This window comes from Microcella pacifica (genome assembly GCF_009371975.2).
GTDB lineage: Bacteria > Actinomycetota > Actinomycetes > Actinomycetales > Microbacteriaceae > Microcella > Microcella pacifica.
The window spans coordinates 171,913-217,764 of the sequence record NZ_VIKT02000002.1 but is presented as its reverse complement, the minus strand read 5'-3'; the positions used below and the strand labels follow the sequence as shown (position 1 = coordinate 217,764).

The following is a 45,852-nucleotide window of genomic DNA, read 5'->3' as shown; positions in this document are numbered from 1 at the left end:
CGGCTCCGCGGGTGCGCTGGGCTCCGCGGGTGCGCTGGGCTCGGCCGGCGCGCTGGGCTCGGCCGGCGCGCTGGGCTCGGCCGGCGCGCTGGGCTCCGCCGGGGCGGAGGGCTCCGCGGGAGCGGATGCGGCGGGCGCCGACTCGGCGGGAGCGGAGCCGCCCCCCTCGCCGTCACCGATGCGCACGAGCGCCGTGCCGACCTCGACGGTCTCATCCTCGGCGACGAGGATCTCTTCGACCACGCCCGCGATGGGGGACGGGATCTCGGTGTCGACCTTGTCGGTCGAGACCTCGAGCAGGGGCTCGTCGACCTCGACGCGGTCTCCCACATTCTTCAACCATCGGGTGACCGTGCCCTCGGTGACGCTCTCGCCGAGCGCCGGGAGGTTGACGGATTCGCTCATCAGTAGTTGCTCCTTCGAAGCCTTGAGTGTCTCTAGCCTAGTGACCGGTCTGCGGATCAGGCGCTGTGCAGCGGCTTGCCCGCGAGGGCGAGGAACGCCTCGCCGAGGGCCTCGTTCTGCGTGGGGTGCGCGTGCAGCAGCGGCGCAATGTCTTCGGGGTACGCGTCCCAGTTGACGATGAGCTGCGCCTCGCCGATCTGCTCGCCCACGCGGGCGCCGATCATGTGCACGCCGACGACGGGGCCGTCCTTGACGCGGATGACCTTGATGATGCCCGAGGTCTCGAGAATGTGGCTCTTGCCGTTCCCGGCCAGGTTGTAGTCGTAGCTCGCGATGGCGTCGTCCCCGTGCACCTCCTTGGCCTTCGCCTCGGTGAGGCCGACGGAGGCGACCTCGGGCTCGCTGTACGTGACCTTGGGCACGGTGACGTCGTCGATCACGACGGGCCCCAGCCCTGCGAGCTCCTCCGCCACGAAGATGCCGTGCTGGAAGCCGCGGTGCGCGAGCTGCAGCCCCGGAACGATGTCGCCGACCGCGTACAGGCCCGGGATGCTCGTCTCGAGTCGCTCGTTGGTGAGCACGAAGCCGCGATCCATCTCGACGCCGACCTCCTCGAAGCCGAGGCCTGCCGTCGAGGGGCCGCGACCGACGGCCACGAGCAGGATGTCTGCCTCGATCGTCGTGCCGTCGTCGAGGGTCACGACGACGCCGTTGTCATCCTGCGTCACACCCTGGAATCGCTTGCCGAGCGTGAACTCGATGCCGCGCTTGCGGTAGGCGCGCTCGAAGAGCTTGGAGATCGCCTCGTCCTCCATCGGCACGAGGTGCGGCAGCGCCTCGATGATGTGCACCTCGGCGCCGAACGAGCGCCACACGCTCGAGAACTCGACACCGATGACGCCGCCGCCGAGGACGGCGACCTTCTTCGGCACGTGGTCGAGCTGCAGGGCCTGCTCGGAGGTGATGACGCGCCCGCCGATCTCGAGGCCGGGCAGCGTGCGGGAGTAGGAGCCGGTCGCGAGGATGACGTTCTTGCCCGTGATCGTGTCGTCGCCGACCTGCACCGTGGTGGGGGAGGTCAGTCGACCCTCGCCCTCGATGGTCGTGATGCCGCGCGCCTTGATCAGGCCCTGGAGGCCCCTGTGCTTGCTCGACACGATCGATTCGCGGTACTTCGTGACGCCCGGAATGTCGATGCCCTCGAGGGTGGCCTTCACGCCGAATGTCTCCGAGTCTCGCGCCGCGTCGGCAATCTCGGCCGCGTGCAGCAGCGCCTTGGTCGGAATGCATCCGACGTGCAGGCACGTGCCGCCCACCTTGTTCTTCTCGATGAGGCCGACGCTCATGCCGAGCTGGCTGGCGCGCAGCGCGGCGGCGTAGCCTCCGCTTCCGGCTCCGAGGACGACAAGGTCAAAATTCTGGTCCGACACCGGCAGGTACTCCCTCAATGATCAGGATTCTCGTGCGGGGGCCGACGAAAGAGTGTCGAGCGCCGGCCCGAGGCTGCGGGCGCAACTGTCGCGCCCGGGTGTCGAGCCTACTACTTGGCGGCGTAGGACTCTGCGAGCGCGATCAGCAGACGCACGGCTACGCCCGACGGCCCCTTGGGCGTGTAGCCGTAGGCGCCGGAGCCGTTGTTGGCGGCGCCCGCGATGTCGAGGTGGGCCCACGGGATGACCGGCGCACCCTCCTCGTCACTCGCGCGACCGACGAACTCGCGCAGGAACACCCCCGCCAGGAGCATGCCCGCGGCCGTGTTGCCCGGTTTCGCGTTGGCGATGTCGGCAACCTCGGTCGCGAGGAGCGGCCGCAGCTCCGTCGGCAGCGGCATGGGCCAGACGAGCTCGCCCGTCGCGCTCGCGGCGCGCTGGACGCGCTCGATGAGCGTGTCGTCACCCATGACTCCCGCGTAGCGCTCCCCGAGGGCGACACGGGCGGCGCCCGTGAGCGTCGCGACGTCGATGATGGCGTCGGGGTGCTCCTCGCTCGCGCGCACGATGCCGTCAGCGAGCACGAGACGACCCTCCGCATCGGTGTTGAGCACCTCGACGGTCTTGCCTCCCCGCATCGTGAGCACGTCGTTCGGGCGGATCGCCGTCGACGACGGAAGGTTCTCGGCGAGGCACAGCCAGGCAGTCATGCGCAGGGGCACGCCGAGGCGTGCGGCGGCGATGATCGTGGCGAGCACCGTCGCGGCCCCCGTCATGTCGTACTTCATGCCCACCATCGAGGCGGCCGGCTTGAGCGACAGTCCGCCCGAGTCGAAGGTGATGCCCTTGCCGACGAGGGCGAGGTGCGGGGCATCCTCACCGGCGCGATAGCGCACCGCGAGCAGTCTCGGGGGCCGGGACGAGCCCTGCCCGACGCCGAGGATGCCGCCGTAGCCCCCCTCGCGCAGCTCGTCGACGCCCCATTCCTCGAGCTCGAGGTCGAGACCGGCGGTGAGCTCACGGGCGCGCTCCACGAAGCTCGCCGGGTAGAGGTCGTTCGGCGGCTGGTTGACGAGATCACGCACGATCGTCACGGCCTCCGAGGTGATGGCGGCGCGCTCGGCGGCCTCGTGCGCTCCCGGAACGCTCGTGACGACCGTGACCTCGGTGAGGGCCGACGCGAGGGGCGCCGCCGTTCGGGCGACGTACTTGTATCCGCCGAGAGCAGCACCCTCGAGCACCGCCTGGGCGTCGTCGAGGGTCTCGGTGGGCAGGGCGAACGCGAGACGGGCGGCATCGCTCGCGGCGCGCGCGGCCGAGCCGGCGGCGGACCGCAGAGAGTCGGCGGTGGCGGCGGTGGTGCCGAGCCCGACGAGCAGCACGCTGCGGGCCGAGACACCCTCCGGAGAGGCGAGGCGCTGTGTCGTGTCCACGGCACCCGTGACTCCGACCGCGGTCAGATCCTCCGTGCTCAGAGTCGCATCGCCGAGGGGCGACTCGCCCGCGAGGCGGGGGCCGTCGGCGGTGGCGTGCACCCCCACCACGAGCACGTCGGCGTCGAGGTCGGCGGGGGAGAGGTCGGTCGTGGAGAGCGTGGGGGAGGGCATCCGGCCATGGTATCGACGCCGCCGGGCCTCGCCTGGACGCGGCGGACGGGGTGTTCGCTCAGGGCGCTCGCCCCTGGTGCCGGGCGTTCAGGGCGCCGCCCTACCATGGAGGCATGCGATCGCCGGACGAGCTCTACACCGTCATCCTGCGGGAGGACGAGGTGCCTGCCGGGCTGCCACTTGTCGTGGGGCTCACCGGCTTCGCGGACGCCGGCGGTGCCGTGGGTCAAGTCTCCGAGTACCTCGTCGACGAGCTGAGTCATCGGGACGTCGTCGTGTTCGACAACGACGAGCTACTCGACTATCGCGCCAGGCGCCCCGTGCTGTTCTTCGACGAGACCCGGCTGACCGAGTTTCGCAAGCCCTCGCTCGCCCTGCGGCTGGCACAGGACGATGTCGGCTCGCCCTTCCTCCTCCTCACCGGCTACGAGCCCGACTTCCAGTGGGAGCGGTTCACGCAGGCGGTCGAGCAGCTCATCGCGCGCTACGGGATCGCGTCGACGACCTGGGTGCACGCGATCCCCATGCCCGTGCCGCACACCCGGCCCATCGGCGTGACGGTCAGCGGCAATCGGGAGGATCTCATCGAGACCCTCTCGGTGTGGCGCCCGCGCACGCAGGTGCCCGGCAACGCCCTGCACCTGCTCGAGTACCGGCTCACCGAGAGCGACCACCCGCTCGCCGGGTTCGTCCTCCTCGTGCCGCACTACCTGGCTGACACCGAGTTCCCCTCGGCAGCGGTGACGGCGCTCGAGAGCATCACGGCCGCCACCGGCCTTCTCTTCCCGACCGATCAGCTGCGGGAGGACGGGCGCGAGTTCCTCGCCAAGATCGAGGGGCAGGTGGAGGGCAACGCCGAGCTCGCGCGCATGGTCGGCACGCTCGAGGAGCGCCACGACAGCTACATGGAGGACAACCCGCTGCGGTCGCCGCTCATGGACGAGGACGGCGAACTGCCGACCGCCGACTCCATCGCGGCCGAGCTCGAGAAGTTCCTCGCATTCCGTCGCGGCAGCGACGACGACCGCAGCGACCGCTGACGCGCTCGCGCCGAACGAGGGCATGATTCGCCGACCCTAGGCTGTCGGTGTGGATTCCCGCCGCGCGATCGTCGTCCTCGCCATCGCGTGCGTCGCCTACGTCGTCGCGATCCTCCAGCGCACCTCCCTGGGGGTCGTGGGCGTCGACGCCACGACCCGGTTCTCGATCGACGCGACCGCCCTCTCCTCTCTCGCCGTCCTACAGCTCGGTGTCTACGCATCCCTCCAGATTCCGGTCGGCGTGCTCATCGATCGTTTCGGCCCGCGTGTGCTCATCGCGGCGGGGGCTCTGTCGATGGCGCTCGGGCAAGCCGCAGTGGGGCTCGCCAGCGAGCTGGGGGTAGCGATCGTCGGCCGCGTGCTCGTCGGTGCCGGCGATGCGATGACCTTCCTCTCTGTGCTCCGCCTGCTCGGCGCCTGGTTCTCACCGCGCCGGCTCCCACAGCTGCAGCAGTGGGTCGGAACCCTCGGGCAGTCGGGCCAGTTGCTCTCGGCCATCCCCTTCGCAGGTCTCCTCGGGGTCGCCGGCTGGACCACCGCCTTCCTCTCGGTGGCCTCGCTCTCGCTCCTCGCCTGCCTGCTCGTGGTCGCGGCGGTGCGCGACGCGCCGACCGACCATGTGGACGAACGCGCGCTCACACTGCGCATCGCGCTCGCCCGTCTCAAGGAGGCCCTGCGCAGGCCGGGCACACGGTTGGGCTTCTGGGCGCATGCGGTCACACAGTCGTCGCCCACGATGTTCGTGCTCCTGTGGGGTTACCCGTTCCTCTCGGTCGGGCTCGGCTACAGCCGCGAACTCACCGGCGCGCTTCTGGGTCTCATCGTCGTCGCGGGGGCCCTTACGGGGCCCGTGATCGGACTGCTCTCGGCGCGATACCCGTTGCGCCGGTCGAGCATCGTGCTCGGCATCGTCACCATCACCGCGATCGCCTGGGCGGCGCTGCTGCTGCCGGGCGACCCGCCGTCTCTGCCCGCGGTCGTCGTCTTCCTCACGATTCTTGCCGTGGGGGGCCCCGGCTCGCTGATCGGCTTCGACTTCGCGCGCACCTTCAATCCTTCGGCGAGTCACGGCGCCGCCACGGGCTTCGTGAACGTCGGAGGGTTCGTGACGACCGTCGTGCTCGTGCTCGTGGTCGGGCTCGCCCTCGACGCCGTGAGCGGCGGCACGACCCCGGCCGAGCTGTACGCCTGGCAGAACTGGCGCGTCGCGTTCGCCCTGCAGTGCCCGGTCATCGGGCTCGCCGTCGTGGGACTGATCGTGGCGCGGCGACGGACGCGGCGCAGGCTCGTCGAAGAGGAGGGAATCGCGGTCGCCCCGCTGTGGACGGCACTCGTCGCGAACTGGCGCCGGCGTCGCGGCCACGGGCGCGGCTGAGCGCCCGGTGGTCGGGTCGGGCCCCGGCGCGTGCAATAATGAGTCCTCACGACCCAGTCGGTCGACGAATCATCCAGAAGCCCTGAGCTTCTCGAGCAGTTCGCGACTTGACATGGGTCGTTGTACTGCCCGGAGAACGCGGAAAGAAGGGGCCCATGGCTACCCGAACAACCACCACGCCCGCGAAGAAGAAGGCCGCCTCGTCGTCTGACGACGCGAAGACGACGACCACCGCGACGAAGGCTGCCGCCACGAAGGCGCCTGCGAAGAAGGCACCGGCCCAGAAGGCACCGGCCCAGAAGACTGCCGCTCCCTCGAGCACCGCCACGAAGTCGACCGCGACGAAGACCTCTGCCACGAAGACCTCTGCTAAGAAGCCCCAGGCCAAGTCCACCGCGAGCAAGTCCACTGCGAGCAAGACGCCCACGACCAAGACCGCATCCGCGGCCGCCGAGAAGCCTGCCGCGTCGAAGGCGGCCGGCACGTCGACCACCAAGCCTTCGCGCGCCAAGAAGGCGTCGTCGGCCGCGGGCTCCTCGGCGAGCTCGGATGACGACGAGGATGAGACATCGACGGCTGTCGTGACAGACGCCACGGATGCTCCCGAGAGCGCGGAGGACGCCGACGACGGCGCGGACGACGACGGCGACAAGGCCGCCGCGGGTCCCCTGCCGACCGGCGCGATCGTGCTTAGCAACACGGAGGACGACGAGGTGCCGGTCTACTCGACGACCATCACAGGTGCCACCGCAGACCCCGTCAAGGACTACCTCAAGCAGATCGGCAAGGTTCCCCTCCTCAACGCTGCAGAGGAGGTCGAGCTCGCGATGCGCATCGAGGCCGGTCTCTTCGCCGAGGAGAAGCTCTCCTCCATGACGGAGAAGGAGAAGCGGACGACGGCGGGGCGCGACCTCGCCTGGGTCGCGCGGGACGGCCAGCGGGCCAAGAACCACCTGCTGGGCGCCAACCTCCGCCTCGTCGTCTCCCTCGCCAAGCGCTACACCGGCCGCGGCATGCAGTTCCTGGATCTCATCCAGGAGGGCAACCTGGGCCTCATCCGCGCCGTCGAGAAGTTCGACTACACCAAGGGCTTCAAGTTCTCGACCTATGCGACGTGGTGGATCCGCCAGGCGATCACGCGCGCGATGGCCGACCAGGCACGCACTATCCGCATCCCCGTCCACATGGTCGAGGTCATCAACAAGCTCGCGCGGGTTCAGCGCCAGATGCTGCAGGATCTCGGCCGGGAACCCACCCCGGAGGAGTTGAGCCGAGAGCTCGACATGACTCCCGAGAAGGTCATCGAGGTGCAGAAGTACGGCCGCGAGCCGATCTCGCTGCACACACCGCTCGGTGAGGATGGCGACAGCGAGTTCGGTGACCTCATCGAGGACACCGAGGCGGTCGTGCCGGCCGACGCCGTGGGTTTCACCATGCTGCAGAAGCAGCTCGAGAGCCTCCTCGACTCCCTCTCGGAGCGCGAGGCCGGAGTCATCCGCATGCGCTTCGGGCTCGGCGACGGCATGCCGAAGACGCTCGACCAGATAGGGGATACCTTCGGCGTGACGCGCGAGCGCATTCGCCAGATAGAGTCCAAGACCATGGCGAAGCTGCGCCACCCCTCGCGCTCGCAGGCTCTGCGCGACTACCTCGAATAGGAAGCTCCACTCCATGTCAGGGGAACCCAACGAGGGCAAGGCGCTCGACGTCGACGTCGCCGGGCAGCGCGTGCGGCGCATCCCGATCAAGACGCACGTCGTGACGACGGAGGACGACATCATCGATGTCGTCACGCGCTATGCGAGCCCGGTGATCGAGCCGGGCGACCTTCTCTTCGTCACCGAGAAGATTGTGGCCATCTCGCAGGGTCGTTCCTATGCAGTCGACGCCATCGAGGCGCGCCCCCTTGCTCGGTGGCTCTCGCGCCGCGTGACGAAGACCTCGCACGGCATCGGCCTCGGTATCCCCGAGACCATGGAGATGGCCCTGCGCGAGTGCGGCACGCCGCGCATCGTCTTCGCCGCTGGCGTCGCCGCCATCACGAAGGCCGTCGGTCGGCGGGGAGACTTCTACCGCATCGCGGGGCCCAAGGCGCGCGGCATCGACGGCCCCACCTCGGGCACGATCCCTCCCTACAACACGCAGGTCGTGCTCGTGCCGGAGAAGCCCCGCCAGGTCGCCCGCGACCTGCAGGCGGCGCTCGCGAGCGTCGCGGCGGTGGATGTCGCCGTCGTCGACATCAACGACTTCGGCGGCAACATTCTCGGATCGACCCTCGACATGGCAGGGGAGCGGCGTCTCGTGAGCATCCTCGCCGACAACCCCCTGGGTCAGGGGCACCAGAGCACGCCCCTCGGCGTCGTCCGTCTCGTCGAGGCCGAGTAGCAGCGCGTCGGCCTAGAAGCCGATCGCCTCGCGGTACACCGGCAGCAGGCCCGTGCGCACGCCTGTCGCAGTCGGCTTGAGTTGGAAGACGCCCGTGTTGTAGTTGCCCTCCACGACGACGGGCCCCTCCGGCGTGATCGCGATGTCCCAGCCGACGTAGGGGATCTCCGGCACCTCGCGCGCGAGGGAGTCGGCAAGCCGCCCGACAGCCTCCCACTGGGGAACCTGGAAGCCGAGGATCGAGGCCCCCGTGAGGGGATGCACGCTGAAGACCCCGCCGAACTCGTCGAACGCGGGGTGCCGGGCGACGCCCTCGTCGTCGAGGATCGTGTACATGCCGCCGCCGCTGAAGTTGTCGACGTCGCCGCCGTTGCCCATCTTGAGCACCCGCACGAGAGTGCGCACCTCGTCGCCGTCGCGGAAGGTCACGATCCGCAGCGTGTTGACGCTCGTGGGGCAGAGCCGGGCCATCTCAGGGTCCTGCGTCAGGAACTCCTCGAGGAGGAACTGACGCCGCTCGAGGCGTGCTCGGCGAAACTCCGCGGGGTCGGAGAGGGCGGCAGCCGACTCGAAGGACTCCACGCCATCGCCGCCCAGGCTGTCGGGAACCTTCGCCATGACGCGGTCGTGAGATCGGAGGAACGCCTCGAGCGCGTCATCGCTCGCCGTTCGCAGGTCGAGCCACGCCCGGCCGATGTAGTCGGCGAAGCGGGCGTTGAAGAGCGACTTGTCGCTGAACTGCCGTCGGTGTTCGACCGCGTTGAGCTTCTGCGCGAGGTGGTTCGACTTCGGGTGCGTCATGAACGTGCGCCGCTCGCGCCGGTTCAGCGCGTGGAAGTCCCAGTCGAAGTAGTCCTGGAAGGCCGCCTCGTGCCGAACCGCGCACCACAGCATGTCGAGCGCGATGATCGGACGAGCGCGCCCTGTACTGCGGGAGAGTTGTTCCGAGAGTGTCGCGAGCTTGCTGGATCGCACCGCCCGCGCCCTCGCCGCCAGGTAGCGCGCACGGCGCGCCATCCCGAGGGATGCCGCCACTCAGGCGTCGTTCTCGTCGTGCAGCCGGCTCGACTCGTCGTGCCAGGCCAGGGCGGAGCCGACGAGCTTCTCCTTGAAGCGCGAGGCGTGGTGAGCGCAGAACAGCAGCTCTCCCGTCGCCAGGGTCACGCGCACGTACGCCTGCGCCCCGCAGCTATCGCAGCGGTCGAGCCCCGTCAGGGGTGCGGTCGACGCGAGGTTCGGGCTCTCGGTGGTGATCTGCGTCATGGTGTGCCTCGTGCCTTCCCTCATCAAGTCGAGTCGTTTCTCATCGGATCGCTCGGTTGCTCGGACGATCCTCGAGTCGGTCGATGCTCCATTGCACCACACGCATGCCTGCACCTCGTGACAATGCGCTCCCATTTCGCTGAACGCGAAGACGCAAGGGGTCGGGCGTGCGCTCGAGCGGTGTGGCGACGGGCCCGCCCAGGGTGTGCCGAATAGGCTGACGGCGGTCGCGGCAGTCCTGCTCGACCGACCGTGTTTCCAGCAACGATCTCGCGAGGCGCTATCCGTGGCCAGTTCCGACTACTCCGCTCGTCATCTCTCCGTGCTCGAGGGCCTCGAAGCGGTCCGCAAGCGCCCGGGCATGTACATCGGCTCCACCGACTCCCGCGGTCTCATGCACTGCCTGTGGGAGATCATCGACAACTCGGTCGACGAGGCGCTCGGCGGCCACGGGTCGACGATCGACCTCGTGCTGCACCCTGACGGCAGCGTGGAGGTGCGCGACAAGGCGCGCGGCATCCCCGTCGACATCGAGCCGCGCACGGGGCTGAGCGGCGTCGAGGTCGTCTTCACCAAGCTGCACGCCGGCGGCAAGTTCGGCGGGGGATCGTACGCCGCATCCGGTGGCCTGCACGGGGTGGGTGCCTCCGTCGTCAACGCGCTCTCGGAGCGGCTCGACGTCGAGGTCGATCGTGACGGCAAGACGTGGGCGATGTCGTTCCACCGCGGCGAGCCGGGCGTGTTCGACGACGGGCCGGATGGGCCGCGCCCCGACGCCCCGTTCAGCCCCTTCGTCTCCGGCAGCGAGCTGCGCGTGGCGGGCAAGGTCGCGAAGAGCGTGACCGGCACGCGCATCCGCTACTGGGCCGACCCGCAGATCTTCACGAAGGGCGCCGACTTCCTGACCGAGGAGCTCATGTCGCGCGTGCGGCAGACGGCGTTCCTCGTGCCCGGCATCACGCTCACCGTGCGCGACGAGCGCCCGGAGGAGCCGGTCACCGAGTCCTTCCACTTCTCGGGAGGCATCAGCGAGTACGCCGACTACCTCGCTCCGGATGCTGCGCTCACCGACACCTGGCGCATCACCGGCAGCGGCACCTTCACCGAGACGGTGCCCGTGCTCGACTCGATGGGGCACATGACGCCGACCGAGCTCGAGCGCGAGTGCGTCGTCGACATCGCGTTGCGCTGGGGTACGGGCTACGACACGACCTTCCGCAGCTTCGTCAACATCATCGCGACGCCCAAGGGCGGCAGCCACCAGCTCGGCTTCGAGCAGGGCCTGCTGAAGTTCCTGCGGGCCGAGGTCGAGAAGAACGCGCGCCGCCTCAAGGCGGGCAACGACAAGCTCGAGAAGGACGACATCCTCGCCGGCCTGACGGCGGTTCTCACCGTCCGGATTCCCGAACCGCAGTTCGAGGGTCAGACCAAGGAGGTGCTCGGCACTCCCGCTGCGCGCGCGATCGTTGCGAAGGTCGTCACCGAGTCGCTCGCGGAGCGCTTCCGCTCGAGCAAGCGAGACGACAAGGCCCAGACGGGCCTCGTGCTCGAGAAGGTCGTCTCCGAGATGAAGAGCCGCATCTCGGCTCGAGCGCACAAGGAGACCCAGCGTCGCAAGAACGCGCTCGAGAACTCGTCGCTGCCGGCGAAGCTCGTCGACTGCCGCTCGAGCGACGTCGAGCAGAGCGAGCTGTTCATCGTTGAGGGCGACAGCGCGCTCGGTACTGCGAAGCTCGGTCGCGACAGCGAGTTCCAGGCGCTGCTGCCGATTCGCGGCAAGATCCTCAACGTGCAGAAGGCCTCGGTGAGTGACATGCTCTCCAACGCCGAGTGCGCGTCGATCATCCAGGTCATCGGCGCGGGATCGGGCCGCACCTTCGACCTCGCCTCGGCGCGCTACGGCAAAGTCATCATCATGGCCGACGCCGACGTCGACGGCGCCCACATCCGCACCCTCCTGCTCACGCTCTTCTTCCGCTACATGCGGCCCATGATCGACGAGGGGCGGGTCTTCTCGGCCGTGCCCCCGCTGCACCGCGTCGTCGTCATGAACCCCGGCTCCAAGCCGAATGAGACGGTCTACACCTACAGCGAGAAGGAGCTCGACGGCGTGCTCGCGGCTCTCAAGAAGGCCGGCAAGCGCTACCAGGATCCGATCCAGCGCTACAAGGGCCTCGGCGAGATGGATGCCGATCAGCTCGCCGACACGACCATGAGCCGGGCCCACCGCACACTGCGCCGCGTGCGCGTGACCGACGCCGAGGCGGCCTCGCGCATGTTCGAGCTGCTCATGGGCAACGAGGTGGCCCCGCGCAAGGACTTCATCATCGCCGGGCAGGGTCTCGACCGCGACCGCATCGACGTCTAACCGCGAGTACCCGCGGCGCGCTCGGCCCGAGCCGGGCATCCAGGCCCCGTGTGCCCCGCGCGCGCGGGACCTCCACAATTCAGGAGACCGCGGTCACGAAGCGCTGCGACACGCCCGAGACGGCATGCTGAGGCGCGCCCTACGCGCGCGACTCCTGAATTGTGGAGATCGGGATGCTCGGCTCGAGTCAGACCGTCGACCCTGCCGCGGGGCTAGGAGGCGGGGGAGCCGATCGAGCCGATGACCGCGTCGAGCGGGGTGCCCGAGCCGTCCCGGCGCGAGCCGCCCTCGGGCAGGGCGCGCTGGCTGCCGTCGGACCCTACGGCGAGCGGGTCGGTGCCGACCCAGGCGAGGTGCAGGGCATCCTCACCCTTGAGGAAGGCGTGGCAGCGCACGCCACCGGTGGCGCGACCCTTGCCGGGGAACTCGGCGAAGGTCGAGACCTTGGCGCGGCCCGGGTCGGTGCCGTCGATGGTCTGGGTGGATCCGCTGATGGTGACGACCTGCGCCTCGGCGGGGTCGATCGCACCGAAGAACAGCACGCGCGCGCCGTCGCCGAGCTTCATGCCCGTCATGCCGCCCGCGGAGGCGCCCTGGGGCCGCACGTTCGAGGCGCCGAAGTGCAGCAGCTGCGCGGCCGAGGAGACGAACACGAGTTCGGCGGCGTCATCGGCGGGCGCGGCGCCCACGATCTGATCGCCGGGCTTGAGGGCGATGACCTCACCCTCGGGACGACTGGGAAGCGAGCCGGGGGAGAGTCGCTTGACGATGCCGTCTCGCGTGCCGAGCGCGAGCGGTGCGGAGTGGGCGGGGTCTGCAATCGCGACGACGCGTTCCTTCGCATCGGTGAGCCCCACGTAATCCCGCAGCTTCGCCCCCGCGGCGAGCTGCACCGAATTCGGGGGCACGCTCGGCAGGTCGACGGGGGTGAAGCGCACGAAGCGACCTCGGTTCGTGACGGCGATGAGCTCACCGCGCGTCGTCGACTCCACCGCGCTCAGCAGTGCGTCGTGCTTGCTGCGACGCGTCGGGCGCGTGAGGACGGCTCCATCGCTGAGCTCGACGCGCACCGCGCGCCCCGTGGTCGAGAGCAGTACGCGACAGGGGGAATCCTCGATCTCGAGCGCGGGCGCGGCGGCGCGCCCGCGGGGCGTTGCGACCGAGGGGGCGGCCTCGGTGAGCATCGTACGCCGGGGCGTGCCGAAGCGCTCGGCGGTCGCGTCGAGCTCCTCGCCCACGACCGCACGCACGCGGGCGGGGTCGGCGAGCAGCGACTCGAGCTCGGCGATCTCGGCGCGCAGCTGGTCGCGCTCGGCTTCGAGCTCGATGCGGCTGAACTTGGTGAGGCGCCGCAGCCGCAGCTCCAGGATGTACTCGCTCTGCACCTGCGAGAGGTCGAACACCTCCATGAGGCGCGTGCGGGCGGTGTCGGCGTCGTCGGACGAGCGGATGACCTGGATGACCTCGTCGATGTCGAGGATCGCGATGAGCAGGCCCTCCACGAGGTGCAGGCGCTCGCGTCGCCGGTCGAGCCGGTAGCGGCTGCGCCGCGTGACGACCTCGATGCGGTGGTCGACGTAGACCTGCAGGAGCTCCTTGAGCCCGAGTGTCTTCGGCGACCCGTCGACGAGGGCGACGGCGTTGATCGAGAAGCCGTCCTCGAGCGGGGTGTAGCGGTAGAGCTGCTCGAGCACGGCCTGGGGGCTGAATCCCGTCTTGATGCCGATGACGAGCCGCATGCCGTTGCGCCGGTCGGTGAGATCGGTGACATCGCTGATGCCGGCGAGCTTCTTCGATTGCACGCCGTCCTTGATCTTCTCGATGACCTTCTCCGGTCCGACAAGATAGGGCAGCTCGGTCACGACGATGCCGGTCTTGCGTGCCGTCACCGGTTCGATGGAAACTTTCGCGCGCGTCTTGAAGCTGCCCCGGCCTGTGGCGTAGGCATCGCGCACGCCGTCGAGGCCGAGGATCGTGCCCCCCGTCGGCAAGTCGGGCCCGGGAACGAACGCCATGAGGTCGTCGAGACTCGCGTCAGGGTTTTCGAGCAAGTGGTGCGCGGCAGCGGAGACCTCGATGAGGTTGTGCGGCACCATGTTGGTCGCCATGCCGACGGCGATGCCGCTCGCGCCGTTGACGAGCAGATTGGGGAATGCGGCGGGCAGCACGGCCGGCTGGGTGAGCTGGTTGTCGTAGTTGGGCACGAAGTCGACGACGTCCTCGTCGAGGCTGTCGACCATCGCGAGGGCTTCCGCGCGCAGCCGCGCCTCGGTGTAGCGCGCGGCCGCGGGACCGTCGTCGAGGGAGCCGAAGTTGCCGTGGCCGTCGACGAAGGGCACGCGCATCGTGAAGTCCTGCGCGAGTCGCACGAGGGCGTCGTAGATGGCGGTATCGCCGTGCGGGTGCAGCTTGCCCATGACCTCGCCGACGACGCGCGCCGACTTCACATGACCGCGGTCGGGACGCAGGCCCATCTCGGCCATCTGGTAGAGGATGCGCCGCTGCACGGGCTTGAGCCCGTCGCGGGCATCGGGCAGGGCGCGCGAGTAGATGACGCTGTACGCGTACTCGAGGAACGAGCCCTGCATCTCGTCGGCGAGCTCGATGTCGTCGATGCGTTCGCCGTCGGGGAGGGGCTCGATCCCGCTCGGAAGGGTGGGGGATGGCGGAGTCATAGGATGGCGCCCATGCTACCGGCGCCTCGCTCCGATGCGGCGTCACTCGCCGACGTGTTGTCGGGTGCTCTCGCCTCGCTCTCGGCGCAGCCCTCGCGGCTGGCCCTGCCCGCGGTGCGCTCCGCCGCAGTGCTGCTCGCCGATGGCCTCGGGATGTCGGCGCTGCGTGCGCGCGCCGGTCACGCCCGGCGCCTCCTGGCCGCGATACCCGCCCGCGGGGGAGCGATCGATGCGGGCTTCCCCACGACGACGGCGTCCGCGCTCGCCTCGCTCACGACGGGCCTCGCCTCGGGCCAGCACGGCATGGTGGGCTACACCGTCCGAGATCCGCAGCGCGACGGCGTCGTGCAGCAGCTCGGCACGTGGCCCGCCGATCTCGACCCCCTGCAGTGGCAGCCGCACGCGACGCTCTTCGAGTCGGCCCGGGCGGCGGGCATCGATGCCGTCGTGGTGGCCGCCTCCCGCTACCGGGATACCGCGTTCACCGACGCCGTTCTGCGCGGCGCGCGGTTCGTCATCGCGCCGACGATCGCCGAGCGCGTCGAGGCGACGGTCGACCTGCTGGGCGGCGCTGATCCCACGCTCGTCTACACCTACGTGCCCGAGCTCGACATGGCCGGTCACGCCTCCGGGGCCGAGTCGACCGCGTGGCTCTCGGCTCTCGAACAGCTCGATGCGGCTCTGGATGCTCTGACACGTCTTCCTCGCGGCACAGGCGCCCTGCTCACCGCCGACCACGGGATGATCGACGTGCCCCCTCACGCGAGGCTCGTCGTACCCGGGGGGAGCGAGCTCTGGCGCGGAGTGCGCCATGTCGCAGGGGAGCCGCGATGCCTGCAGCTGCACGTCGAGTCTGCGGACGAGCTGGCCGGGGTGCTCGAGCGTTGGCGCGCCGCCGAGAGCGCGCGCGCCTGGGTCGTGTCACGCGAGGAGGCGATCGCCGCCGGATGGTTCGGCGGACTCGTCGATGATCGGGTGCTCCCGCGGATCGGCGACGTCCTCATCGCTGCTCGCGCGCGCGTCGCGTACTACGACGAGCGGCTGGCGACGCCGCGCTCGCTCGCCATGGTGGGGCAGCACGGTTCGCTGTCTCCCGAAGAGCTGCGCATCCCGCTCGCTCGCTGGGGCGCATTCGCGACCTGAAGGTGCGAGCGCGGCCTCGCGCCGCGGCGGTTCAGGCGGGGTCGTCGTCCGGGCGTGCCCCGAAGACGATCTCGTCCCAGCTGGGCATCGCGGCCCGGCCGCGCCGCCCGGCGGTCTTCCTCGCCTCCGGTGCCGCGTCTTCGGTCGCATCGGAGTGCTCTGCGGGTTCTGCCTGAGCTGAAGCGGGGCTCTCGACGGGCGCCGCAGTCTCCTCCGGCGGGTCGTCGAGGGGGATGTCGACGATCCTGATCGACCCGGTGGAGGGGTGTGCGGCGCGCGCGGACTCGCGATCCTCGTCCGGTGTGTGCGCCGACTCCCGCTCGCCTCGGCGCTTGCGCAGCGCCTCGAGAAGGTCGGCGGTCTGGTTCATCGGTGCCTCGGAGTCGTTCTGCGCGGACGATCGCGGGTCGGGTGCGCCGATGCGGGGCGGCGTCTCGTCAGCGTCCGGGTCGTCATCGAACTCGAAGGCACCACTATCGAAGCGCGAGCTCGTCACGCGGTCGTCTGCGGGCACCGCGCGCAGTCGCGGAACCACGCTCGCGGGCGCGTCTCCCTGCTGCGAGAGGGAGTGCGCCTCGTGGTTGGCGGGGGCGAGCGACCCCTTCTTCGGGTCGAAGGTCCACTGCGCCTCACGAGCGACGTCGTCATCGACGAAGCTCACAGCCAGGGTCCACTGACCCGCGCGCTTCGCCGTCGTCCACCGCACGTCCCGCGCAGAGAGCTCGGCCAGCCGCTCGTCGATGACGGCGCCGAAGGTCTGCAGTGCCCCGGTCTCACCCTCGGCGGCGACCGCGACCGTGATGCCGCGGGCGGACGCGATCACGTACTCGCGCTCGGCCAGTACAGGGCCCTCGAATCGCTCGATGTACTCGAGAGGCTCCCCGGTCGCCGCGGCGACCTCGGTCGCCGACTGCCCTGCCCGGATCGCCGCCTGGATGTCCTTCGGCCCGACGCGATGCGCCGATGCGCCGGAGGGGCGATGCTGGCGCAGCGCCGCGTGAAGGCCTTCCGTGATGGGGATGCGGAAGCGATCACCAGCGGAGGAGACCACGATCAGTGCGCCATCCTCGGCGCCGACCACCGTGAGTTCATCCATGCGCAGGCCCTTTCCTCGTGCCGCGAGTGCGCCCAGCATCGCACGCTGGAGCACTGCAGTCGGGGAATAGCGCGGGCGTGCCGTGCGTTTGCCGTATCAGCCGCGCCGCAGGGACCCCGAGCCTGCGGTTTGCGTTTCGCGCGACCATCCTGCAAACTGTGCGCGCCGAACGCGGCGCCCGAGCACCGACGAGAAGTGGAATGGCATGGCAACCGACTACGACGCCCCCCGCAAGACGGACGAGGAGACCGACTCGATCCAGGCCTTGCAGGAGCGGGTTCCCGACAAGATGTCGGGTGTCGTCGACGCCGACGATGCCGATAACCCCGGCTTCGAACTCGCGGGCCAAGACCTCGCCGACCTCGACCTCGATGTCGTGGTGCTGCCGCCGCAGGCTGACGAGTTCACGTGCGTCAGCTGCTTCCTCGTGAAGCACCGTTCGCAGCTCGACCACCAGGAGAAGCTCGGCGCCATCTGCCGCGAGTGCGCCTGAGCCCGACCAGTGACCCTTGGTGCTGATCGTCGACTCTGAGGTCCTGGGCGCCGAACTCAGGGATGCTCTTGCGCCGGCGCTGCTGAGGTGATGGCGAGCGCGAGCTCCTCCGGTCGGCGGCTCGAGATGAGCCAGTAGGGCGTGGGGTCGTCGGCGTCGGTGACCTCGATGCGCACGACGGGGTCGACGTCGCCCCGCAGCAGAAGCCAGGCGCGAGCATCCAGACTGGGTCCGCGCGCCTGCCGTGCCTCCTCGCCGCGCGTGACCTCGACCGAGCCGAGGAGATGTATCGGAATGCGCGCGCGCCCCGCCCTGAGCGCGCCGTCCGCGATCTCGATCACCGGAGCGAGTGCCCACAGCAGCACGATGAGCCCTCCGCTCAGGATGACTCCCGTGGCGACCCCGGCGGGCAGGCTCACAGGGGCGAGCACGAGCATGCTCGCGGGGAGCGCGAGCAGCGCCACGAGGTGGAGCCAGGGGGAGGGGTGCAGTCGCTCTCGAAACTCGGGCATGCCCCTATTTGACCATGCACTAGCCTCGACCGCGTGCCCGCTACCGTCGAAGTTCTGCTGACCGGTTCACCGATCCCCGCCTACGGTCACCCCGGTGATGCGGGGGCCGACCTCTCCGCGGCGGAGGCGGTCGTGCTGGCCCCCGGCGAGCGAGCGACGATCGGCACCGGGTGCGCGATCGCGCTTCCCGACGGCTTCGCCGCCTTCGTCGTGCCGCGCAGCGGACTCGCGGCGAAGCACGGCATCACGATCGTCAACTCGCCCGGCACAGTCGACGCCGGCTACCGAGGCGAGCTGCGCGTCACCCTGCTGAACACGGACGCGCACGAGAGCTACTCGATCGCGGTCGGCGACCGCATCGCGCAACTCATCATCTGGCCCGTCGTTCGGGCACGCTTCGTTCCCGTGGAGTCTCTTCCCGGTTCGCATCGTGGTCAGCGCGGATTCGGCTCAACCGGCTACGGTGAGGGGCTGGAATCGACCGAAGGAGCCTCCGCGTGACCGATCCCCTGCTCGCCGACGGGCCGCTGCCCGACGACGCGAAGTCCGCCCCGGCCGACCGGGCCGAGTCCGGCCCTCTCGACGAGAGCGAGGCCAACGCGGTGCGGCCCTACGTCGATCTCGGCGGCGTGAAGCTCGTACCGCGCACCGATCTGCAGCTGCGCCTGGAGGTCGACGAGTCCAGCAAGCGCGTCGTGGCGGTGAGCATCGACTACAGCGGTTCGACCCTGCAGGTGCAGCCGTTCGCCGCGCCGCGGTCGAGCGGTCTGTGGCACGAGATCAGGGCGCAGATCGCCGAGCAGGTGCGGTCGCAGGGCGGTGAGGTGACCGAGCGCGAGGGCGCTTTCGGCCCCGAGCTCGTCGCACGCATTCCCGTCGCTGGAGGCGAGAGCGGCACGACCCGCCTCGCGCGCTTCATCGGGGTCGACGGCCCGCGCTGGTTCCTGCGCGGGGTCGTCGCGGGGCAGGGCGCGGCTGATGCCGCCGCCGCCGAGGCGATCGACGATGTCTTCCGCAGCATCGTCGTCGTGCGAGGGACAACACCGATGCCGCCGCGCGACCTGATTCCCCTCCACGTCCCCCAGGGGGCGACGGCTCCGGGCGCGCCGTCAGCGCCGACAGTCGGCTCGTGAGCGACGCTTCGACCCCGTCGCGCGACGAGCCTGCGGATCCGGATGTCCGCGCCGCCCTGACCGAGGCGGCGCGCCGCTCGGGTTTCGGCCGCGTCGAGCCTGGTGAGCGCCCCACCGCGCACGCTCTGTGGGGCGCCGTGGGCGGTGTGCGGGGCCTCATCGAGTCGCTTCTGCCCGGCTTCCTCTTCCTCATCGTGTTCACGATCACGCAGGAGGTCGCGCCCTCGGTGCTCGTGCCGCTCGGCATTGCGGTCGTCTTCGTGCTGGTGCGCGCGCTCACGCGCTCGCCGATCGCCCCCGCCGTCATCGGGCTCGTGGGCATCGGTCTGTCGGCCGGTCTCGCCCTGTGGACGGGTCGGGCGGAGGAGAACTTCCTTCTCGGCTTCGTGATCAACGGCGTGTGGCTCGCCGCGCTGCTCGTGAGCCTTCTCGTCCGTCGACCCCTCATCGGCGTCATCACGGCGCTGCTCACCGGTGATGCCGAGTGGCGGGCGGACCCGGCGAAGCGCACCGTCCTCACGGTCGCGACCTGGCTGTGGGTCGGGATGTTCGTCCTCCGGCTCGGCGTGCAGGTTCCCTTCTACGTGGCGGAGCAGGCGGCCGCCCTGGCGGCGACGAAGCTGCTCATGGGCTTGCCGCTCTACGCCGCAGTCCTGTGGGTCACGTGGCTCATGGTGCGTGCCGTGTATGCGCGCGGTGCCGCCTCGACGGCGCCGGCAGGCGATGCCGCGCCCGAGTGATAGTGTCTTTTTATCTCGACATCAAGATAAATAGCGCAGTGCGGCGCGGCGACTAGGCTGGCGGCGTGCTGGACGCGACGCCGTGGGCATTGGCGTCGCCACCATTTCGTGTAAGGAGACCTGACGTGTCTGCAGTGAACAGTTTCGACGCCCTCGACACCCTCGACGTGGCCGGTACCGAGTACCAGGTGTTCCGCATCGACAAGGTTCCCGGCTACGAGAAGCTTCCCTTCAGCCTCAAGGTGCTGCTCGAGAACCTGCTGCGCACCGAGGACGGCAAGAACGTCACCGATCAGCAGATCCGAGCGCTCGGTGCCTGGCAGCCGACCGCCGAGCCCGACACCGAGATTCAGTTCACGCCCGCCCGCGTGGTCATGCAGGACTTCACGGGCGTGCCCTGCATCGTCGACCTCGCGACGATGCGAGAGGCGGTCGCCGAGCTCGGGGGCGACCCGCACAAGATCAACCCGCTCGCGCCTGCCGAGCTCGTCATCGACCACTCCGTCATCGCCGACCTGTTCGGCAGCGAGGATGCCCTCGAGCGCAACGTCGAGATCGAGTACGAGCGCAATGGCGAGCGCTACCAGTTCCTGCGGTGGGGCCAGACCGCCTTCGACGACTTCAAGGTCGTGCCGCCCGGCACGGGCATCGTGCACCAGGTCAACATCGAGCACCTCGCGAAGGTGACCTACACGCGGGAGGTCGACGGCGCGCTGCGCGCCTACCCCGACACGTGCGTCGGCACCGACTCGCACACGACCATGGTCAACGGGCTCGGCGTGCTCGGCTGGGGCGTGGGCGGCATCGAGGCGGAAGCCGCGATGCTGGGCCAGCCGGTCTCCATGCTCATTCCCAAGGTGGTGGGCTTCAAGCTCACGGGAGCGATCCCGACGGGCGTCACCGCGACCGACGTCGTGCTGACGATCACCGAGATGCTGCGCAAGCACGGAGTGGTCGGCAAGTTCGTGGAGTTCTACGGCGACGGCGTCGCCCAGGTTCCTCTGGCGAACCGCGCGACGATCGGCAACATGAGCCCCGAGTTCGGGTCGACGGCCGCGATGTTCCCCGTCGACGACGTGACGCTGGACTACCTGCGTCTCACGGGCCGCTCCGACGAACAGGTCGCGCTCGTCGAGGCATACTCGCGCATGCAGACCATGTGGCACGACCCGAGCGTCGAGCCCGTCTTCAGCGAGTACATCGAGCTCGACCTCAGCACGGTGGTCCCCTCCATCGCAGGCCCCAAGCGCCCGCAGGACCGCATCGAGCTCACGAACGCGCAGACCGCCTTCGAGACGGTTCTGGGCGAGTACACGTCGACCGACCACTCGGGTGTCGACGCCGCAGTGGAGGGCACCTTCCCCGCCTCCGACCCCGTGGGCTTCACTCCCGATGACGAGGAGTCGGCGCACCGCATCGACCACCGCCATCGCTCGCAGGCACCGCGCGCCGCCTCGAACCCGATCGACGTCACGGTCAACGGGAAGGAGTTCACGCTCGACCACGGTGCCGTGACGATCGCCGCGATCACCTCGTGCACGAACACTTCGAACCCCTCGGTCATGCTCGCCGCGGGCCTCTTGGCCCGCAACGCGGCCCGCAAGGGCCTCACGGCGAAGCCCTGGGTCAAGACGACGCTCGCTCCCGGCTCCAAGGTCGTGACGGACTACTACGAGAAGGCCGGCCTGACTGACGACCTCGAGGCACTGGGCTTTTTCACGGTCGGTTACGGCTGCACGACGTGCATCGGCAATTCGGGTCCGCTCGCCGACGAGATCTCGGCGGCGATCGCCGAGAAGGACCTCGCGGTCACGGCCGTGCTGTCGGGCAACCGCAACTTCGAGGGGCGCATCAACCCCGATGTGAAGATGAACTACCTCGCGAGCCCGCCTCTCGTGATCGCCTACGCACTCGCCGGGTCGATGAACTTCGATTTCGAGAGCGACCCGCTCGGGCAGGACCAGGAGGGCAAGGACGTCTTCCTGCGCGACATCTGGCCCGAGGCGAGCGAGGTGCAGTCGACGATCGACTCCTCGATCGACACGAGCATGTTCACCCACCAGTACGCCTCGGTCTTCGAGGGCGATGAGCGATGGAAGTCGCTGCCCACGCCCGACGGCGCGACCTTCGAGTGGGATGCCGACTCGACGTACGTGCGCAAGCCTCCGTACTTCGAGGGGCTCACGCTCGAGACGACTCCCGTCTCCGATATCTCGGGCGCCCGCGTGCTCGCGAAGCTCGGTGACTCGGTGACGACCGACCACATCAGCCCTGCCGGATCGATCAAGGCCGATTCGCCTGCGGGCCGCTACCTCACGGAGCACGGCGTCGACCGCAAGGACTTCAACTCCTACGGGTCGCGCCGCGGCAACCACGAGGTCATGATCCGGGGCACGTTCGCGAACATCCGCCTCCGCAACCAGCTGCTTGCGTCGTTCAACGATGGTGCGGGTGTCGAAGGCGGCTTCACGAGGGACTTCACGAAGCCGGATGCTCCGCAGGCGTTCATCTACGACGCGAGCGAGAACTACCAGGCCGCGTCGACTCCTCTCGTCATCCTCGCCGGCAAGGAGTACGGTTCGGGCTCGAGCCGCGACTGGGCAGCCAAGGGCACGAGCCTGCTCGGCGTGAGCGCCGTGATCGCCGAGAGCTTCGAGCGCATCCACCGGTCGAACCTCATCGGCATGGGTGTGATTCCGCTGCAGTTCCCGGCCGGCGAGACCGCCGAGTCGCTCGGCCTCGACGGCACGGAGGTCATCGCCATCTCGGGTATCGAGGAGCTCAACGAGGGTCGGACGCCCCGCACGGTTCACGTTGTCGCGACGCCGAGCGAGCACTCCGCGCCGGGCAAGGAGACCGTCGAGTTCGACGCGGTCGTGCGCATCGACACCCCCGGCGAGGCGGACTACTACCGCAACGGCGGCATCCTCCAGTACGTGCTGCGCTCACTCGTGTAGCACCCGCGCACGCGACCCGCCGAGCGTCTCCGCTCGGCGGCGCTGGCGTCGCGCTGAAGGCCCACCGGGCCTTCAGCCATAGCTCCAGCGCGCTCGCGTAGAGTGACGTCATGGCACTACTCGAGACCGTTCACGGCCCCCGCGATCTTGACCGTCTGACCCCCGCCGAGCTCGTCGAGCTTGCGGAAGAGATCCGGCGCTTCCTGGTCGCCGAGGTGTCGAAGACGGGTGGGCATCTGGGCCCGAACCTCGGGGTCGTCGAGCTCACGATCGGCATCCATCGCGTGTTCGACTCGCCGCGCGATGCGATCGTGTGGGACACGGGCCACCAGTCGTACGTGCACAAACTCTTGACCGGCCGCCAGGACTTCAGCCGGTTGCGCATGAAGGGCGGCCTGGCGGGGTACCCGCAGAGGGCCGAGTCGGAGCACGACATCGTCGAGAGCTCGCACGCCTCGAGTTCGCTGAGCTGGGCCGACGGCATCTCGCGCGCGTTCTCGATGACCGGGCAGGGAGATCGTCACGTCGTCGCGGTCGTGGGCGACGGCTCGCTCACGGGGGGCATGACGTGGGAGGCCCTCAACAACATCTCGGACGACAACATCCGCAACCTCGTGATCGTCGTCAACGACAACGGCCGCTCCTACGCCCCGACGATCGGTGGCATGGCGCGCTTCCTCTCCGATGTGCGCACGCGGCGCTCGTACTACCGCTTCCGCCGCAGCACCGAGCGCGCCTTCGGAGCCCTCGGCGCTCCGGGGCGTGCCGTCTATCGCGGGGTGCGCGGCGGTCTGCACGGCTTCCTCTCGCGCGTGAGCAACAACGAGTCCCTCTACAGCAACCTCGACATCAAGTACATCGGCCCCGTCGACGGGCACGACCTGGGCGACATGGAGCGCGCGCTGCGCCAGGCCAAGGAGTACGAGGCGCCCGTGATCGTGCATGCGATCACCCAGAAGGGCAAGGGCTACGAGCCGGCCCTCGCCGACGTCGCGGACCAGTTCCACGCTGTCGGCCAGATCGACCCCGAGACGGGCGAGCCCGTGGAGTCCGCGAGCAAGCCGTCCTGGACCTCCGTCTTCGCGGACGAGATCGTGAGCCTCGCCGATCGCGACCGGCGCATCGTGGGCATCACGGCGGCGATGCTCCGCCCCACGGGGCTGCACAAGCTCGCGGAGAAGCACCCGGACCGCATCATCGACGTCGGCATCGCCGAGCAGCACGCGGTCACCTCCGCCGCGGGTCTCGCCTACGGCGGCATACACCCCGTCGTCGCGCTCTACGCGACCTTCATCAACCGTGCCTTCGACCAGGTGCTCATGGATGTGGCTCTGCACCGCGCGGGGGTCACGTTCGTGCTGGATCGCGCGGGCGTGACGGGGCCCGACGGGGCCAGCCACCACGGCATGTGGGACCTCGCGATCCTGCAAGTCGTGCCGGGCATCCGTCTCGCCGCCCCGCGGGATGCGGCGCGTCTGCGCGAGGAGCTTGCCGAAGCGGTCGCCGTCGACGACGCCCCGACTGTGCTGCGCTTCTCCAAGGGATCGGTCGGCACGGAGTTCGAGGCCGTGCGTCGCACGAGCGACGGCGTCGATGTGCTGCGGGAGGCGCCGCACAAGGACGTGCTCATCATCACCGTCGGGCCCATGGCGAAGATGGGTCTCGAGGTTGCCGAGCGCCTCGCCGACCAGGGCATCGGCGCGACCGTCGTGGACCCGCGGTGGGTCGTGCCCGTCGCGCCGAGCATCATCGACTTCGCGCGGGAGCACCGCATCGTCGTGAGCATCGAGGACGGCGTGCGTGTGGGCGGCATCGGCACGCGCATCCGGCAGGAGCTGCGCGCGGCGGGAGTGGACACGGCCGTCGACGAGCTGGGACTGCCGGACGAGTTCCTCGAGCACGCGAGCCGCGACGAGATTCTCGAGCGTGTCGGTCTCTCCTCGCAGGCGATCGCTCGAGACCTCGTCGCCCAGGTGCTCGGCACGCGCATCCCGGTCGCGCGCCCGCTGCCGGAGGACGCCTCGATCTCCGTCGACGAGGACGAGCGCTCGCGCTGAGCGGCGCCCGCCCTCCTTATCTCTAGGAGTATCCGGCTAGGTCGCTGCGCCCCGAGACAGCCCCTCGTCGCTAGCGCACTCCGCGGATCGGCGGGTGGTGGAAGGTGTCGCCGAACGCGCGCTCGGAGGCGCCCACGCGGTCGAGGAACGGCGTGATGCCGCCCATCTGGAACGGCCAGCCCGCCCCGAGGATCATGCACAGGTCGATGTCCTCCGGCGCGGCGACGACGTCATCCTCGAGCATGCGGTGAATCTCGTCGGCGAGGCCGTCCTCGAGTCGCTGCGTGAGCTCCTCGAGCGTCCACGGCGTCGCGCCCTTCGGGCGGTGCTTCGCGACAATCGCGATCGCCTTCTTGTCGATGCCCTTCGCATTGCCTTTGGCGTCCTTCTCGAGCAGGACTCCCGCCTCGGCGAGCTCGTGGAGGGCGCGCGACTCGAAGAAGCGCTCGGGGAACGCGCCGTGGTGCGTGTCGAGCACGTGGGCGCCGACCTTGAGGCCCACGAGGTCGAGCAGCACGAACGGGTCCATGGGCAGCCCGAAGTGGCGCTGCGCCTCGACGACGGTCTCGAAGGGCGTGCCGATCTCGACGGCGTGCATGGCTTCGCCGAGAAGCTTGGCGAGCACGCGGTTCACGACGAAGCCGGGGGAGTCGGCGGTGATGACGGCGTTCTTGCGCAGCTTTGCCGCGACGACCATCGCGGTCGCGAGGCTCGCGTCGTCGGTGCGGGGCGCATTGACGACCTCGATGAGCGGCATGACGGCCACGGGGTTGAAGAAGTGGAAGCCCACGAGACGCTCGGGGTGCTGCAGCTTCTCGCCGATCCTCTCGACCGAGAGCGAGGACGTGTTGGTGGCGAGGATCGCCTCGGGGGAGACGATGGTCTCGATCTCCTCGAAGAGGTCCTGCTTGATCGTGAGCTCCTCGAAAACGGCCTCGATGACCCAGTCGCAGTCGGCGAAGTCCTTCTTGTCGATCGTGCCCGTGACGAGCGCGCGTAGCCGGTTGGCCTCGTCGCCGTCGATGCGCCCCTTCTGCTCGAGGGTGGAGATTTCGCCGCGAATGTAGTCGAGGCCCTTGTCAACGCGCTCCTGGTCGAGGTCGGTGATGATGACGGGCACCTGCAGCCTGCGCACGAAGAGCAGGGCGAACTGGCTCGCCATGAGACCGGCGCCGAGCACCCCGACCTTGGCGATGGGCTTCGCGAGGTCCTTGTCGGGGGCGCCCGCGGGCTTCTTGGCGCGCTTCTGGACGAGGTTGAAGGCATAGATCGAGGCGCGGAACTGGTCGCCCGAGACGAGATCGGCGAGGGCCTCGTCCTCGGCCGCGAACCCTGCGGCCTTGTCGGTGTTCTTGGCGGCCTTGAGGAGGTCGAGCGCGACGTACGGCGATCGGGCGACGGTGCCGATGCGCTTCTCGAGCATCGAGCGAGCGATGCCGATCGCGGCATCCCACTTCACGGTGCGCTCGATCTTGCCGGGGGCGTTCTTGCGCTTGACCTTCGTGGCCCCCGTGATGACGCCGTCCGCCCAGCGGATCGAGTCTTCGAGGAAGGTCGCGGGACCGAACATGACGTCCGCCATGCCGAGCTCGAAGGCTTCGGCCGGCTTGAGGGTGCGGTTGTTCTTGAGCGGGTTCTCGACGACCACCTTGAGGGCGTTCTCGATGCCGATGAGGTTGGGCAGCAGCCAGGCGCCTCCCCAGCCAGGGATGATGCCGAGGAAGACCTCGGGCAGGGCGAGAGCCGCCGCGCTCGAGTCGAGTGTGCGGTAGTCGGCGTTGAGCGCGATCTCCACGCCGCCCCCGAGAGCGAGCCCGTTGATGAAGCAGAACGACGGGATGCCCAGCTCGCCGAGCTTGCCGAGCGCATAGTGGCCCAGCTGGGCCATCTGGCGCCCCGCTCCGTGGTTAGGGATGTCGCCGACCTTCGACAGGTCGGCGCCCGCAGCGAGGATGAAGGGCTTGCCCGTGATCGCGAGGCCCTGAATCTCGCCGGCGGCGCCGCGCGCCTTCTGCTCGTCGAGCACGCGGGCGAGCTCGAGGAGGCCCTGCGGACCGAGCGTGCTGGGGCGCGTGTGGTCGCGCCCGTTGTCGAGAGTCACGAGGGCGAGGGTGCCGCCGCTGGGCAGCGCCACGTCGTGCACGTAGGAGTGCGTGACGACCTCGTCGTCGCTCAAGGCGAGGAGCTCGGTGAACTGGTCGGCGGAGTACTGGCTGGTCGCAGGTGCAGACGGAGTCACTTCTTCTTCTTTCCGGTGTAGTGCGGGTTCTCCCAGATGACGGTGCCGCCCTGGCCGAGGCCGACGCACATGGCCGTGAGGCCGTACCGCACCTCGGGGTGCTCCTCGAACTGGCGAGCGAGCTGGATCATGAGGCGCACGCCGGAGCTGGCGAGCGGATGCCCGAAGGCGATGGCGCCGCCCCAGGGGTTGACGCGCGGGTCCTCGTCGTCGACGCCGAAGTGGTCGAGGAAGCTCAACACCTGGACGGCGAAGGCCTCATTGAGCTCGAAGAGCCCGATGTCGTCGATCGACAGCCCCGCCTTGGCGAGCGCCTTCTCGGTGGAGGGGATGGGCCCGATGCCCATGACCTCGGGCGCGACGCCGGCGAAGGCGAAGCTCACCAGTCGCATCTTCGTCGTGAGACCGAGCTCTTTCGCCGCGTCGGCACTGGCGAGCATGCTCACGGTGGCGCCGTCCGTGAGAGGCGAGGCGTTGCCCGCGGTCACACGACCGTGCGGGCGGAAGGGCGTCTTGAGCCCCGCGAGCCCTTCCATGGTCGTCTCGGGCCGCAGGCCTTCGTCCATGGTCGCGAGTCCGTAGCCGCTTTCGCTGCGGAGGGCGACGGGAATGAGATCGGGCTGGATCTTGCCCGCCTCGTAGGCGGCCGCCACCTTCTGCTGGCTGCGCATCCCGTAGCGGTCGGAGCGCTCCTTGGTGAGGGAGGGAAAGCGGTCGTGCAGGCGCTCGGCAGTGATGCCCATGTTGAGGGCGTCGGCACTCACGAGCTTCTCCGCGAGGAAGCGCGGGTTCGGGTCGGCCCCTAGCCCCATCGGGTGGCGCCCCATGTGCTCGACACCGCCGGCGATCGCGACGTCGTAGGCGCCGAAGGCGATGCCGCTCGCGGTGGTCGTGACGGAGGTCATCGCTCCCGCGCACATGCGGTCGATCGCAAAGCCGGGAACGGAGAGCGGCAGCCCCGCGAGGATCGCGGCCGTGCGACCGAGGGTCAGACCCTGGTCGCCCTGCTGCGTCGTCGCGGCGATCGCCACGTCGTCGACGCGCTCCTTCGGCAGGGAGGGGTTGCGCTCGAGCAGCCCGATCATCGCCTTGACGATGAGGTCGTCCGCTCGGGTGCCCCAGTACATTCCCTTCTCGCCCGCGCGACCGAACGGGGTGCGCACCCCGTCCACGAATACAACGTCGGCTCGCTTGGCCACAGTGCCTCCCAGTGCGATGGTGGTGCTCGATCGAATGTCTGCGCCCAGCCTAGGGAGAGCGGCTGGGGGCACTCACATCGCCTGCGTCTTCCTACGAATCCTCCGCGGGCGCCTCGGCGAGGGCTTGGTGGGCATCGACAAAGGCTTGGGCGATCGACTGTGCAGTCGCGGCAATCTGCCACGGCCGTGCGCCGAGCTCCGCGAGCCGATCGGCAAGCGCCTGCTCTCCCGCGTCGCCGGGCGGCGACCAGGCCAGGCGGCGCACGTGGTCGGGCGTGAGGAGGTTCTCGAGGGGCAACTGGTACTCCTCGGCGACGGAGGTGAGCGCCAGCCGCGCGGCCTTGAGCCGGGCATCCGCCTCGGGGTTGCGGTCGCTCCACGCGCGAGGCGGGGGCAGCGAGTCGTCCCGCACGCGCAGGGCGGGCAGATCGTCGGTCGCCAAGCCTGCCGCGATCGCGGCCCACCAGCGATCGAGCTGCGAGCGGCTCGCTCGCCCATGGAAGCCCGTGAGGCTCGCGAGCTCGCCCTTTGAGGCGAGGTTCGCCTTCGCCGCCGTCACGATCGAGGAGTCCGGCAGCAGCCGACCCGGCGCGGTGTCGACCTCCTGCGCGTACTCGTCGCGTGCGCGCCAGAGCTCCCGAGCGACCGCGAGCCCGCGTTGACCGCGCACCGAGTGCAGACCGGACAGGCGGCGCCAGGGCTCGGCGCGCGGCTCCGGGGCCTCGCGTTCCAGAACAGCCGTGAACTCCTCCTGCGCGAGCACCATCTTGCCCTGCTCGGCGAGGCGCGTCTCGATGACGTCTCGCACGTCGAGCAGAAGCTCGACGTCGAGCGCTGCGTAGGTGAGCCATGAGGCGGGCAGGGGACGCGTGGACCAGTCGGCGGCCGAGTGCTCCTTCGCGAGGTGCAACCCGAGAGTCTCCTCAACGATCGCGCCGAGCCCCACACGCGGGTACCCCGCGAGGCGGGCGCCCAGCTCGGTGTCGAAGATCTCGTACGGCTCGAGCCCGAGCTCGCGCAGGCACGGGAGGTCCTGGCTCGCGGCGTGCAGCACCCACTCCTCGTGGCCGATCGCGTCCTGCAGCTCGGCGAAGGAGCCGATCGCGGGCGGGTCGAAGAGCATGACCTCGGTGCCGCGCCGGAAGACCTGGATGAGGTACGCGCGCTGCGAGTAGCGGAAACCGCTCGCGCGTTCCGCATCGACGGCGACCGGGCCCGAGGCCGCGCGCAGCTGCTCGACGGCGGCGAGGTAGTCCTCGCGAGTATCGATGACGCGAGGGCTCGACGCGGGAGTCGCACGCGGCAGTGGCACGGCTTCCTGCTCGAGTGGAGCGTCCTCCTGCTCAGTCACGCGATGCCCGTCTCGGCGGTAGCACCGCCACACCCTCGGGAGCTGGCGGGTAGCCCGCGACCATGCACAGCAGCTCGGCCCACCCTTCGACGTGCGGCCGCAGATCCGTGTCCAGCGGGCTCCAGCTCGCGCGCAGTTCGAGCTGTGCGCCGCTGCCCTGCTCGGCGAGCTCGCCATAGCCGGTCGAGAGCACTTTCGTCGCCGTACCGCTGATGGCGGTGTAGGCGGCGCCGCGAGCGCTCAGCGCGTCCACGAGCCACGACCACGCGACATCGGCGACAAACGGGTCGAGGCCGATCTCGGTCTCCAGGGGAGCCTGGGCGAAGGCGACGACCCGCACCGGCCCGCCCCAGCCCTCCGGTTCCTCCGGGTCATACAGAATCACGATGCGCCCGGTGCCGAGGTCTGAATCATCAGCGTGCCGGGCTGGATTCACGTCGGCCGCGAAGGCGATCGCGTAGGGCGCGAGACCCGTCGGCGCGGGAATGTCGCGCACATCGAGCTCGTCGCGCAGCGAGGACCGGTCGATCGAGGCGACGAGCGAGTCGAAGATTGCTCCCGGCGTCGGAGCGGAAGTCGTGGCGGGAGGCACGAGTGCAGACTAGGCGCTCTTGCTAGGTTGACGGCGTGAGACTCGCCGTTCTGCCGTGCCGTGCCGCCCCCACCCCGATCGTGGAGGAGCGCTGATGGCGAGCCTGCGGGGGTCGTGGGCGCGGGCATCCCTCGCGATCGCCGCCGCCGGTCTCGTCGTCACGGGAGTCGCCGCGATCGCCCTGGCCGTCTCGGTCGCGCGTCGTGTCGTGACGCCTCCGACCGTGCGCGAGGAGGACGTGCGCATCCTCGCGGTGGACGAGCGGGCGGGGACGGTGACCCTCGCGCCGACGCCCGAGACGGTCGTGCCGGGTCGCTACGGCATGTGGTTCTCGCGCGATGCCGGCTATCTGCGTGTCGGCACGGTGCTGAGCGCGGATGATCGCGAGGTCGTCCGTCGGCTCGAGGCTGTCGTGCACGGCACACTCGGCGGGGCGACGAGAGGGCGCTGGAGCGGCTGGTACTACCTGCGCCCGGATGAGCTCGGCCTGCCCTTCACGGAGGTGTCCGTGCCGACCGACCTCGGCCCGGCGCCTGCGTGGTGCTTCCCCGGGGCTGCCGCGGAGGGGCCGGTTGCGGGTGATTCCCGCTGGGTGATCCAGATGCACGGGCGCGGGGTCACGCGCTCGGAGGCGCTGCGCGCCGTGCCGGTCTTCCACGAGCTCGGCTTCACGAGCCTCCTCATCAGCTATCGCAACGATGGCGAGGCGCCCGCGAGCGATGACGGTCGCTACTCTCTCGGCGACGCCGAGTGGCGCGATCTCGAGGCCGCCGTGCGGTTCGCCCGCGAGCAGCGTGCGCAGCGCATCCTCGTCATGGGGTGGTCGATGGGGGGCGCCTCGACGCTGCAGTTCGTCACACGATCGGAGCTGTCGAGCGCGGTCGAGGGGATCATCCTCGAATCGCCCGTGGTCGACTGGATCCGCGTGCTGCACGCGCAGGCGGCGCAGCAGGGCCTTCCCGACCCCGTGCGCTCGGTCGCGCTCGGCGTGCTCGGCAGCGAGTGGGCTTCCGGCTGGGCGGGTCGATCGGAGCCCATCGACTTCGACCGGCTCGACCTCGTGGAGCGCGCGAGCGAGCTGCGCACTCCGACGCTCATCCTGCACAGCGACGGCGACACGTTCGTGCCGATCGACGGCAGCCTCGCCCTCGCCCGCGCGCGGCCCGACATCGTGCGCCTCGAACGGTTCATCATGGCGCGGCACACTCGGCTGTGGAACTACGATTCTCGGCGCTGGGAGCGCGCCATCCGCACGTGGGTCAGCTCTCTGGGCTGAGCCCCCATCGACCGTAGAGCACGCCAGCCTCGTCGACGAGGAGGAGGCGGGGCGTCGCGCGCAGGGAGACGGCGGCATCGATGATCGGGATGCCCGTGCCCGCGATCCTCGGAACGACCGTGAGGCACAGCTCGTCCACGAGCTGCGCGGCCAGCAGGCTCGAGGCGAGCGTCGGGCCACCCTCCGCGACGATGCGGTGCAGGCCGCGCTCGCGCAGCGCGGCGAGCACAGAACCGAGGGGGAGCGGGCCTTCGTCGCCCCCGTCGAGGACGAGCACCTCGTGCGGAGTCGCGGCGAGAGTGCGGCGCACGCGCTCTGCGCCGCGCGGGGTCGTGACCACGAGCACGTCGGCCCGCTGCGCGCCCTCGCGCGTGGTGGTCGAGTCGAAGCCGTGGCCGGTCAGGTCGCCGCTCCCGCTGAGCACGACGAGGGGAGTGCGACGGGGGCGGCCGAGGGACTCGGTGCGCACCGTGCTCGCTCCGACGAGCACGGCATCCGCGCTCTGACGGATCACGCCGAGGATCATGCGATCGGTGCGCGTCGTGAGCGTCTCGGAGGTGCCGTCGCTGCCGGCCGCTCGACCGTCGAGGGTCGTCACGAGGTTCAGGCGCACGGTTGCGCCCGGGTCAGGCTCGTAGTCGTCGAGCAGCGCCTGGCGTGCGCCGGGAGCATCCGGGTCGACGCTCGCTCCCGGGGGCAGGACGCGCTGCAGGCTCACGCCGCAGACTTCTCGCGCACCTGGCGCTGAATGCGCCCGAGCATGCCCGTCATGCCGCGCAGCCGCAGCGGGCTCACGGCCGAGGTCAGGCCGAGGTCGAAGGCGAAGTCGGCGGGCACGGCGAGCACGTCGTCGACCGAGAGTCCGCTGAGACCCTGCACGAGGATCGAGGCGAAGCCGCGCGTCGTGGGCGACTCCGCGGGTGCCGTCGCATGCACGTGCACCGTGCCATCACGCACGTCGACGAGGAGGAAGACGGGCGATTGGCACTCTTCGACGCGCTCGAAGAGATCGGTGCGGTCGCGGTGCTCGGGCGGTAGCTCGGGCAGCTCGTTCGAGAACTCGAGCAGAAGCTGCAGGCGGTCCTTCTCGCCGAGGGCGTGAAAGTCGTCACGGATCTCGGCGAGGGAGTCGGGAAGTGCGGTGCTCACGGCTCCACGCTATCGGGCGGGCAGCTCGCCGGGCTCTGCGCCCGTCGTAATGGGCACGCGCACGGCGCTGCCCCACTCGGTCCACGAGCCGTCGTAGTTGCGCACGCGCGGCACGCCCAGGAGGTGTGTGAGCACGAACCACGTGTGGCTCGATCGCTCGCCGATGCGGCAGTACGCGATGACGTCCTCCGCCTCGCCGATCGCCGCCTCGTCCCGGTAGATCGCCGCGAGTTCCTCCGCCGAGCGGAACGTTCCATCTTCGGCGGCGGCACGAGCCCACGGCACGCTACGGGCGGTCGGGATGTGGCCGCCACGCAGGGCCCCCTCGTCGGGGTAGGCGGGCATGTGGGTGCGCTCTCCGGTGTACTCCTCGGGCGAGCGCACGTCGATGAGGGGCTTGCCGAGGTGCGCGAGCACGTCGTCCTTGAAGGCGCGGATCTCGTCGTCGTGGCGCTCGACGACGGGGTAGTCGGTCGGCGTGGGGGAGGGCTGCTCGGTGGTGAGGGCGCGGTCCTCGGCGATCCACCGGTCGCGTCCACCGTCGAGCAGGCGCACGTCCTCGTGCCCGAAGAGGGTGAAGACCCACAGCGCGTACGCGGCCCACCAGTTGCTCTTGTCGCCGTAGACGACGATCGTCGAGTCGCGATCGATGCCCTTGGCGCTCATCAGTCGGGCGAATCCGGCACCGTCGATGTAGTCGCGCACGACGGGGTCGTTGAGCTCGGTGTGCCAGTCGACCTTGACCGCCCCGGGGATGTGCCCTGTCTCGTAGAGAAGGACGTCCTCATCGCACTCGACGATCACGAGACCCGGAGTGCGGAGGTTCTGCTCGAGCCACGCGGTCGTGACGAGCCTCTCGGGGTGGGCGTACGACTGGAGCTTGGCGGCGGGGTCGATGGGAGCGGTCATGGGAGCCTCTCGAGTGGGTGGTGCCGGTGTGCGGGGCGACGGAGGGCCGTCGCCAGGACGGTAAACTGGGGTACACCGCCCACCGACGAATCTACGCACTCCGACTGGGCGTCGCCCACAGGGTCAGCCATCAGTCAGGCATCGGAGTGCGGCACCCAGGGGTAGTGGCGGAATGAACGCGGAGAACACCACGGCGAGCACCACGCGGCTCGTCGACCGACACCCCGGCATGACCGCCTCCGAACTCGTGGAGCATCTCGCGCCCCCGCGTCAGTTTGCCGCGGCGAGCTTCGACAACTACATTCCCGACGATCGCTACCCCTCGCAGTCGGCCGCGGTGGAGACGATGCGCGCCTTCGCTCAGGGAGGCGGCTCCACTCGGGGCGGTGGGCTCTTCCGCCGCCGGGCAGCCGAGCCCGCGGAGCGCCCCGGCGTCTACCTCGACGGCGGCTTCGGGGTCGGTAAGACCCACCTGCTTGCGGCGCTCTGGCACGCGACGACGGGGCGTACGTTCTTCGGCACCTTCATCGAGTACACGGCGATCGTGGGGGCGCTCGGCTATCGCGAGGCGGTCGCGCACTTTCGCGGCGCAGCGCTCATCGCGATCGACGAGTTCGAGCTGGACGACCCGGGCGACACGATGGTGATGTCACGCCTGCTCGGCGAGCTCGTGGCGAGCGGCACGCGCATCGCGGCGACCTCCAACACTCCGCCGCACGCGCTCGGCGAGGGTCGCTTCGCGGCGCAGGACTTCCTGCGCGAGATCCACGCTCTCGCCGATCGCTTCACGACCGTGCGCATCGACGGCGAGGACTACCGCAAGCGCGACATCGAGGGGCATGCCGTGACGCTCGATGATGACGCCTTGCGCTCGCGCGTGGACGCGCACGGCGGCACCGTGACAGTGGACCCGTTCGCCGACATCCTGCGCCATCTGTCGACCGTCCACCCGAGCCGCTACATCGGGCTCATCCGCGATGTGGATGCCGTGGCGATGACGGAGGTCGCCGAGCTGCGCTCCCAGACCGACGCGCTGCGGCTCGTGGCCTTCGTCGATCGCCTGTACGACGCCCAGATCCCGATCTTCGCGACGGGGGTGCCTCTCGACCAGGTGTTCCCCGACGACATGCTCGCGGGCGGGTACCGCAAGAAGTACCTGCGCGCCACCTCCCGCATGATCGCGCTCACCTCGGCCTGACCGGCCCCTGCGACATCCCCTTCCGACGCCCGAGCGCGTCCTCCCGACACCGTGACGACGAAAGCGACCATGACGACTCACTCCTCGCCGACGACCCCGCCCGCCCCGCTCTCGCCGGGGGAGGAGCGCTACCGCGAATCCCTGTGGATCGAGAGGATCCTCAGCAGGGAGACGGTCGGCGGCGTGCTGCTGCTCGCCGCGACGGTGCTCGCGCTCATCGTGGCGAACTCTCCGATCGCCGGCGACTACTTCGGCTTGCGCAGCACCTACCTGCAGGTGAGCTTCGGCGACCTGTTCTGGGAGATCTCGGTGGGCAAGATCGCGGCCGACGGCCTGCTCGCGATCTTCTTCTTCCTTGCTGGCCTCGAGCTCAAGCGCGAGTTCGTGGCGGGCGAGCTGCGCGACCCGCGCAAGGCGCTCGTGCCCGTGGTGGCGGCCGTCGGCGGCGTCGTCGTGCCCGCGGTCATCTTCTGGATCATCGCGCGCAATGAGGGGCCCGAGATCCTCCGTGGCTGGGCGATCCCCGTTGCGACCGACATCGCTTTCGCCCTCGCCGTGCTCGCCGTCGTCGGCACTGCGCTGCCGATGGCGCTGCGCACGTTCCTGCTCACCCTCGCGGTCGTCGACGACCTGCTCGCGATCGGCATCATCGCGTTCTTCTACACCGACGACCTCGCGCCGTGGTACCTCGTCGGGTCGTTCGCGATGCTCGCGGTCTACGGCCTGCTCGCGCAGCGCTATCAGGAGTTCTTCCACTTGCGCGCGGCGGCGGCATGGCTCATCCTCCTCCCGATCGGCGTCATCGTCTGGTTCCTGATGTTCTCGTCCGGCGTGCACGCGACGGTCGCCGGCGTGCTTCTCGCGTTCACGGTGCCGGTGCGCCGCAAGGGAGGGGACGAGGATGGCCTCGGCCCGCGCAAGGGCCTCGCCGAGATCTTCGAGCACCGGTATCGCCCGCTGAGCGCGGGTGTCGCCGTCCCGGTCTTCGCGTTCTTCTCGGCAGGAGTCGCGGTCGGAGGGTGGGACGGGTTCGTCGGCGCGATCACGAGTCCACTCGCGATCGGCATCGTGGTCGGTCTCGTGGTCGGCAAGACGGTGGGGATCACTCTCGCGACGTGGCTCGTGACGCGCCTGCCGGGCTTCTCCCTGCCTCGGGGCATCCAGTGGGTCGATCTGCTGGGGCTCTCGCTCCTCGCCGGCATGGGCTTCACGGTGTCCCTCCTCATCAGCGAGCTCGCCTTCGAGCAGGGCAGCCCCTTGGACGATGTCGGCAAGGTGGGCATCCTCATCGGGTCGCTCATCGCCGCCGCCCTTGCCGCTGTGCTGCTCGGCAGCCGCAATCGGCGCTATCGCCGCCAGCTGGCGCAGGAGCAGGTCGACGCCGACGGTGACGGCATCCCCGACGTCTACCAGAAAGACACGGCGACGTCATAGCCGCACATCGGCCGCGCGAAACGCGATGTTTACCTGCGGCCCATGGGCGTAACACTGGTGAAACAATCCGACACCCCTGCTGAAACCTCTTCGCTCGACACTGGGGTTCGTGACCGCGGTGGACCCCCTGCCGCACGGGTCCGCATAGCCCGACGGTCACGTCCCACGTTCCACTACGAGAGGTAACAATTCGATGGATACCGGCGAACTCGCTTGGGCCATTACGGCCAGCGCCATGGTGCTCTTGATGACACCTGGCGTCGCTTTCTTCTACGGCGGTCTGGTCAAGGCCAAGAGCGTCGTGAGCATGATGATGATGAGCTTCGGCGCCATGGGACTCATCAGCGTCCTGTGGATCCTGTACGGCTTCAACATGTCCGCCGTCGGCGGCCCGACCGAGCTGTTCGGGAACCCGTTCTCGGACTTCGGTCTCATGGGTCTCACGGGAGACAACGAGGGCCTCGTCGGTGCGACGTTCGGCGCGACCTTCGCGATCATCACCGTGGCGCTCATCTCGGGCGCCATCGCGGACCGTGCCAAGTTCGGCGCGTGGATGATCTTCGCCGGTCTCTGGGCGACGCTCGTCTACTTCCCGGTCGCCGCATGGGTCTGGGGCGGAGGCTGGATCCTCAACCTCGGTGACACCCTCGGTCTGCCCGGCGTCATCGACTACGCCGGTGGTACCGCTGTGCACATCAACGCGGGTGCTGCCGCTCTCGCCCTGGCGCTCGTCCTCGGCAAGCGCGTCGTGTTCGAGAAGGGTGCGCACAAGCCGCACAACGTGCCGCTCGTCCTCCTGGGCGCTTCGCTGCTCTGGTTCGGCTGGTTCGGCTTCAACGCCGGTGCCGAGTTCCTCAACGACATGGCCCTCGTCGGCCTCATCGTCACCAACACGCTCGGCGCGACCGCCGCGGCGATCCTCGGTTGGCTCGTCGTCGAGAAGCTCAAGGACGGCAAGGCCACGTCGGTCGGTGCCGGCTCCGGTGCCATCGCGGGTCTCGTCGCGATCACCCCCGCGTGCGCCAACCTCGCGCCGGGCTGGGCCCTGCTGCTGGGTGTCGTCGCAGGTGTGCTCTGCGCCCTTGCGGTCGAGCTGAAGTTCAAGCTCGGCTTCGATGACTCGCTCGACGTCGTCGGCATCCACCTCGTGGGTGGCGTGATCGGTACCCTCTACCTCGGCTTCTTCGCGATCGACACCGGTCTGTTCACCGGTGGCGACCTCGGCCAGCTCGCGGTGCAGGCGATCGCCGCCTTCGGAGTTCTCATCTACTCGTTCGTGGTCGCCTACATCCTGGGCTTCGCGATCGAGAAGACGATCGGGTTCCGCGTCAAGAACGAGGACGAGGTCGCTGGCGTCGACACCATCGTTCACGGTGAGTCGGGCTACGCGATCGTCAACGACTGACGCTGACGCTCATTCGACGGGGCGCTACTCTCGCAAGGGAGTGGCGCCCCGTTGGCGTCGCCCAGGGTGCATCGGAGCCGGGAGCGAGGTAACGCGAGCATGAGCGACCCGGTTCTGCAGCTCGCCTGCGCGGCGCTCGTGCTATTCGTGCCCGTGGGCGTGCAGCAGGGGCTGCGGCCGAGCGCGACGCCGCGCATCCTCATCATCGCTGCTGTGAGCCTGGTGGCCGCCGTCGCCTCGCTCGTGGCCGATGTCGCGGTCGGTCTCGGCGTCGACGTCGCCGCCTCCGTGCTCGACGCCAGCTTCGCGGGCGCGATCGCCGCCACGGTGGCCCTCGTCGTCGCTCAACGTCTCGGAACTGCCGGGGGAGCGGTATTCGGGCTGTCATGGTCGCTGGTGGTGTTCCAGCCTGTCGCCGCGGCGGTGCTCGATGGAGTTCCCTCCCTCGTGCAGGTCGCCTTCGGTGCGATCGACTACGGCGGCGTGCTCGCGAGTCACGTCGGTGCGGGCTCCGCCCTCTTGGCGCTCTCGCTGCTCCCGGTCGCTCGACCGCGCGACCGCGCGCACCAGGCGGAGAGCGCGGTGCGCGTCATAGAGCGCGTCTCGTGGGGGCGGGGGGTCATGGGCGCGAGCCTCGTCATCGCGGGCGGTGCCGCGTGGCTTCTCGGCGTCGATCGGGTGCTGACCGTCGCGAGCGGCAGGACTCTCGTCAACGCGCTCGCTGGCATGGCGCTCGCGGCGCTCCTCTGGATCGTCGTCGAGAAGATCGCTGTCGACCGGGTTGCGCCGGAAGGCCTCATCGCAGGGTCTCTCCTCGGATGGGGAGCGATCGGCGCAGGCGTGCCGTACCTGTCGCCGCTCGCGCTGATCGCCGCGGTTGCAGGCGGCACGGCAGCCGCCGTGGGCGCTGTGGCGCAGGCGCGTGCTCGCGGCGCAGGAGTGCTGCGGTGGGGCTCGGGAAGCATGCTCGTGGCCGTCGCCGTGGGCAGCATCGTGATGACGCTCCTCGCCGACCGATTCGGCCTCGCAGAGATGGCGACGATCACCTTCACCGTCGAGCAACTCACCGCGACCATCGTCGTCGCCGTCGTGGCCGGAACGGGCGGAATCGTCTGCGGCCTGCTCGCCTGGGGAGTGTCTCGGTGGGCGATACCAGACTCGAACTGATGACCTCTTCCGTGTGAAGGAAGCGCGCTACCAACTGCGCCAATCGCCCGCGGCCTCCATCCTGCCATATCCCGGACACCGTGATGGTGCGGTGCGCACGGTGCACGACACGGCACCGCGCACCGGTTTGGTCATCGTCGAACGGTTGGGCTAGAGTTTCGATGCGGCTAGCAGAAACGGTCGCGAATGCGGATGTGGCGCAGTGGTAGCGCATCACCTTGCCAAGGTGAGGGTCGCGAGTTCGAATCTCGTCATCCGCTCGAGTGACACCCTCCCGGTAACGGGGAGTCACCCACGGTGGCGTGGCCGAGAGGCGAGGCAGCGGCCTGCAAAGCCGTATACACGGGTTCGAATCCCGTCGCCACCTCGCAAGTTACCGACCGGGCTCCCGCGGCCCTGACAGCGGGCGATTGGCGCAGCGGTAGCGCGCTTCCCTGACACGGAAGAGGTCACTGGTTCGATCCCAGTATCGCCCACCACGAGGTACTGTCTCGAGGCTCGTTCCGCTCCGTGACCAGTTGTGGGGCGAGCGCGCGAGAGGCAAGCGCGCTAGCCTGGCGGAATGACTCCGGGGGGAGGCGTCCGAGAGGCTCGGACTGCCGATAGCGACGCTTTTGCAGACCTTCTTCTGAGAGCCCGCCTCGTCACTCCCGAGACTCTTGCCTATGCGCGTCAGGTGAAGGACCGCACGGGAGCGCACATCGACCAGGTGCTCATCAGCGAAGGCCTGCTCGACAGCGAATCGCTTCTGCTCGCCGAGGCACAGGCGTGGGGCATCCACCCGATCGACCTCGAAGCGGTCAGCTTCGACGATGCGCTCGTGCGACGATTCCCCGGCCAGACGTATCTCACCGAGAACTGGCTGCCCATCCGGAAGCTCGCCAACGGCACGATCATCGTCGCGACGGCACGCGGGATCGCGCCCCACCGGGTGGAGCGCGTGCGAGCTCTCCTGGGCGGCGCGCAGGTGCAGTTCGTCGCCACCACCTCGTGGGGCATCAAGAACGCGTGCCTGCGGCTGTTCCGCGCCGAGATCGCCGAGGAGGCCGCGAACGAGCTGTGGCGCCAGAACCCCGCGATGTCGGCCCGCGTGACCTTCAGCCGCGGGCAGAAGGTGGGCGGCGCCCTCGCGGCCGTCGGCCTCATCGTGCTGGCCGTGTTCTGGCCCGTGCAGGTGGTCATCGGCGTCATCGCAGCGGCGAGCCTCGTCTTCCTCGCCGGCACGAGCTTCAAGTTCATCGTCGCCATGCGCGGCGCCCGCTACGACGTCGTCGAGCGCGTCAGCAGGCGCCAGGTCGCTGAGCTGGACGACCGCAACCTGCCGCGCTACACAGTGCTCGTTCCCGTGTTCCGCGAGGCCAACATCGTCGGCCAGCTCATCAAGAACCTCGGCGGCATCGACTACCCGACCGAGAAGCTCGAAGTGCTCATCCTCATCGAGGAGGAGGACCACGAGACGCGGGATGCTGTGCTCGCCTCGGCGCCGCCCGCCCACTTCCGCATCATCACGATTCCGAAGGGCCACCCGCAGACGAAGCCGCGTGCTTGCAATGTGGGCCTGTACTTCGCGACGGGCGACTTCCTCGTGATCTTCGACGCCGAAGACACTCCCGAGCCCGACCAGCTCAAGAAGGCCGTCGTCGCCTTCCGGCGCGGCGGCGACGCGACGGTGTGCGTGCAGGCGTCGCTCAACTACTTCAACGACAGCGAGAACGTGCTCACGCGCATGTTCACGCTCGAGTACAGCTACTGGTTCGACTACATGCTCGCGGGGCTCGACTACGGTGACCTGCCGATTCCGCTCGGGGGCACGTCGAACCACTTCCGCACAGATGCGCTCATCGAGCTCGGCGGGTGGGACCCGTACAACGTGACGGAGGATGCCGACCTGGGCATCCGCGCGAGCGCCCTCGGCTACCGCGTGGGCGTCATCAACTCGACGACCATGGAGGAGGCCAATACCTCCATCCCGAACTTCATCCGGCAGCGTTCGCGATGGATCAAGGGCTACATGCAGACCTCGCTCGTACATGCGCGCCAGCCCATCGCCCTGCTGCGGCAGATCGGCGTGCGCCGCTTCTTCGCCTTCGTTCTGCTCATCGCGGGTACGCCGTTGACCTTCCTCGGCGTGATCCCGTTCTACGTCGTCACCGCCATCACCGTGGTCGCGCCCCTCGACGTCGTCGAGCAGTTCTTCCCCGTCTGGCTGCTGTGGATCACGCTGCTCAACTTCGTGATCGGCAACGTCGTGATGATCTACCTGTCGATGATGGGCCCGTACAAGAGAGGGACCTTCCATCTTGTGCTGTGGGCGCTCCTCAACCCCCTGTACTGGGTACTGCACTCCATCGCGGCGTACAAGGCTCTCTGGCAGCTGCTCACCAACCCCCACTACTGGGAGAAGACCGAGCACGGATTGACGACGCATGTCCACGATGACTGACCCAGGACTGCGGGAGCGCGATCGTCGACGACGGCGCGCTCCGCGCACCCGCCTCGACCGGTTTCCGCGTGACCCGATCGCCCGCTGGTTGCTGCGTATCGTTCTCATGCTGCCCGTGCTCGCGGTCGTGCTGCTCTCGGCCACGACACCCGCCGTGGAGGGCACGCCCAACCAGTCGCTCGTGGCTGCACTCGCCCAGATCGACTGGACGCGCGGAGACGGGCAGTGGCTCGCGCTCCTGTACCCCCATGTGTCGATCCTCATCGCCGCCGCGAATCCGTTCGGGATGCTCGGGCTCGGCGTCGTCGGGGCGGTGGCCAGCGGATTCTTGCTCCAGAAGGTCGCTGAGATCATCGCGCAACGTGCGATCCCGCTCTCGACCGGCATCATCCTCACGCTCGCGCTCGCGGCGAACCCGCTCTACTTCTACTTTGCGAGCGAGAACCTGCCGGGCTTCCTCGCCTTCACCTTCTTCGGCCTCGCCATGGCCGACCTCGTGCGCTTCGTCAACTGGGGCAGCACCGAGTCGGGCTTCCGCGCGGGGCTGCTCCTCATGCTCTCGGCCTTCTCCGACCCGACGGGAATCCTCTTCGCCGTCGTCGCTATCCTCGCCTCGCCGTTCCTCCGGCACGGCCGCTCAGCCGCGCCCGGGCTTCGCGCGGCGAACATGCTCGTCATCGGGTTCCCCACGGCCGGGGCGTTCACCACGATCGTGCTGCTCAACCTGGCGTTCTTCGCGTCACCCTGGCCCGGCGGTGCGAGCACGAGCATCGGCGCGTATCCCGTGCTTCTCGCCGACCTCATCGCCCTGTACACGACGCCCACGGGCTGGCTGCTCGCGGCGGCGGTCGTCAGCGCGTGGCTCGTCGCGATCGCCGTGCGGAGGCCGCTCACGATTCCGGCCTCGGCGCTCGTGTTCGTGCTCATCAACGCCGCGCTGCTCCTCGGCATGATCCACCCCGGCGCGGCGGGAGTCACTTTCCTCCTGCTGACGCTGCTGGCGATCACGATCATCCCGGCCGCGAAGAGCACCCTCTCCAACGTGCTCGTCGACCTCATCGCCGTGCTGCAGATCGGCATCGCGTGGGCTGCGGCGCTCGATCGCGCGATCGTGCAGGAGTGGATGGTCAGCATCGCGCAGGCACTGCTTCCGTTCTTCGGCTGAGCACCCGGAGGCGTCCAGGAGCACCCGCGCGCCGCCGATAGAGTTGGGCGGTAGTCGACAGCGAGAGGACCACCGTGGCAGAGACCGTCGAGATCGTCGTGACCGAACCCGGAGACGGGTTCGGGGTCTTCACCGATCGGGCGATCGTCGCCATGCGCGTGAACGGCGAGCTGCGCGACCTGGCACACCGTCTCGAGCCGGGGGATCGCGTGAGCGCCGTCGCGATCGACTCGCCCGACGGGCTCGACATCCTGCGCCACTCGACCGCTCACGTGCTCGCGCAGGCGGTGCAGTCGCTCCACCCGCAGGCGACGCTCGGCATCGGCCCACCCGTGACCGACGGCTTCTACTACGACTTCGGGGTCGACTCTCCGTTCACGGTGGACGACTTCGGTCCACTCCAGAAGGCCATGGAGCGCATCATCCGCCAGGGCCAGCGCTTCCAGCGCCGCGTCGTGACCGAGGCTGAGGCGCGGGCAGAGCTCGCCGACGAGCCGTACAAGCTCGAGCTCATCGGCCTCAAGGGTGGCGTGGGCGACTCGAGCGACGGGGAGAGCGTCGAGGTCGGCGGGGCCGAGCTCACGATCTACGACAATGTCGACGCCAAGACCGGCGAGGTGTACTGGAAGGACCTCTGCCGCGGCCCGCACCTGCCGAGCACACGCATGATCGGCAACGGGTGGGCGCTCACGCGCGTCGCTGCGGCCTACTGGCGCGGCAGCGAGAAGAACCCGCAGTTGCAGCGCATCTACGGCACGGCGTGGGCGTCGAAGGATGCCCTGCGCGAGCACCAGTCCCGCCTTGAGGAGGCCGCGAAGCGCGACCACCGCAAGCTCGGTGCCGAGCTGGACCTGTTCTCGTTCCCGACCGAGATCGGGTCGGGGATGTCGGTGTGGCACCCCCGCGGGGGCATCGTGCGCCTCGAGATGGAGCAGCACGCCATGCGCCGCAACCGCGAGGCCGGCTACAGCTACGTCTACACCCCTCACATCACCAAGAGCGCTCTCTTCGAGCAGTCGGGGCACCTCACCAACTACGCCGACAGCATGTTCCCGCCCATGACGCTCGACGTCGTGCACGACGAGGCGGGCGAGGTGGTCTCACCCGGGCAGGACTACTACCTCAAGCCCATGAACTGCCCATTCCACATCCTCATCTACCGCGAACGGCCGCGCAGCTATCGCGAGCTGCCACTTCGGTACAGCGAGTTCGGCGCTGTCTACCGCAACGAGCACTCGGGCGCTCTGCACGGGCTCACGCGGGTGCGCGGCCTCACGATGGACGACGCCCACCTGTTCGTGCGCCCCGACCAGCTCGAGGTGGAAGTCGCGAGCACGCTCGAGCTCGTGCTCAGCATGCTGCGGGATTTCGGCCTCACCGACTTCTACCTCGAGCTCTCCACGCGCGACGACGTCAAGGACAAGTGGCTCGGCGACGACGAGATGTGGCAGACCACGACGGAGGCACTGCGCCGTGTCGCGGTCGCGTCCGGTCTCGAGCTCGTCGACGACCCCGGCGGGGCCGCGTTCTACGGCCCCAAGATCTCGGTGCAGGCCCGTGACGCCATCGGGCGCACGTGGCAGCTCTCGACCGTGCAGATCGATCCGAACCTGCCCGAGCGCTTCGATCTCGAATACACCGCGCCGGATGGCTCGCGCCAGCGCCCGATCATGATCCACCGCGCCCTGCTCGGCTCGATGGAGCGGTTCTTCGCGATCCTGCTCGAGCACTACGCGGGTGCCTTCCCGGCATGGCTCGCCCCCGAGCAGGTCGTCGGCATCCCCGTCGCCGAGGAGTTCGCCGACTACCTCACCGACGTCATCGATCAGCTGCGGGCTCGTGGCGTGCGCGCGCACGTCGACGACTCCGACGACCGCATGCCGAAGAAGATCCGCACGCACACCAAGGCGAAAGTGCCGTACCTGCTCATCGCCGGTGAGGACGATCGCGCCCAGGGCGCGGTGAGCTTCCGCTTCCGCGACGGCACGCAGCTCAACGGGGTTCCCGTCGCCGACGCCATCGAGCGCATCACGGGCGCGATCGAGCGCCGGTCGCAGGAGCTCTAGGCGCGTCCGTGGAGAACCCCGATCACACCATCGACGGCGTCCCCGCCGAGGCGGGGGAGCGCTTCGCGGCGGTTCCGGACGCCTTCCAGCGACTGTGGACGCCGCACCGACTCGTCTACATCGAGCACGGCCAGCAACCGCACGACGACGCGTGCCCGTTCTGCCGCGCTCCCGAACTCAGCGATGAGGAGTCACTCATCGTCGCTCGGGGCGAGCATGCCTACGTGCTCCTCAACCTCTACCCGTACAACAGCGGCCATCTACTCGTGTGCCCGTACCGGCACATTGCGCAATATGACGAGGCCACTCCCGAGGAGGTCGCTGAAATCGGCGAGCTCACGCAGACCGCGATGCGCGTGCTGCGCACGGCGGCGCGCTGCGACGGCTTCAACCTCGGCATGAACCAGGGGCGCATCGCTGGCGCGGGAATCGCGGGGCACCTGCACCAGCACATCGTGCCGCGCTGGGCACTCGACGCGAACTTCTTCCCGATCATCGCGGGCACGAAGGCGATTCCCCGACTGCTGGGCGAGACGCGCGCCGAGATCGCGAGCGCCTGGCCCTCAGGCGCGCGGCGTTAGACTGGCGCGCGCCGCCACTCACCATCTCTCACCTCGCGGTATCGCGCGCGCTGCGCGCAGGAAAGGGTCCACAGCAATGACCGAGAAGACTCAGGGAACCAGCCGCGTCAAGCGCGGCCTCGCCGACATGCTCAAGGGCGGCGTCATCATGGACGTCGTCACCGCCGAGCAGGCGCGCATCGCCGAGGACGCTGGGGCCGTCGCCGTCATGGCCCTCGAGCGGGTTCCCGCCGACATCCGCGCCCAGGGCGGCGTGGCGCGCATGAGCGATCCCGACCTCATCGATGCGATCCGCGCTGCTGTATCGATCCCCGTCATGGCGAAGGCCCGCATCGGCCACTTCGTCGAGGCGCAGGTGCTGCAGTCTCTCGGCGTGGACTACATCGACGAGTCCGAGGTTCTGAGCCCCGCCGACTACGTCAACCACATCGACAAGTGGCCGTTCACCGTTCCGTTCGTGTGCGGGGCGACCAACCTGGGCGAAGCCCTGCGCCGCATCACCGAGGGTGCTGCGATGATCCGCTCGAAGGGCGAGGCCGGCACCGGCGACGTCTCCGAGGCGACCAAGCACATCCGCACTATCCTCGGCGAGATCCGCGCCCTCTCCGCCCAGAGCCCCGACGAGTGGTACGTCGCCGCCAAGGAGCTGCAGGCTCCCTATGAGCTCGTCGCCGAGGTCGCTCAGTCGGGCACTCTGCCGGTCGTGCTCTTCACCGCCGGTGGTGTCGCCACGCCCGCGGACGCAGCGCTCATGATGCAGCTCGGCGCCGACGGCGTCTTCGTCGGCTCGGGCATCTTCAAGTCGGGCAATCCCGAAGCGCGCGCCGCGGCGATCGTGAAGGCCACGGCGGCCTTCACCGACCCCGCCGCGATCGCGGATGCCTCCCGCGGCCTCGGCGAGGCGATGGTCGGCATCAACGTCGCCGACCTTCCCACGCCGCACCGTCTCGCCGAGCGTGGCTGGTAGCCAGCCGCCCGTCGGGGTCTTCGCTCTGCAGG

At 69.4% G+C, this 45,852-nt stretch carries 38 protein-coding genes and 4 tRNA genes (1 of these 42 only partly in view); 26 read left to right on the top strand and 16 right to left on the bottom strand.

What is annotated here, in order from left to right; translation table 11 throughout:
* The 3 genes from FK219_RS02115 to FK219_RS02105 form a co-directional block, all read right to left on the bottom strand.
* A partial coding sequence (locus FK219_RS02115) for a biotin/lipoyl-containing protein (RefSeq protein ID WP_328821569.1) occupies positions 1 to 405 on the bottom strand: 405 nt, incomplete at its 3' end.
* 56 nt (positions 406 to 461) lie between these two features.
* Positions 462 to 1,835 (bottom strand): dihydrolipoyl dehydrogenase, encoded by a 1,374-nt coding sequence (gene lpdA, locus FK219_RS02110; RefSeq protein WP_152582962.1) that lies wholly within the window; start codon positions 1,833 to 1,835, stop codon positions 462 to 464.
* A 110-nt stretch (positions 1,836 to 1,945) separates the two neighbouring features.
* Positions 1,946 to 3,442: a leucyl aminopeptidase gene (locus FK219_RS02105; RefSeq protein WP_152582940.1), complete on the bottom strand. Its 1,497-nt coding sequence runs from the start codon at positions 3,440 to 3,442 to the stop codon at positions 1,946 to 1,948.
* A gap of 113 nt (positions 3,443 to 3,555) precedes the next feature.
* Between FK219_RS02105 and FK219_RS02100 the strand changes: the two genes are divergently transcribed.
* The 4 genes from FK219_RS02100 to FK219_RS02085 all read left to right on the top strand — a co-directional run bounded on the left by FK219_RS02100 (position 3,556) and on the right by FK219_RS02085 (position 8,242).
* On the top strand, positions 3,556 to 4,482 hold the full coding sequence (locus FK219_RS02100; RefSeq protein WP_152582939.1) for a proteasome assembly chaperone family protein: 927 nt from the start codon (positions 3,556 to 3,558) through the stop codon (positions 4,480 to 4,482).
* 49 nt (positions 4,483 to 4,531) lie between these two features.
* A complete protein-coding gene (locus tag FK219_RS02095; RefSeq protein WP_152582938.1) occupies positions 4,532 to 5,857 on the top strand; it encodes an MFS transporter in 1,326 nt (441 codons plus the stop codon).
* A gap of 155 nt (positions 5,858 to 6,012) precedes the next feature.
* Positions 6,013 to 7,515: an RNA polymerase sigma factor gene (locus tag FK219_RS02090; protein ID WP_152582937.1), complete on the top strand. Its 1,503-nt coding sequence runs from the start codon at positions 6,013 to 6,015 to the stop codon at positions 7,513 to 7,515.
* A 13-nt stretch (positions 7,516 to 7,528) separates the two neighbouring features.
* Positions 7,529 to 8,242 carry a coenzyme F420-0:L-glutamate ligase gene (locus tag FK219_RS02085; protein WP_152582936.1) on the top strand — a complete coding sequence of 238 codons (714 nt, stop codon included), beginning with the start codon at positions 7,529 to 7,531 and terminating at the stop codon, positions 8,240 to 8,242.
* Between the two features lie 12 nt (positions 8,243 to 8,254).
* Here the strand turns inward: FK219_RS02085 and FK219_RS02080 are convergent, their stop codons facing one another.
* Both FK219_RS02080 and FK219_RS02075 read right to left on the bottom strand, forming a co-directional pair.
* Positions 8,255 to 9,277, bottom strand: a complete 1,023-nt coding sequence (locus FK219_RS02080) for a sugar-transfer associated ATP-grasp domain-containing protein (protein ID WP_328821568.1) — start codon at positions 9,275 to 9,277, stop codon at positions 8,255 to 8,257.
* On the bottom strand, positions 9,278 to 9,505 hold the full coding sequence (locus tag FK219_RS02075; protein WP_152582935.1) for a DUF7455 domain-containing protein: 228 nt from the start codon (positions 9,503 to 9,505) through the stop codon (positions 9,278 to 9,280). It abuts the gene before it with no gap.
* A gap of 286 nt (positions 9,506 to 9,791) precedes the next feature.
* On the opposite strand from FK219_RS02075, the gene FK219_RS02070 reads away from it, so the two are divergent.
* Positions 9,792 to 11,873, top strand: coding sequence for a DNA gyrase/topoisomerase IV subunit B (locus tag FK219_RS02070; protein WP_152582934.1), 2,082 nt, complete (start codon positions 9,792 to 9,794; stop codon positions 11,871 to 11,873).
* A 212-nt stretch (positions 11,874 to 12,085) separates the two neighbouring features.
* Here FK219_RS02070 and FK219_RS02065 read toward each other — a convergent pair whose 3' ends face one another.
* Positions 12,086 to 14,548, bottom strand: a complete 2,463-nt coding sequence (locus tag FK219_RS02065) for a DNA gyrase/topoisomerase IV subunit A (protein ID WP_152582933.1) — start codon at positions 14,546 to 14,548, stop codon at positions 12,086 to 12,088.
* Positions 14,549 to 14,560: 12 nt separating this feature from the next.
* Between FK219_RS02065 and FK219_RS02060 the strand changes: the two genes are divergently transcribed.
* Positions 14,561 to 15,691, top strand: coding sequence for an alkaline phosphatase family protein (locus tag FK219_RS02060; protein ID WP_152582932.1), 1,131 nt, complete (start codon positions 14,561 to 14,563; stop codon positions 15,689 to 15,691).
* Positions 15,692 to 15,722: 31 nt separating this feature from the next.
* On the opposite strand, the gene sepH is transcribed toward FK219_RS02060, so the two are convergent.
* Complete coding sequence (sepH, locus tag FK219_RS02055) at positions 15,723 to 16,787, bottom strand: septation protein SepH (RefSeq protein WP_165638010.1); 1,065 nt, start codon at positions 16,785 to 16,787, stop codon at positions 15,723 to 15,725.
* A gap of 205 nt (positions 16,788 to 16,992) precedes the next feature.
* Between sepH and FK219_RS02050 the strand changes: the two genes are divergently transcribed.
* On the top strand, positions 16,993 to 17,280 hold the full coding sequence (locus FK219_RS02050) for a DUF4193 domain-containing protein (protein ID WP_152582930.1): 288 nt from the start codon (positions 16,993 to 16,995) through the stop codon (positions 17,278 to 17,280).
* 56 nt (positions 17,281 to 17,336) lie between these two features.
* On the opposite strand, the gene FK219_RS02045 is transcribed toward FK219_RS02050, so the two are convergent.
* Positions 17,337 to 17,792: a DUF3093 domain-containing protein gene (locus tag FK219_RS02045; protein WP_152582929.1), complete on the bottom strand. Its 456-nt coding sequence runs from the start codon at positions 17,790 to 17,792 to the stop codon at positions 17,337 to 17,339.
* 33 nt (positions 17,793 to 17,825) lie between these two features.
* On the opposite strand from FK219_RS02045, the gene dut reads away from it, so the two are divergent.
* The 5 genes from dut (at position 17,826) to dxs (ending at position 24,679) form a co-directional block, all read left to right on the top strand.
* Positions 17,826 to 18,293 (top strand): dUTP diphosphatase, encoded by a 468-nt coding sequence (dut, locus tag FK219_RS02040; RefSeq protein WP_152582928.1) that lies wholly within the window; start codon positions 17,826 to 17,828, stop codon positions 18,291 to 18,293.
* Positions 18,290 to 18,925 carry a DUF3710 domain-containing protein gene (locus FK219_RS02035; RefSeq protein ID WP_152582927.1) on the top strand — a complete coding sequence of 212 codons (636 nt, stop codon included), beginning with the start codon at positions 18,290 to 18,292 and terminating at the stop codon, positions 18,923 to 18,925. The genes dut and FK219_RS02035 overlap by 4 nt, the downstream gene beginning before the upstream one ends.
* The gene (locus FK219_RS02030) at positions 18,922 to 19,665 is read left to right on the top strand and encodes a DUF3159 domain-containing protein (protein WP_152582926.1); all 744 of its coding nucleotides are present in this window, start codon (positions 18,922 to 18,924) and stop codon (positions 19,663 to 19,665) included. Before FK219_RS02035 ends, FK219_RS02030 begins: the two co-directional genes overlap by 4 nt.
* Before the next feature lie 125 nt (positions 19,666 to 19,790).
* Positions 19,791 to 22,622 (top strand): aconitate hydratase AcnA, encoded by a 2,832-nt coding sequence (acnA, locus tag FK219_RS02025; RefSeq protein WP_152582925.1) that lies wholly within the window; start codon positions 19,791 to 19,793, stop codon positions 22,620 to 22,622.
* Positions 22,623 to 22,732: 110 nt separating this feature from the next.
* Positions 22,733 to 24,679, top strand: a complete 1,947-nt coding sequence (gene dxs, locus FK219_RS02020; protein ID WP_152582924.1) for a 1-deoxy-D-xylulose-5-phosphate synthase — start codon at positions 22,733 to 22,735, stop codon at positions 24,677 to 24,679.
* A gap of 70 nt (positions 24,680 to 24,749) precedes the next feature.
* Here dxs and FK219_RS02015 read toward each other — a convergent pair whose 3' ends face one another.
* The 4 genes from FK219_RS02015 to FK219_RS02000 form a co-directional block, all read right to left on the bottom strand.
* Positions 24,750 to 26,918: a 3-hydroxyacyl-CoA dehydrogenase NAD-binding domain-containing protein gene (locus FK219_RS02015; RefSeq protein ID WP_152582923.1), complete on the bottom strand. Its 2,169-nt coding sequence runs from the start codon at positions 26,916 to 26,918 to the stop codon at positions 24,750 to 24,752.
* The gene (locus FK219_RS02010) at positions 26,915 to 28,117 is read right to left on the bottom strand and encodes a thiolase family protein (protein WP_152582922.1); all 1,203 of its coding nucleotides are present in this window, start codon (positions 28,115 to 28,117) and stop codon (positions 26,915 to 26,917) included. Before FK219_RS02010 ends, FK219_RS02015 begins: the two co-directional genes overlap by 4 nt.
* Positions 28,118 to 28,208: 91 nt before the next feature.
* Complete coding sequence (locus FK219_RS02005) at positions 28,209 to 29,423, bottom strand: HRDC domain-containing protein (protein ID WP_168212422.1); 1,215 nt, start codon at positions 29,421 to 29,423, stop codon at positions 28,209 to 28,211.
* A 37-nt stretch (positions 29,424 to 29,460) separates the two neighbouring features.
* A complete protein-coding gene (locus FK219_RS02000; protein WP_165638009.1) occupies positions 29,461 to 30,060 on the bottom strand; it encodes a DUF3000 domain-containing protein in 600 nt (199 codons plus the stop codon).
* A 94-nt stretch (positions 30,061 to 30,154) separates the two neighbouring features.
* Here FK219_RS02000 and FK219_RS01995 point away from each other — a divergent pair, with 94 nt between their 5' ends.
* A complete protein-coding gene (locus FK219_RS01995; protein ID WP_152582921.1) occupies positions 30,155 to 31,336 on the top strand; it encodes an alpha/beta hydrolase family protein in 1,182 nt (393 codons plus the stop codon).
* Here FK219_RS01995 and FK219_RS01990 read toward each other — a convergent pair.
* Genes FK219_RS01990 through FK219_RS01980 form a run of 3 tightly spaced genes read right to left on the bottom strand, consistent with a single transcriptional unit; the run spans position 31,320 to position 33,394 of the window.
* Entirely contained in the window at positions 31,320 to 32,054 is a 735-nt protein-coding gene (locus FK219_RS01990) for a dihydrofolate reductase family protein (protein WP_152582920.1), read from the bottom strand. The genes FK219_RS01995 and FK219_RS01990 overlap by 17 nt on opposite strands.
* Positions 32,051 to 32,485, bottom strand: coding sequence for a SufE family protein (locus FK219_RS01985; protein WP_152582919.1), 435 nt, complete (start codon positions 32,483 to 32,485; stop codon positions 32,051 to 32,053). The genes FK219_RS01990 and FK219_RS01985 overlap by 4 nt, the downstream gene beginning before the upstream one ends.
* 9 nt (positions 32,486 to 32,494) lie before the next feature.
* Positions 32,495 to 33,394: a sulfurtransferase gene (locus tag FK219_RS01980; protein WP_152582918.1), complete on the bottom strand. Its 900-nt coding sequence runs from the start codon at positions 33,392 to 33,394 to the stop codon at positions 32,495 to 32,497.
* Positions 33,395 to 33,566: 172 nt separating this feature from the next.
* Between FK219_RS01980 and zapE the strand changes: the two genes are divergently transcribed.
* The 4 genes from zapE (at position 33,567) to FK219_RS01960 (ending at position 38,598) form a co-directional block, all read left to right on the top strand.
* Positions 33,567 to 34,592, top strand: coding sequence for a cell division protein ZapE (gene zapE / locus FK219_RS01975; RefSeq protein WP_152582917.1), 1,026 nt, complete (start codon positions 33,567 to 33,569; stop codon positions 34,590 to 34,592).
* Positions 34,593 to 34,661: 69 nt separating this feature from the next.
* Entirely contained in the window at positions 34,662 to 36,026 is a 1,365-nt protein-coding gene (gene nhaA, locus FK219_RS01970; protein ID WP_152582916.1) for a Na+/H+ antiporter NhaA, read from the top strand.
* A 193-nt stretch (positions 36,027 to 36,219) separates the two neighbouring features.
* On the top strand, positions 36,220 to 37,431 hold the full coding sequence (locus FK219_RS01965; protein ID WP_152582915.1) for an ammonium transporter: 1,212 nt from the start codon (positions 36,220 to 36,222) through the stop codon (positions 37,429 to 37,431).
* 99 nt (positions 37,432 to 37,530) lie between these two features.
* The gene (locus tag FK219_RS01960; RefSeq protein WP_152582914.1) at positions 37,531 to 38,598 is read left to right on the top strand and encodes a hypothetical protein; all 1,068 of its coding nucleotides are present in this window, start codon (positions 37,531 to 37,533) and stop codon (positions 38,596 to 38,598) included.
* Here FK219_RS01960 and FK219_RS01955 read toward each other — a convergent pair.
* Positions 38,575 to 38,647 (bottom strand) — tRNA-Val (locus FK219_RS01955). The genes FK219_RS01960 and FK219_RS01955 overlap by 24 nt on opposite strands.
* A gap of 139 nt (positions 38,648 to 38,786) precedes the next feature.
* Between FK219_RS01955 and FK219_RS01950 the strand changes: the two genes are divergently transcribed.
* The 9 genes from FK219_RS01950 to pdxT form a co-directional block, all read left to right on the top strand.
* Positions 38,787 to 38,858 (top strand) — tRNA-Gly (locus FK219_RS01950).
* Positions 38,859 to 38,894: 36 nt separating this feature from the next.
* Positions 38,895 to 38,965 (top strand) — tRNA-Cys (locus FK219_RS01945).
* 37 nt (positions 38,966 to 39,002) lie between these two features.
* Positions 39,003 to 39,077: transfer RNA gene (locus FK219_RS01940), tRNA-Val, on the top strand.
* Positions 39,078 to 39,274: 197 nt separating this feature from the next.
* Positions 39,275 to 41,041: a glycosyltransferase family 2 protein gene (locus FK219_RS01935; RefSeq protein WP_328821567.1), complete on the top strand. Its 1,767-nt coding sequence runs from the start codon at positions 39,275 to 39,277 to the stop codon at positions 41,039 to 41,041.
* Entirely contained in the window at positions 41,034 to 42,206 is a 1,173-nt protein-coding gene (locus FK219_RS01930) for a hypothetical protein (protein WP_152582912.1), read from the top strand. The genes FK219_RS01935 and FK219_RS01930 overlap by 8 nt, the downstream gene beginning before the upstream one ends.
* Positions 42,207 to 42,358: 152 nt before the next feature.
* The gene (gene thrS / locus FK219_RS01925) at positions 42,359 to 44,272 is read left to right on the top strand and encodes a threonine--tRNA ligase (RefSeq protein ID WP_168212419.1); all 1,914 of its coding nucleotides are present in this window, start codon (positions 42,359 to 42,361) and stop codon (positions 44,270 to 44,272) included.
* Positions 44,273 to 44,301: 29 nt separating this feature from the next.
* On the top strand, positions 44,302 to 44,853 hold the full coding sequence (locus FK219_RS01920; protein ID WP_152582957.1) for an HIT family protein: 552 nt from the start codon (positions 44,302 to 44,304) through the stop codon (positions 44,851 to 44,853).
* A gap of 76 nt (positions 44,854 to 44,929) precedes the next feature.
* Complete coding sequence (gene pdxS / locus FK219_RS01915) at positions 44,930 to 45,820, top strand: pyridoxal 5'-phosphate synthase lyase subunit PdxS (protein WP_152582911.1); 891 nt, start codon at positions 44,930 to 44,932, stop codon at positions 45,818 to 45,820.
* Positions 45,810 to 45,852, top strand: partial view of a pyridoxal 5'-phosphate synthase glutaminase subunit PdxT gene (gene pdxT / locus FK219_RS01910; RefSeq protein ID WP_328821566.1) — the beginning only. The gene runs 557 nt beyond the window's last position; the window shows 43 of its 600 coding nt (coding positions 1–43); the start codon lies at positions 45,810 to 45,812; its stop codon lies beyond the right edge, outside the window. Before pdxS ends, pdxT begins: the two co-directional genes overlap by 11 nt.

Coding starts and splice junctions, on each gene's coding strand:
- FK219_RS02100 (WP_152582939.1), top strand. CDS start 3,556: ATGCGATCGCCGGACGAGCTCTACACCGTCATCCTGCGGGAGGACGAG.
- FK219_RS01960 (WP_152582914.1), top strand. CDS start 37,531: ATGAGCGACCCGGTTCTGCAGCTCGCCTGCGCGGCGCTCGTGCTATTC.
- FK219_RS01965 (WP_152582915.1), top strand. CDS start 36,220: ATGGATACCGGCGAACTCGCTTGGGCCATTACGGCCAGCGCCATGGTG.
- sepH (WP_165638010.1), bottom strand. CDS start 16,787: ATGGATGAACTCACGGTGGTCGGCGCCGAGGATGGCGCACTGATCGTG.
- dxs (WP_152582924.1), top strand. CDS start 22,733: ATGGCACTACTCGAGACCGTTCACGGCCCCCGCGATCTTGACCGTCTG.
- zapE (WP_152582917.1), top strand. CDS start 33,567: ATGAACGCGGAGAACACCACGGCGAGCACCACGCGGCTCGTCGACCGA.
- nhaA (WP_152582916.1), top strand. CDS start 34,662: ATGACGACTCACTCCTCGCCGACGACCCCGCCCGCCCCGCTCTCGCCG.
- thrS (WP_168212419.1), top strand. CDS start 42,359: ATGCGCGTGAACGGCGAGCTGCGCGACCTGGCACACCGTCTCGAGCCG.
- FK219_RS02050 (WP_152582930.1), top strand. CDS start 16,993: ATGGCAACCGACTACGACGCCCCCCGCAAGACGGACGAGGAGACCGAC.
- FK219_RS02045 (WP_152582929.1), bottom strand. CDS start 17,792: ATGCCCGAGTTTCGAGAGCGACTGCACCCCTCCCCCTGGCTCCACCTC.
- FK219_RS02090 (WP_152582937.1), top strand. CDS start 6,013: ATGGCTACCCGAACAACCACCACGCCCGCGAAGAAGAAGGCCGCCTCG.
- FK219_RS01995 (WP_152582921.1), top strand. CDS start 30,155: ATGGCGAGCCTGCGGGGGTCGTGGGCGCGGGCATCCCTCGCGATCGCC.
- FK219_RS02105 (WP_152582940.1), bottom strand. CDS start 3,442: ATGCCCTCCCCCACGCTCTCCACGACCGACCTCTCCCCCGCCGACCTC.
- FK219_RS02060 (WP_152582932.1), top strand. CDS start 14,561: ATGCTACCGGCGCCTCGCTCCGATGCGGCGTCACTCGCCGACGTGTTG.
- FK219_RS02085 (WP_152582936.1), top strand. CDS start 7,529: ATGTCAGGGGAACCCAACGAGGGCAAGGCGCTCGACGTCGACGTCGCC.
- FK219_RS02075 (WP_152582935.1), bottom strand. CDS start 9,505: ATGACGCAGATCACCACCGAGAGCCCGAACCTCGCGTCGACCGCACCC.
- FK219_RS01930 (WP_152582912.1), top strand. CDS start 41,034: ATGACTGACCCAGGACTGCGGGAGCGCGATCGTCGACGACGGCGCGCT.
- FK219_RS02065 (WP_152582933.1), bottom strand. CDS start 14,548: ATGACTCCGCCATCCCCCACCCTTCCGAGCGGGATCGAGCCCCTCCCC.
- FK219_RS01980 (WP_152582918.1), bottom strand. CDS start 33,394: ATGACCGCTCCCATCGACCCCGCCGCCAAGCTCCAGTCGTACGCCCAC.
- pdxS (WP_152582911.1), top strand. CDS start 44,930: ATGACCGAGAAGACTCAGGGAACCAGCCGCGTCAAGCGCGGCCTCGCC.